The organism is Rhodovulum sp. FJ3 (assembly GCF_032918305.1).
Taxonomy (GTDB): domain Bacteria; phylum Pseudomonadota; class Alphaproteobacteria; order Rhodobacterales; family Rhodobacteraceae; genus SAT37.
Map to the genome: position 1 here is coordinate 172079 of NZ_JAWJUU010000001.1, position 54891 is coordinate 226969.

Annotated in this window: 58 protein-coding genes and 1 tRNA gene (2 of these 59 only partly in view); 26 read left to right on the plus strand and 33 right to left on the minus strand. The window is 62.0% G+C overall.

What is annotated here, in order from left to right; translation table 11 throughout:
• From R1W00_RS00785 to R1W00_RS00805, 5 genes are all read left to right on the plus strand, one after another.
• Positions 1–315, plus strand: the final stretch of a protein-coding gene (locus R1W00_RS00785) for a hypothetical protein (protein ID WP_317260809.1). 351 nt of this gene lie to the left of the window's left edge; the window shows 315 of its 666 coding nt (coding positions 352–666); its start codon lies off the left edge, out of view; the stop codon is at positions 313–315.
• 165 nt (positions 316–480) lie between these two features.
• Positions 481–783 carry an FtsB family cell division protein gene (locus R1W00_RS00790; RefSeq protein ID WP_317260810.1) on the plus strand — a complete coding sequence of 101 codons (303 nt, stop codon included), beginning with the start codon at positions 481–483 and terminating at the stop codon, positions 781–783.
• Positions 784–900: 117 nt separating this feature from the next.
• A complete protein-coding gene (pdhA, locus tag R1W00_RS00795; RefSeq protein WP_317260811.1) occupies positions 901–1911 on the plus strand; it encodes a pyruvate dehydrogenase (acetyl-transferring) E1 component subunit alpha in 1011 nt (336 codons plus the stop codon).
• A 23-nt stretch (positions 1912–1934) separates the two neighbouring features.
• A complete protein-coding gene (locus tag R1W00_RS00800) occupies positions 1935–3299 on the plus strand; it encodes a pyruvate dehydrogenase complex E1 component subunit beta (RefSeq protein ID WP_317260812.1) in 1365 nt (454 codons plus the stop codon).
• Positions 3300–3311: 12 nt separating this feature from the next.
• Entirely contained in the window at positions 3312–4622 is a 1311-nt protein-coding gene (locus tag R1W00_RS00805) for a pyruvate dehydrogenase complex dihydrolipoamide acetyltransferase (RefSeq protein ID WP_317260813.1), read from the plus strand.
• 118 nt (positions 4623–4740) lie between these two features.
• On the opposite strand, the gene cysE is transcribed toward R1W00_RS00805, so the two are convergent.
• From cysE to rpsF, 22 genes are all read right to left on the minus strand, one after another.
• Positions 4741–5559, minus strand: a complete 819-nt coding sequence (gene cysE, locus R1W00_RS00810) for a serine O-acetyltransferase (RefSeq protein WP_317260814.1) — start codon at positions 5557–5559, stop codon at positions 4741–4743.
• 124 nt (positions 5560–5683) lie between these two features.
• Positions 5684–5980 carry a hypothetical protein gene (locus tag R1W00_RS00815; protein WP_317260815.1) on the minus strand — a complete coding sequence of 99 codons (297 nt, stop codon included), beginning with the start codon at positions 5978–5980 and terminating at the stop codon, positions 5684–5686.
• A 2-nt stretch (positions 5981–5982) separates the two neighbouring features.
• On the minus strand, positions 5983–9957 hold the full coding sequence (locus R1W00_RS00820; protein ID WP_317260816.1) for a glycoside hydrolase/phage tail family protein: 3975 nt from the start codon (positions 9955–9957) through the stop codon (positions 5983–5985).
• Positions 9957–10388 carry a peptidase gene (locus tag R1W00_RS00825; protein WP_317260817.1) on the minus strand — a complete coding sequence of 144 codons (432 nt, stop codon included), beginning with the start codon at positions 10386–10388 and terminating at the stop codon, positions 9957–9959. The genes R1W00_RS00820 and R1W00_RS00825 overlap by 1 nt, the downstream gene beginning before the upstream one ends.
• Positions 10385–11272, minus strand: coding sequence for a DUF2163 domain-containing protein (locus tag R1W00_RS00830; RefSeq protein WP_317260818.1), 888 nt, complete (start codon positions 11270–11272; stop codon positions 10385–10387). Before R1W00_RS00830 ends, R1W00_RS00825 begins: the two co-directional genes overlap by 4 nt.
• Positions 11269–11901 (minus strand): DUF2460 domain-containing protein, encoded by a 633-nt coding sequence (locus tag R1W00_RS00835; protein WP_317260819.1) that lies wholly within the window; start codon positions 11899–11901, stop codon positions 11269–11271. Before R1W00_RS00835 ends, R1W00_RS00830 begins: the two co-directional genes overlap by 4 nt.
• A gap of 12 nt (positions 11902–11913) precedes the next feature.
• Entirely contained in the window at positions 11914–12576 is a 663-nt protein-coding gene (locus R1W00_RS00840) for a phage tail tape measure protein (RefSeq protein WP_317260820.1), read from the minus strand.
• Complete coding sequence (locus R1W00_RS00845) at positions 12576–12770, minus strand: rcc01693 family protein (protein ID WP_317260821.1); 195 nt, start codon at positions 12768–12770, stop codon at positions 12576–12578. Before R1W00_RS00845 ends, R1W00_RS00840 begins: the two co-directional genes overlap by 1 nt.
• Positions 12760–13101, minus strand: coding sequence for a gene transfer agent family protein (locus R1W00_RS00850; protein ID WP_317260822.1), 342 nt, complete (start codon positions 13099–13101; stop codon positions 12760–12762). The genes R1W00_RS00845 and R1W00_RS00850 overlap by 11 nt, the downstream gene beginning before the upstream one ends.
• Positions 13101–13514 carry a phage major tail protein, TP901-1 family gene (locus R1W00_RS00855; RefSeq protein WP_317260823.1) on the minus strand — a complete coding sequence of 138 codons (414 nt, stop codon included), beginning with the start codon at positions 13512–13514 and terminating at the stop codon, positions 13101–13103. Before R1W00_RS00855 ends, R1W00_RS00850 begins: the two co-directional genes overlap by 1 nt.
• A 22-nt stretch (positions 13515–13536) precedes the next feature.
• Positions 13537–13947, minus strand: coding sequence for a DUF3168 domain-containing protein (locus tag R1W00_RS00860; protein ID WP_317260824.1), 411 nt, complete (start codon positions 13945–13947; stop codon positions 13537–13539).
• Complete coding sequence (locus tag R1W00_RS00865; RefSeq protein ID WP_317260825.1) at positions 13944–14282, minus strand: head-tail adaptor protein; 339 nt, start codon at positions 14280–14282, stop codon at positions 13944–13946. The genes R1W00_RS00860 and R1W00_RS00865 overlap by 4 nt, the downstream gene beginning before the upstream one ends.
• Positions 14282–14881: a head-tail connector protein gene (locus R1W00_RS00870; protein WP_317260826.1), complete on the minus strand. Its 600-nt coding sequence runs from the start codon at positions 14879–14881 to the stop codon at positions 14282–14284. Before R1W00_RS00870 ends, R1W00_RS00865 begins: the two co-directional genes overlap by 1 nt.
• Before the next feature lie 147 nt (positions 14882–15028).
• On the minus strand, positions 15029–16213 hold the full coding sequence (locus R1W00_RS00875) for a phage major capsid protein (RefSeq protein ID WP_317260827.1): 1185 nt from the start codon (positions 16211–16213) through the stop codon (positions 15029–15031).
• A gap of 37 nt (positions 16214–16250) precedes the next feature.
• Positions 16251–16805, minus strand: a complete 555-nt coding sequence (locus tag R1W00_RS00880) for an HK97 family phage prohead protease (protein WP_317260828.1) — start codon at positions 16803–16805, stop codon at positions 16251–16253.
• Positions 16806–16819: 14 nt separating this feature from the next.
• Entirely contained in the window at positions 16820–17062 is a 243-nt protein-coding gene (locus R1W00_RS00885) for a hypothetical protein (protein WP_317260829.1), read from the minus strand.
• Positions 17059–18234: a phage portal protein gene (locus tag R1W00_RS00890; protein WP_317260830.1), complete on the minus strand. Its 1176-nt coding sequence runs from the start codon at positions 18232–18234 to the stop codon at positions 17059–17061. Before R1W00_RS00890 ends, R1W00_RS00885 begins: the two co-directional genes overlap by 4 nt.
• A 129-nt stretch (positions 18235–18363) precedes the next feature.
• Positions 18364–19734 carry a DNA-packaging protein gene (locus tag R1W00_RS00895; protein ID WP_317260831.1) on the minus strand — a complete coding sequence of 457 codons (1371 nt, stop codon included), beginning with the start codon at positions 19732–19734 and terminating at the stop codon, positions 18364–18366.
• Positions 19634–19984, minus strand: a complete 351-nt coding sequence (locus R1W00_RS00900) for a hypothetical protein (protein ID WP_317260832.1) — start codon at positions 19982–19984, stop codon at positions 19634–19636. The genes R1W00_RS00895 and R1W00_RS00900 overlap by 101 nt, the downstream gene beginning before the upstream one ends.
• Positions 19985–20256: 272 nt before the next feature.
• Positions 20257–20877 carry a 50S ribosomal protein L9 gene (rplI, locus tag R1W00_RS00905; protein WP_317260833.1) on the minus strand — a complete coding sequence of 207 codons (621 nt, stop codon included), beginning with the start codon at positions 20875–20877 and terminating at the stop codon, positions 20257–20259.
• A gap of 12 nt (positions 20878–20889) precedes the next feature.
• On the minus strand, positions 20890–21117 hold the full coding sequence (gene rpsR / locus R1W00_RS00910; RefSeq protein ID WP_005982441.1) for a 30S ribosomal protein S18: 228 nt from the start codon (positions 21115–21117) through the stop codon (positions 20890–20892).
• Between the two features lie 29 nt (positions 21118–21146).
• Positions 21147–21500 (minus strand): 30S ribosomal protein S6, encoded by a 354-nt coding sequence (gene rpsF, locus R1W00_RS00915; RefSeq protein ID WP_317260834.1) that lies wholly within the window; start codon positions 21498–21500, stop codon positions 21147–21149.
• A gap of 283 nt (positions 21501–21783) precedes the next feature.
• Between rpsF and R1W00_RS00920 the strand changes: the two genes are divergently transcribed.
• Complete coding sequence (locus R1W00_RS00920; protein ID WP_317260835.1) at positions 21784–22356, plus strand: YceI family protein; 573 nt, start codon at positions 21784–21786, stop codon at positions 22354–22356.
• A gap of 66 nt (positions 22357–22422) precedes the next feature.
• Here the strand turns inward: R1W00_RS00920 and R1W00_RS00925 are convergent, their stop codons facing one another.
• On the minus strand, positions 22423–23001 hold the full coding sequence (locus R1W00_RS00925) for an MOSC domain-containing protein (protein ID WP_317260836.1): 579 nt from the start codon (positions 22999–23001) through the stop codon (positions 22423–22425).
• A gap of 101 nt (positions 23002–23102) precedes the next feature.
• On the minus strand, positions 23103–24305 hold the full coding sequence (locus R1W00_RS00930) for a cytochrome b/b6 domain-containing protein (protein WP_317260837.1): 1203 nt from the start codon (positions 24303–24305) through the stop codon (positions 23103–23105).
• A 209-nt stretch (positions 24306–24514) separates the two neighbouring features.
• Here R1W00_RS00930 and R1W00_RS00935 point away from each other — a divergent pair, with 209 nt between their 5' ends.
• The 5 genes from R1W00_RS00935 (at position 24515) to R1W00_RS00955 (ending at position 28279) form a co-directional block, all read left to right on the plus strand.
• Positions 24515–25135: a hypothetical protein gene (locus R1W00_RS00935; RefSeq protein WP_317260838.1), complete on the plus strand. Its 621-nt coding sequence runs from the start codon at positions 24515–24517 to the stop codon at positions 25133–25135.
• Between the two features lie 87 nt (positions 25136–25222).
• Positions 25223–26119 (plus strand): glycosyltransferase family 92 protein, encoded by an 897-nt coding sequence (locus R1W00_RS00940; RefSeq protein ID WP_317260839.1) that lies wholly within the window; start codon positions 25223–25225, stop codon positions 26117–26119.
• A gap of 68 nt (positions 26120–26187) precedes the next feature.
• Positions 26188–27132, plus strand: coding sequence for an ACP S-malonyltransferase (gene fabD / locus R1W00_RS00945; protein ID WP_317260840.1), 945 nt, complete (start codon positions 26188–26190; stop codon positions 27130–27132).
• A 12-nt stretch (positions 27133–27144) separates the two neighbouring features.
• Positions 27145–27882, plus strand: coding sequence for a 3-oxoacyl-[acyl-carrier-protein] reductase (fabG, locus tag R1W00_RS00950; protein WP_317260841.1), 738 nt, complete (start codon positions 27145–27147; stop codon positions 27880–27882).
• Positions 27883–28045: 163 nt separating this feature from the next.
• A complete protein-coding gene (locus R1W00_RS00955; protein ID WP_317260842.1) occupies positions 28046–28279 on the plus strand; it encodes an acyl carrier protein in 234 nt (77 codons plus the stop codon).
• 168 nt (positions 28280–28447) lie between these two features.
• Here R1W00_RS00955 and tig read toward each other — a convergent pair whose 3' ends face one another.
• The gene (gene tig / locus R1W00_RS00960; protein WP_317260843.1) at positions 28448–29779 is read right to left on the minus strand and encodes a trigger factor; all 1332 of its coding nucleotides are present in this window, start codon (positions 29777–29779) and stop codon (positions 28448–28450) included.
• Positions 29780–30114: 335 nt separating this feature from the next.
• Here tig and R1W00_RS00965 point away from each other — a divergent pair, with 335 nt between their 5' ends.
• The 5 genes from R1W00_RS00965 to R1W00_RS00985 all read left to right on the plus strand — a co-directional run bounded on the left by R1W00_RS00965 (position 30115) and on the right by R1W00_RS00985 (position 36112).
• On the plus strand, positions 30115–30999 hold the full coding sequence (locus R1W00_RS00965; protein WP_317260844.1) for a glycosyltransferase family 2 protein: 885 nt from the start codon (positions 30115–30117) through the stop codon (positions 30997–30999).
• Between the two features lie 372 nt (positions 31000–31371).
• Complete coding sequence (locus R1W00_RS00970) at positions 31372–32289, plus strand: dihydrodipicolinate synthase family protein (protein ID WP_317260845.1); 918 nt, start codon at positions 31372–31374, stop codon at positions 32287–32289.
• A 3-nt stretch (positions 32290–32292) separates the two neighbouring features.
• The gene (locus R1W00_RS00975) at positions 32293–33798 is read left to right on the plus strand and encodes an aldehyde dehydrogenase (RefSeq protein ID WP_317260846.1); all 1506 of its coding nucleotides are present in this window, start codon (positions 32293–32295) and stop codon (positions 33796–33798) included.
• Positions 33799–33805: 7 nt separating this feature from the next.
• On the plus strand, positions 33806–35167 hold the full coding sequence (locus R1W00_RS00980; RefSeq protein WP_317260847.1) for an NAD(P)/FAD-dependent oxidoreductase: 1362 nt from the start codon (positions 33806–33808) through the stop codon (positions 35165–35167).
• A 12-nt stretch (positions 35168–35179) separates the two neighbouring features.
• On the plus strand, positions 35180–36112 hold the full coding sequence (locus R1W00_RS00985; RefSeq protein WP_317260848.1) for a LysR substrate-binding domain-containing protein: 933 nt from the start codon (positions 35180–35182) through the stop codon (positions 36110–36112).
• A 125-nt stretch (positions 36113–36237) separates the two neighbouring features.
• On the opposite strand, the gene R1W00_RS00990 is transcribed toward R1W00_RS00985, so the two are convergent.
• Positions 36238–36322 (minus strand) — tRNA-Leu (locus tag R1W00_RS00990).
• 169 nt (positions 36323–36491) lie between these two features.
• On the opposite strand from R1W00_RS00990, the gene R1W00_RS00995 reads away from it, so the two are divergent.
• Complete coding sequence (locus tag R1W00_RS00995) at positions 36492–36758, plus strand: hypothetical protein (RefSeq protein WP_317260849.1); 267 nt, start codon at positions 36492–36494, stop codon at positions 36756–36758.
• A 56-nt stretch (positions 36759–36814) separates the two neighbouring features.
• Here the strand turns inward: R1W00_RS00995 and R1W00_RS01000 are convergent, their stop codons facing one another.
• Both R1W00_RS01000 and R1W00_RS01005 read right to left on the minus strand, forming a co-directional pair.
• On the minus strand, positions 36815–37669 hold the full coding sequence (locus R1W00_RS01000) for an NAD(P)H-hydrate dehydratase (RefSeq protein WP_317260850.1): 855 nt from the start codon (positions 37667–37669) through the stop codon (positions 36815–36817).
• Positions 37669–38391 carry an NAD(P)H-hydrate epimerase gene (locus R1W00_RS01005; protein ID WP_317260851.1) on the minus strand — a complete coding sequence of 241 codons (723 nt, stop codon included), beginning with the start codon at positions 38389–38391 and terminating at the stop codon, positions 37669–37671. The genes R1W00_RS01000 and R1W00_RS01005 overlap by 1 nt, the downstream gene beginning before the upstream one ends.
• A gap of 123 nt (positions 38392–38514) precedes the next feature.
• On the opposite strand from R1W00_RS01005, the gene R1W00_RS01010 reads away from it, so the two are divergent.
• From R1W00_RS01010 to R1W00_RS01025, 4 genes are all read left to right on the plus strand, one after another.
• Positions 38515–38853: a P-II family nitrogen regulator gene (locus R1W00_RS01010; RefSeq protein WP_317260852.1), complete on the plus strand. Its 339-nt coding sequence runs from the start codon at positions 38515–38517 to the stop codon at positions 38851–38853.
• 65 nt (positions 38854–38918) lie between these two features.
• A complete protein-coding gene (glnA, locus tag R1W00_RS01015) occupies positions 38919–40325 on the plus strand; it encodes a type I glutamate--ammonia ligase (protein WP_317260853.1) in 1407 nt (468 codons plus the stop codon).
• 296 nt (positions 40326–40621) lie between these two features.
• Positions 40622–41515 (plus strand): hypothetical protein, encoded by an 894-nt coding sequence (locus R1W00_RS01020; RefSeq protein WP_317260854.1) that lies wholly within the window; start codon positions 40622–40624, stop codon positions 41513–41515.
• A 388-nt stretch (positions 41516–41903) separates the two neighbouring features.
• Entirely contained in the window at positions 41904–42326 is a 423-nt protein-coding gene (locus R1W00_RS01025; RefSeq protein ID WP_317260855.1) for a hypothetical protein, read from the plus strand.
• Positions 42327–42413: 87 nt separating this feature from the next.
• Here R1W00_RS01025 and R1W00_RS01030 read toward each other — a convergent pair whose 3' ends face one another.
• Complete coding sequence (locus R1W00_RS01030) at positions 42414–43616, minus strand: class I SAM-dependent methyltransferase (RefSeq protein WP_317260856.1); 1203 nt, start codon at positions 43614–43616, stop codon at positions 42414–42416.
• Positions 43613–44368: a DUF3445 domain-containing protein gene (locus R1W00_RS01035; protein ID WP_317260857.1), complete on the minus strand. Its 756-nt coding sequence runs from the start codon at positions 44366–44368 to the stop codon at positions 43613–43615. Before R1W00_RS01035 ends, R1W00_RS01030 begins: the two co-directional genes overlap by 4 nt.
• A gap of 222 nt (positions 44369–44590) precedes the next feature.
• Between R1W00_RS01035 and R1W00_RS01040 the strand changes: the two genes are divergently transcribed.
• Both R1W00_RS01040 and purB read left to right on the plus strand, forming a co-directional pair.
• A complete protein-coding gene (locus R1W00_RS01040) occupies positions 44591–45808 on the plus strand; it encodes a bifunctional alpha/beta hydrolase/OsmC family protein (RefSeq protein WP_317260858.1) in 1218 nt (405 codons plus the stop codon).
• Between the two features lie 98 nt (positions 45809–45906).
• On the plus strand, positions 45907–47214 hold the full coding sequence (gene purB / locus R1W00_RS01045; protein WP_317260859.1) for an adenylosuccinate lyase: 1308 nt from the start codon (positions 45907–45909) through the stop codon (positions 47212–47214).
• A gap of 41 nt (positions 47215–47255) precedes the next feature.
• Here the strand turns inward: purB and R1W00_RS01050 are convergent, their stop codons facing one another.
• Positions 47256–48569 carry a HAMP domain-containing sensor histidine kinase gene (locus tag R1W00_RS01050; protein ID WP_317260860.1) on the minus strand — a complete coding sequence of 438 codons (1314 nt, stop codon included), beginning with the start codon at positions 48567–48569 and terminating at the stop codon, positions 47256–47258.
• A gap of 148 nt (positions 48570–48717) precedes the next feature.
• Between R1W00_RS01050 and R1W00_RS01055 the strand changes: the two genes are divergently transcribed.
• Together R1W00_RS01055 and R1W00_RS01060 are read left to right on the plus strand one after the other, a co-directional pair.
• The gene (locus tag R1W00_RS01055) at positions 48718–49749 is read left to right on the plus strand and encodes a FliG C-terminal domain-containing protein (RefSeq protein WP_317260861.1); all 1032 of its coding nucleotides are present in this window, start codon (positions 48718–48720) and stop codon (positions 49747–49749) included.
• A 70-nt stretch (positions 49750–49819) separates the two neighbouring features.
• On the plus strand, positions 49820–50740 hold the full coding sequence (locus tag R1W00_RS01060) for a lysophospholipid acyltransferase family protein (RefSeq protein ID WP_317260862.1): 921 nt from the start codon (positions 49820–49822) through the stop codon (positions 50738–50740).
• Here the strand turns inward: R1W00_RS01060 and R1W00_RS01065 are convergent, their stop codons facing one another.
• Positions 50741–51445, minus strand: a complete 705-nt coding sequence (locus R1W00_RS01065; RefSeq protein ID WP_317260863.1) for a DUF1223 domain-containing protein — start codon at positions 51443–51445, stop codon at positions 50741–50743.
• Positions 51446–51684: 239 nt separating this feature from the next.
• Between R1W00_RS01065 and acnA the strand changes: the two genes are divergently transcribed.
• Positions 51685–54438, plus strand: coding sequence for an aconitate hydratase AcnA (acnA, locus tag R1W00_RS01070; protein WP_317260864.1), 2754 nt, complete (start codon positions 51685–51687; stop codon positions 54436–54438).
• Between the two features lie 316 nt (positions 54439–54754).
• Here the strand turns inward: acnA and R1W00_RS01075 are convergent, their stop codons facing one another.
• A protein-coding gene (locus R1W00_RS01075; protein ID WP_317260865.1) for a DsbE family thiol:disulfide interchange protein crosses the window boundary here: on the minus strand, positions 54755–54891 show its 3' portion. 415 nt of this gene lie beyond the right edge of the window; 137 of the gene's 552 nt are visible here — the last part of the coding sequence; its start codon lies off the right edge, out of view; its stop codon occupies positions 54755–54757.

The window sequence follows — 54891 nt, forward strand, 5'->3', positions numbered from 1 at the left end:
ACCGTTTGGTCATGGGGATCGGCACTGGCCATGGCGACACACCGCGGCGCCGCACCAACCGACGCCCCCACCTGCATCCTCACCGCGACCTCGCCCTCAACCGACAGCTACACCCGCGCCCTCACCTCCCTCTGGGACATGCGCCTGCCCGCCTTTCACGCCGAAACGGGCGGCAAGCTTCAATTCACCTACCACGCGCTCCTGATCGTCGAGGGCCCGACGCCCACCGTCTACAACTGGTCCAAACTCAAACTCCGCTTTGACCCGCTCGACCTAACCCGCAACCCGTATCAACCGACCACCTGCCCGCGCTGACCCCTTCAGCTTGGCCCAAATACTCGCGCCGCAGGCATCCCGCCCCCTCCGCCCGCGCCTCACCGAAATTTTCACGTGCAAACCGTCGATTGGGGATTCCCTTCCCGAATCGTCTGTGTCAGAATCACCCTACCGCCCGCTAGAGGCGGATCAGAGGCAGTGTTCATGAGTAGACCCCGCAGTAAACCAGCCTACGGTGTCATCGTCTATTCGGCGGTGGCCTTTGCGCTTGCGGCGTACTTTACCTTTGCGGCTGTACAGGGCGATTACGGCCTGTTCAGCCGCATCCAGGTAGAGGCCGAGGTCGATGACCTGACCGTAGAACGCGACCGCCTTGCCGATCAGGTCGCCCAGATGCGCAACAAAACCCGCCGCCTGTCCGACGACTATCTGGACCTCGACCTGCTGGACGAACAGGCCCGCAAGGTGCTTGGCCTGCTGCGCAGCGACGAAATCGTCATCCGTTAAACGCTAAACTGTCGCCCGCATTCCCGTGGTGCAAGAAGACACTCGCAATCCGTCGCCTGATTTGGTAGGAATGGTTTAATATTAAACTATCCCAATCCCCAAACGGGAGACCGCCCTATGGCCACGCGAAAAACCGCTTCAAAACCAAATACTTCCAAAGAAGAACTGCTTAGCTATTACCGTGAAATGCTGTTGATCCGGCGATTCGAGGAAAAGGCAGGCCAATTGTACGGCATGGGCCTGATCGGCGGCTTCTGTCACCTTTACATCGGCCAAGAGGCCGTCGTCGTCGGTCTTGAGGCCGCCGCCGAAGAAGGCGACAAGCGGGTCACCTCTTACCGCGACCACGGCCATATGCTGGCCTGCGGGATGGACCCCAAGGGCGTCATGGCCGAGCTGACCGGTCGCGAAGGCGGCTATTCCAAAGGTAAGGGCGGCTCGATGCACATGTTCAGCCGCGAAAAACACTTCTACGGCGGCCACGGCATCGTTGGCGCGCAGGTCCCGATTGGCGCGGGCCTCGCCTTTGCCGACAAATACAAAGACAACAAGCGCGTGACCTTCGCCTATTTCGGCGATGGCGCAGCGAACCAGGGCCAGGTCTATGAGACCTACAACATGGCCGAGCTTTGGGACCTGCCGGTCATCTTTGTGATCGAGAACAACCAATACGCCATGGGCACCAGTGTTCAGCGCTCGACCAAATCCCCGTCCCTGTGGGAACGCGGCGCCGCCTACGGCATCAAAGGCGAAGAGGTCGACGGCATGGACGTTTTGGCCGTCAAAGCCGCCGGGGAAAAGGCCGTCGCCCACTGCCGCGCGGGCAAGGGCCCCTATATTCTGGAAATGAAAACATACCGTTATCGCGGTCACTCGATGTCGGACCCCGCGAAATACCGCACCCGCGAAGAGGTCCAGAAGATGCGCGAAGAGCGCGACGCGATCGAACATGTGCGTGAGATGCTGCTCTCGGGCAAACACGCCTCCGAGGACGAACTCAAAGCGATCGACAAAGAGATCAAAGAGATCGTCAACGAGTCCGCAGAATTCTCGAAAACCAGCCCCGAACCGGCGCTCGAGGAACTCTGGACCGACATTTACGCCACCGAAGTGCCGCAAGACGCCTGAGCCCCGAGGGAGAGAGACGAACAATGGCTACCCAAGTATTAATGCCCGCCCTGTCCCCCACCATGGAGGAAGGCACGCTTGCCAAATGGCTGGTCAAAGAGGGCGATACCGTATCGTCCGGTGACATTCTGGCCGAGATCGAAACCGACAAGGCGACCATGGAATTCGAGGCCGTCGATGAAGGCATCGTTGGCAAAATCCTGATCGCTGAAGGCACCGAAGGTGTCGCCGTCAACACGCCCATCGCCGTTCTGATCGAAGAGGGCGAAAACGTCGATGACGCCGCGGCTGCGGAACCCGCCGCGGCTGCCCCCGCTGCGGCCGAGGCCCCCGCGGCCGTGACTGTGGCCGCTGCCCCCGCCGCGCCGGTCGTCGATGAGACGCCCGATTGGCCCGAGGGCACGGAAATGAAAACCAGCACCGTGCGCGAAGCCCTGCGCGACGCCATGGCCGAGGAAATGCGCAAAGACGACGACGTGTTCCTGATGGGTGAAGAGGTCGCCGAATACCAAGGTGCCTACAAGATTTCCCAAGGTCTGCTGGACGAGTTTGGCGCGAAACGCGTGATCGACACCCCGATCACCGAACACGGCTTTGCCGGTATCGCCGTGGGCGCGGCCTTTGGCGGTCTGCGTCCGATCGTGGAATTCATGACCTTCAACTTCGCGATGCAGGCGATTGACCACATCATCAACTCGGCGGCCAAGACGCTCTATATGTCGGGCGGTCAAATGGGCTCTCCCATCGTGTTCCGCGGCCCGAATGGCGCCGCCGCGCGCGTTGGCGCCCAGCACAGCCAAGACTACGCCGCATGGTACGCCCAGATCCCGGGCCTCAAGGTCGTCCAGCCCTATTCGGCGGCTGACGCCAAGGGTCTGCTGAAACAGGCAATCCGCGATCCGAACCCCGTGATCTTCCTCGAAAACGAGATCCTCTACGGCAAAAGCTTTGAGGTCCCTGTGCTCGACGATTTCACCATCCCGTTCGGCAAGGCCAAGGTCTGTCGCACGGGTGAGGACGTGACCATCGTCTCCTTCGGCATCGGCATGACCTACGCGCTTGAGGCGGCGGAACAACTGGCCAAAGACGGCATCAGCGCCGAGGTCATCGACCTGCGCACCCTGCGTCCGATCGACTATGACACGGTGATCAAATCGGTGATGAAAACCAACCGCTGTATCACCGTCGAAGAGGGCTTCCCGGTCTGCTCGATCGGCAACCACCTGTCGGCCTACATCATGACCAACGCGTTTGATTACCTCGACGCACCGGTCCTGAACTGCACCGGCAAGGACGTCCCGATGCCCTATGCCGCCAACCTTGAAAAACTGGCGCTCGTGACCACTAAAGAGGTCATCGACGCGGTCAAAGCCGTCACCTATCGCTAAGGAGTTCAGCGCATGCCAACAGAAATTCTGATGCCCGCCCTGTCCCCCACGATGGAGGAGGGCACGCTCGCAAAATGGCTGGTCAAAGAGGGCGATACGGTCAATTCCGGCGACCTGCTGGCCGAGATCGAAACCGACAAGGCCACGATGGAATTCGAGGCCGTGGATGAGGGCGTGATCGGTAAAATCCTGATCCCTGAGGGCTCCGAGGGCGTCAAGGTCAACACCGCCATCGCCGTCCTTCTGGCCGATGGGGAAACCGCCGATGACATCGGGTCTGCGCCCGCGGCGGCCCCTGCCGCCGCTGCATCGGACGCCGGCGCCGCCGAGGCGCCCAAGGCCGATGCACCCGCCCCCACTGCTGCGCCCGCCGCTCCGGCAACCGGTGACGGCAAACGCGTCTTCGCCTCGCCGCTCGCCCGTCGCATCGCCGCCGACAAGGGCGTCGATCTGACCACCCTGACCGGCTCCGGCCCGCATGGCCGCATCGTCAAGGCCGACGTCGAAGGCGCCAACGCCTCGGCACCGGCCCCCGCTCCGGCGGCAACTCCCGCTGCGGCCTCTGCTCCTGCGGCCGCACCGGCACCTGCGTCCCCCTCGGCCGACGCCATCGCCCGCATGTATGAGGGTCGCGAATTCACCGAGGTCAAACTGGACGGCATGCGCAAAACCATCGCCGCCCGCCTGACCGAGGCCAAACAGACCATCCCGCATTTCTACCTGCGTCGCGATATCAAGCTGGACGCGCTGCTGAAATTCCGCAGCCAGCTCAACAAACAGCTTGAACCGCGCGGCGTGAAACTCTCGGTCAACGACTTCATCATCAAGGCCGTCGCCAACGCCCTGCAACAGGTGCCTGACGCCAACGCCGTCTGGGCCGGTGATCGCGTGCTGAAAATGCAGGCCTCGGATGTGGCCGTCGCCGTCGCTATTGAGGGCGGCCTCTTTACCCCCGTCCTGCAGGACGCGGATATGAAGTCCCTCTCGGCCCTCTCGGCCCAGATGAAGGACCTCGCCGCCCGCGCCCGCGACCGCAAACTCGCCCCCCAAGAATATCAGGGCGGCAGCTTTGCGATCTCGAACCTCGGCATGTTCGGCATCGACAACTTCGACGCCATCGTGAACCCGCCGCATGCGGGCATTCTGGCCGTCGGCACCGGCGTCAAGAAACCCGTGGTGGGCGATGACGGCGAACTGAGTGTCGCCACCGTCATGTCCGTCACCATGTCCGTGGATCACCGCGTGATCGACGGGGCCCTCGGCGCAGAGCTGCTCGCGGCGATTGTTGAGAACCTCGAAAATCCTGTCGCGATGCTCGCCTGAGCCGCCAGATGATAAACCGAAAACGCCCGCGCATTGCGCGGGCGTTTTTCATTTTAACAAATGAAACGGCCGTCCGGATGATCCGGACGGCCGCGCTGAACTCGGTTCAAAAAATCTTTTACGACTTGCGCTTCTCTTCGTGCAGCAACTGGTCCATGCTGACCGACGGCTGATCGCATCCCGCCTCACCCACGATTTTCGCCGGCACACCGGCAACTGTGGTGCAGGGCGGCACGTCTTTCAACACCACGGAACCCGCCGCAATCCGGCTGCAATGCCCAACCGTGATGTTGCCCAGAACCTTGGCCCCTGCCCCGATCAGAACCCCGTTGCCGATCTTGGGATGGCGGTCGCCCTCTTCCTTACCGGTCCCGCCAAGCGTCACCGAATGCAGGATCGACACGTTATCCCCAACCCGCGCGGTCGCCCCAAACACAATCGAATGCGCGTGATCAAGGAAAATGCCCTTACCCACCGCACAGGCGGGATGGATATCGACACCAAACTCTTCGGACACACGCATCTGAAAGAAGTACGCCAGATCATGCCGCCCCTGTTTCCACAGCCAATGCCCGATCCGATAGGCCTGAATCGCTTGGAAGCCTTTGAAATACAACAAGGGTTGCAAATACTGGATACAGGCCGGATCGCGTTCAAACACAGCCACCAGATCGGCGCGCGCCGCATCGGCAAGGCTGGGATCGGCCGCATGCGCCTGATCACAAATCTCGCGCAGCATCTGATCCGACATCTCTGCCGAGGCCAGCTTTAGCGCCACCCGATAGGACAGCGCCGCCGACAAAGACCGGTGATGCAGAACACTGGAATGGATCAACCCACCCAGCAGGGGTTCCTTGGCCACGACCTCATCGGCCTCGACCCGCAGCCGTTGCCAAACCGGATCAACCTTGGTCAGTTTTGCACTCTGTTCCCGCATGGCGGCCCCTTTCGCTTTGGGTGTCTCTATACAACGTGTGCATAGGGACGCCTAGCGAAAGATGTTACACAGAATTGTGACTTCAAGGCGAAATCGTTCGCAAAATTGCGTGGCGGCCCAGAATTTATTCCCGCTCCGCCGCGCCGCGCACCGCGCAAATCGCGCTCAGAATAACCATGACACAGCGCAGATATTCCGGATCATCCCAGAACGGTTCGGCCCGTCTGGGATAGGTTCCCGCCACGTCCATCAGGCTCCCACAGCCCCAGCGCGGATGCACCCGCCCCAACCGTTTGCGATACTTGTCGGCGGCCTGTGCATGGGTCAGCATCCGCTCGGCCAGCGCCGCGCGCATGCTGTCGGGTACCTTCATCAACGCACAGGCCGCCGCCGCCACGTCCCCCGGACCAATGGGGCGCATGGTCAGATCGCGATCTCAACGGCGCTATAGGGTCCCGGCCCGAACCGGTCCGAAATCTGTGCAACCTCGAACTGTGTGCCGGGGCCGAACATATCGCTGGCCTGATCCGCAGCGCCATAGGTCCATGTTGGCGATGTCGCCATATCCTGTCGCACAATCGCCCCGTTTTCATCGCGGATCCGGATGGAGTATAGCTCACTCGCCTCGCCCAGCGGCACCTCAAACCCTTCCCACGTGTCCCCGTCGATCCGCGTCCGGCGGGTCCAGCTGAACACACGCGCGCCATCGCCCTGCACCGTTTCGCGCAGATGCACCGGCGCATAGGGGCGCAGCCCGTTGCCCGCAAAGGCCTCAACCTTTTCAACATAGGACGCATCATCGACCGCCCGCCCCGCCGGACCGATCCGGTAAAAGCGCGCAAGGTTACGCTCAGACGCGTCCAGCGCGATCTGTTGCGCCGCCGCGTTCAGCAGCACGATATAGCTCCCGCTGGGCCAGACATCGGGCATGATCCCGTCCGACCCCGCCTGCCCCCGCAACCGCAGGCGCAGCTCATAGGTATTCGGCGCGACCAACTGGGCCTCTTGGAACTGGAACACCTCCCAATTGCCCGAACTGCCATCGCCAATCACCGCCGCGTTCGCCCCGTTCAGGATCGCGTCCTGCGTCCCACTGGCCAGCGATCCGCCATAGACCCGCACCCGCAGCGCAGGCCCACGATCCCACAGCCCGGGCGCGGCGCGGCCAAGGTCGGTCTCGGTCACGCCAACCACCGCGCCCTCAACCAAGGTGGTGTTCAGGACATAGCCGTTGTCCTGTGGCGCACTGAATACCGCGACCGTGCCCGGCCACGGGGTGGCCGTCACCGCGATATGGGGCGCATGAGGCACCTCATCACCGGTCAACAGGGGCAGGTCCATAAACAACGGAAACACCGGCACCGGCGCCACAAACGGCGTCAGGGTCACGGTTTCCTCGGCCGCGTCCGAGGGCTCATAGACGCTGGGGTGGATTTTGACCGCCTCGATTTCCCGCGACAGGCCCTGCTCCACACGGTCCACCCGATAGGACGACGCACCCAGTTGCACCACATCCCCCGCGCCCACATCCAGATGCGACATCGGCAGGGCAAAGCGCGCCGTATCGCGCGACAGGCGCGCCTCGGCCAACCAGCGCTCGGTGATCTTGCGCCCCTCGGCCTGTGTCAAGATCAGGGGCAATTGCGTCACCGCCACCGCGCGGCTTTCCTCGTCTGGGAAAATCGCCTCGGTTGAACGTAGTTCATAATCGGCATCCGCCTCGGTAAAGGTCAGGCGCACGCGCCCTGCCACCTCGGCCTCGGGCGCGCGCAGCAGTTCCAGCGCGGTGTCGTCATTGTCCCGTCGCACCATCCGATCAGACGACAGAACCACATCCGCCCCGTCCCCACGATTGCGGAACACCAACTGTCCGTCACGCTCTACCGCGTCAAACCCATAGGCCAGCATCAGAGGCTGCAACGCCGCCCGCCCCGACGACAGGTCATCCACGTGATAGCCGCGCACGATGCCATAGAGGCTACTGGTATCGACGTCCTCAACGCCCGCACGGTGGCAAATCTCGGCCACCACCGCGCCCAGCGCCTGACCGGTGACACGACCGTTCAACCAATGCCCGCGCGCGTAATTGTCCGCGTCACCCCACAATTCCGCATTCCCCGGGAAATACGGATAGGGCCGCGTGTCCCATGCCCAGACGTTTGACCGCGACATATCGATCATCGCCCCGCCATAGACCTCGGACAGGGGGTTGTTGGCCGCATCCCCCCAGTAATCCGTCATCGCGCGCAGATACTGCGCCTGAATCAGGTCATCGCGCCGCCCGTTGGAATAGGCTGGCAGGCTGCTCTCGGACGATTTCGGGTCCAGAAACTTGTTCGGCTGGTTCGTGCCCTTGTCGATCGCGGCACAGCCGTATTCGGTGAACACAACCGGCTTGGATTGCGGCACCCACCCCGTCGGCACGGTCTCCCGAACACCGTTCAGACGATTGTAATGCTCATTTCGCCACCAGTTGCGGATGTCCTTATACCGGAACACCCAATCCTCACCATGGGCGCCATCGGTGATCGGGCGGCGCAACTGGGCCTCGGATTCCAACGCGCTGGCGTAATACCAATCATAGCCCTCGCCGCCCTCGATGTTCGATTGCAGGTAGCCGAGGTTATAGATGTCCTCAAACGCCGCATCGGCATGATCATTACCCGCCCGCCAATCGGACAGCGGCATATAGTTATCAATCCCGATGAAATCGATGTTCTGATCCGCCCACAATGGGTCCAGATGGAACAGGACATCGCCCGACCCGTCCTGCGGGTGATAGCCGAAATATTCGCTCCAATCCGCGGCATAGGTGATATCAACATCCGGCCCCAGAATGGCACGCACGTCGGCGGCCAGCTGGATCATCGCCTCAACCGCCGGAAAGGCACCGGTGTCATCGCGGATCGTGGTGATCCCGCGCATTTCCGAGCCGATACAAAACGCATCGACCCCGCCTGCGGCCTTGCACAGATGGGCATAGTGCAGCACGAACCGCCGGTACCCCCAGTCATCCGACGGACCGTCATACCACAGATAGCCGTATTGCCCACGGATGTCGGACAACAACGCCTCGGCCTCGGCTTGGTTCGTGGGCGGCGTGAAATCATAGGCGGCATAGAAATCGGCGCCATCCGCCGCGCCAAAGAACGCCTCAACCTCGGCGCGCGCTGCGGCGGTCCGATCCGTGGTCCCCGCCATTCCGGGGGCCAGCGACGTGGTGATCCGCCCCCGCCACGGCAGGGCAGGTTGCCCGACTTCACTGGTATAGGGGTTGATCAGCGTGTTATCCGCCGTCTGCGCCATCAGGATGAAAGGGTAAAACGTGATCTGTTTCCCCGCGGCCTTGAGCGCGACAATCGATTCAATCACCGACTGATCGGACGGCGTCCCCCCATAAAGGAGCAGCCCGTCCTCATCCACCGGCACGCGATCAGCGGCGTAACGGTCCTCGGTCGATACCATCCACGGAATCGGCCCCGCATAGGTGTCTTTCTGTTCGACACGCGGCTTGATCTCACACTCACCCGCGCGCAGGTCCGTCCCGAACCAGCTGCTGATCAACAGGGTATGATCCGCCTTGGGCAGTTCCTCGTCCAGAACCTCTAGCGCGGTCTCGAAATCCGTCTGGCCCGAGGGCGTGTTCATATTCGCGGAATTGTTTTCGCCCGGCCCGCTGCCGTAATAGGTCGACGTGACGCCAAGCGCGAATTCCCCCGTCCCGGGGATCAACGCGACGCCCTCAATCACCTCGGACAGCGGCTTTTGCGCCGGATCGTCGGACGTCACGGGGCGCACCACCTCAAACGACAGTTGCGGCACACGGTTGCCGAATTGCGCCAGTTCCAGATCCTCCAGCACCACATAGGCGATCCCGCGATAGGCCGGTGCGTTTTCCGCACCCTCAATCGCCTCGATCAACGGATCGGGTTCCTGATCCTCGGTGCCGGTGTAGACGCGCAGGTTCACCTGATCGCGCGACACCTCAACCCCATCGGCCCAGACCCGCCCAACGCGCAGGATCTCGCCCCCGCACAGCGCAATCGCCAGAGAGACCGAATAGCTATAGGTCGTGACCTCGGGGCCGGATGTCTTGCCCCCACCCGAGGTCTTGGTGCTCTCGTAAAAACGCGAGGCCCAAATCACCTGACCCGCGATCCGCGTGCGCCCGTAGACACGGTTGACCGGCGCGCCCTCGCTTGCGCCCATCAGGCGGAACCGTTCGACCTTGCCCGTCTCGACCGGCTCGGCCCCCACACCCAGAATTTGCTGGTCGATCACCTGACCGATGGTCGCGCCCACCGCGCGCCCGATCACCACGCTCGACAGGCCCAGAACCGATCCCCCAAGGGCCGAGCCGATCCCCGCACCCACAGCCGACAGAACAATCGTCGCCATCATTCACTCCTGTCTGGAAACGCAAAGCTGGCCACGGCCCGACGGGCCCATGACATGCCATAGCGACTTTCAATCACCCCATGCCCCCAATAGGCATGGATCAATCCATTGCGGCTGCGGATGCCCAAATGCTTGGCCACCGCGCCCGATTTGATCCGAAACAGGATCACATCCCCCACCCCCGCCGCATCGGCGGGACGGGTCGGCATCAAGGCCGCCAGACCGCGCCACAGGGGTTCCTGTGTGCCGCTTTCGGTCCAATCGGCGGTATAGGCGGGAATGGCGCAGGGTTCCGCGTCGTATAGGTCGCGCCAGATCCCCCGAAACAGACCCAGGCAATCCGACCCCGCGCCGCGCACAGACGCCTGATGCGCATAGGGCGTCCCGATCCATGACCGCGCAATCGCCTCGGCGCGATCTGCGACACTCACGAATTCATGCTCCCGCCGGTGTTGGCCCCGCCCTGAACCGGATAGCTGATCAGCCAATCCTCACCCGGAATATGCGGAAAACCGCGATAGTTCAGAAAGTTCCCGAACTTGGCGCGACAGGTCTCGGCGCGCCGGTCGCACCCCGCCTCGATCAACAGCTGATCCCCCGTCGCGATCTCCCCACGCAGGGGTTCCCACAGTTCGATCATCCGCTGGCCATCCTCGAACCGGTCGTTTTTCACGATCCCGATCAGGCCCGTGCTGATCCCGCTCTGGACCTTGATACGGCCATGTTCGAACCAGCGCGGTTCGAAATCCGTGACGCCATCGAACCAGAACCGGCGGCCATCCTCATGACGGCCCACCACCTGTTCCGTGGTATATCCCGCGCGGCTGAGGTCAAACCGGCACCGCGCGTCCCCCAGAATGGCGGCGCAGGGACGTTGATAGACCTGTCCCTGTGGTTGGTTCAGAAACTCGGTCAGCCCGCGCAATTCGGCCTCAAACAACCCGTCGCGCCGCGTGATCAGACCAAGGGACCCCTGAAACTGCAACACCCGCAGATCGGGGTTCGACCAATCCACCAACCAGATGCGCAGGGCCGCACCATCGTACCGCCCAGCCTCGATATCGGCCTCACTGATGCCCGCGTCACTGAGCGCGCCAATCGCCTCGCTGTTGTCCACGGCCAGCCCGCTTGTCTGGCTCAGCGCGCGCGCGTTCATCCCCGATTGCGCGCGATACGTGACACCCTCAAACGCCAGATCGCGGTCATGATCGGTAAAGCCCAGCACGGTCCCGTCCCGACGATCCACCCGCCACGCACGGCACAGGGTGGTCACGCCGGTTAATAAACGGTCGTTCAATTCCTGCGGCACGCTCATACCCGCACCTCGACAACCGGCACGCGCGGCACGTCACCTGCGCGGAAACTGGCGACCGAGGTCAGGATCGTATCAGTGTCAAACCGCACCGGCACGTCGAACTCGAACCCCGCCGTGATCACCGTATCCACGTCCGGCGCGTCGAAAATCGTCACCACGCCAGTGTCATAGTTGACCGAAAAATGCACCGTTTCGACCAACGGATCGCCCGAAATCCCGACCCGCACCGTCGCCTTGACCGGCTTGGTGATCGGGCGGGCATAGCTGAACTCGCCCGATTGATAGGTCTTGAGCAGCGGGAACGCGGTCGTCTCGCCATCACCATGCGCGATGATCTGATCCTCAAACCCCACATCGGACAGAGGCAGGCAGGATTTGTAATCCGACCAGTCCTTCCAACGGAACCCGAACAGCTGCCCCCGACGCGCCTCAAAAAACGCGATCAAGGTTTCCACATCGTCCAGCGACCGCATCCCCACGCCCGCATCATAGCGGCGGCGCGCGTGTTCCCACGGCGTGTTACGTTCCTCATAGCCATTGGCCAGCGTCACGATCTCTGTGCGCCGCTCAGGCCCGCCCACGGACCCGAAACTCAGGTTCGCGGGAAATCGAATGTCGTGAAAATTCATGGACTTGCTCCCCTAGCTGTTGCGGCGACCACGGGCCAGCGCACGGCCCATTTCGGCGGCGATCTGGCTCTGGCTCTTGCGGAACCCGCCCACATCGGGCGTCGAGATATTCATGGTGACATGGACCGGCGCACCGCCCCCGTCCGAGCGCACGCCCAAACGTCCATCCGCCCCGCGCGACAGGGGCATGATCGCCTCTGGCCCCGCCTCACCCATCAGGCCCGTCGCGCCGCGCATCGGGAAATAGGTCGGCGAACTGACCACCCCGCCCGTCGCAAACGGCACCACGCGGCCCGACGTGAAACTGCCGCCATTGGCAAAGGGCACCAAACTGCCGACCACGGCCTCAATCCCCGTCGCAACCAAGCCGCCGACGTGGTTCTGCACCGGTGTGATCGCCGCGTTATAAGCCGCGACCGAAATGGCCGAACTGACCTCGCGCAGCGCATCGGACAGTTTCGCGCCGTCAAACACCAGCCCCTCAAACGCGCCGCGCAAACCGCGCCCCACGGCCCGCGACAGGGTGCCGACCTCGCGACTGGTCAGGGTCACGCTCTCGCGCATCTTGGCCAACTCGCCCTGAAACGTCGCCGCCACGCCCTGGGCCCCGCCCAGCGTGTCCTCCAGCGCCGCGATTTGATCGTCAAAGGCCTCCAGCCCGTCGAAATCCGCCATCACTCTTGCCTTTCGTGAACATCAGGAAAGGCGCGCGACAGCTCATCCAGCCGCGCGCGTCCCATCGGTGCGGGGCCGCTGCCGTGGCCCAGCATCATCAGCAATTCAGCAGGGCTCAGCGCCCAGAACTCGGCCGGTTTCAGGTTCAACCCGATCAGCCCCGCCCGCATCAGCGCGGGCCAGTCAAACCGCATAGGCACCCCCTGCGGGTGAGGCGGGCACGCTGAACGCCACGGCCAACAGACGCGCGGCCACGCGGGCGGCCTCCATCGGGCCACCCTCGATTGTCGCGTTGGCCAGATCGCGGCCCGTGCCGGACCAGCCGCCCCCGCGCAGCCCCGCAAGGACCAGCGCCATCAGATCCCGCGCGCTGTACCCGCCGCCCTCGAACCGGTCGATCAGGGCGACAAGCGTGTCCTCGCCCAGCGCCTCTTCGAGTTCGGCCAGCGCCCCAAGGGTCAGCTTGAGCACCCGTTCCTGCCCATCAATGATCAGGGCCACCTCGCCCGCATAGGGGTTCGCCATCAGAGCGCCGTGAACGCAATCGCGCCCGCCGAGGCCAGCGAGATTTCATAGGTCGCCTCCCCATTGTGCGAGCCGGAATATTCCAGCGACGTCACCTGAAACGCGCCCGTGACAATGCCGAAATCGGGCACGATAACCTGAAAATCGGGGGTTTCGCCGTCGAAAAAGATCTGGCGCGCGCGTTCGTCGGTGTTGGCGTCCTTGAACACGCCGGACCCCGAAATCGCCGCCGATTTCACACCGGCACCGGCCAGCAATTCGCGCCAGCCGCCTTGGCTCTCCAGAGAGGTCACATCGACCTGCTCGGCGTTAAAGCTGATGCGCGTGGCCCGCAGGCCCGCGATGGTTTCAAACTGCCCGTCCCCCGTCAGGTCGAGCTTGATCAATAGGTCTTTGCCGTTTTGGGCCACCATGGCGTGTACTCCGGTTTAGAAATTAGGAATGTTCGATGCGTGCGTTGAAACGCAGGTCGATCTGACGCCCCGCACCCCCGTCCAGACGACGGGCGCGGGCGCGTTCAAAGTTCAGGCTGATCAGATGCCCGTCGGACGGGGTCACGGTCGCAGGGGTCAGGGCGTCACAGATCGCGCCCGCCAGAACCTTCATATCCGCAAATCCGGACACCGTTCCGACCACCGAGACCGTGAATTTGTGCAAAGCGCCCGTGCCCGTCATATCGTCGCGCGCCAAGGCCTCTTCTTCGCCCAGAATGACATAGAGCGGCGGCACAGGCCCTGCGGGAACGGCGTCGTAAACCGCGCCCGCCACGTCTGCCTGTACCGCTGCCGAAGCCTGAAGCGCGCCGTAGACGGCCACCTGCAGGGCGTTTGCGTGCTGATAGCTCATACCGCGCCCTCCTCGGTGGCATAACAAATCAGGTAATGCCCACGGCCACCGGCCTCGGACACCGCATCAATCGCGAACAGGCGGCTGCCATCGCGAAACCGTTGACCGGGGCGTGGGCGGGACGGCGCATTGGGCGCGGCCGCGCGCACCGTGATGCGATAGCTGGTCAGGCTGGTTTCGACATCGAACGCCTCGGTCCGACGCCCCGAACGCAGCGTGACATCCGCCCACAACGCGCCCAGCGCGGCCCAGCTCTGGCTGAACCCGCCCGCGCCATCAGCGGTGCGCAGCGGCCCCTCTAGGATCAGCTTGCGGCGCAACACAGGACCGCCCATCAGCAGATCCCTCCGCCCAGAATGCGCACCGTGCGCCAGCGTTCCAACAGCATGTTGACGCCAAAGGGCATCGCCTTTTCGCCCTCACCGGCGGCGGCGCGATGTTCATAGTAATGCGCGGCCAGCAGGAACACCGCCTGCGCCAGATCGGCAGGAATCGCATCCCACGCCGCACCAAACCCCGCCTGAAACGCGATTTCCGCCGTGCCGCCAATGCCAATCGTCGGCAGGGCCGACCCGGTGGCACGCACATGCGGGCGATGGGTGTCAGGCTCCAGACGATAGGTCCCCACCTCCGCATCCGTCGCATTATCCGCGCGGTCAATCACCGTCAGGCGCGTCACATCCACAACCGGCGCAACCGGCAGGGCCTGACGGTCCGCCTCACGCCACGCGGTGACGGTCCAGACGAAATCCCGCGTCAACAGCACCTTGCCAATGCGCCCCTCAACGGCGGCCATCGCCGCACGCAACAGCGCCTCCAGCAACGGGGCCTGCTCACCGTCATCGGCAAACCCGGTCCCCAGTTGCAAATGGGCGCTAAATTCTTCAACCGGCAATGCCTCGGTGGGCACTGTCGTCTGCTCGATCAACATCATGGGTTTCTCCATTGTTCCGGTGCCATCAAGAAGTGGCGCGCGCGCCTGCACCGCTCGGACGGACGGACAAGACAGCTAGACAACACAGGGACATATCGCGCGCGCCGGAACCCCCGCCCTTATGGGGCGGGGGCAACTCGGGATCGCTTAGGCGACCGAGAACTTCAGCAGCTTGATCGCGGCAAAATCGCTGATGTCACCGCCAACGCGTTTGGTGGCATAGAACAGGACATGCGGCTTGGCGCTGAACGGGTCGCGCAGAACGCGCAGGTCGGGACGTTCGGCCACGGTGTAGCCCGAGGCGAAATCACCAAAGGCAAGCGCCGCGCTGCCCGAAGCGATGTCAGGCATGTCTTCGGCGATCATCACCGGATAGCCCAGCAGACGTGCAGGCTCACCTGCGGCAAGGCTGTCAGTCCACAAGAAGCGGCCATCGGCGTCCTTCATCTTGCGCACCACACCGGCGGTTTTCGAATTCATGACAAAGGTCGCGTTGGAACGGTATTCCGCGCCCAGCGCATAAACCACGTCCAGAACCGCATCGGCGGGCGAAACGGCGTCGAAATCACCATCGGTGCCGGTCGCGATATAGCCCAGCGAACCCCACGCCCAGCTGTCATTGGCGACCTGCGCGTGGCTCAGAATGCCGGTCGGTTTGTCGATGCCGTCGCCGTTGATGAACGCGGCCGCTTCGGCGCGGGCGAACTTGTCGGCGATACGGCTGGCCAGCCAGCCCTCGATGTCGAACGCGCTGTCATCCAGCAGACGCTGGGACGCCTTGGGCATCGCCGACAGCTCATGCAGCGGGATCGACACACGCTCGATCTGGGGGGTGTCGGTTTCGGTGATGGTACCGGTCTCCGACGCCCAGCCCGAACCGATGTCGCTGTGATCGACCAGAACGTCATAGGACGTGGCCTCAACCGCGACGACCTGCGCAACCGAGCGCAGCGACGAGGTGCTGTTCAGAACCGATTTGATCGTCTCCGAGGTCTGCGGATCGACCAGATAGCCACCCTCGGCGGACACGGCGGTCGACAGGGCTTTTTCTTCCATGTTCAGACCACGCAGCGCGTCGTCATCGCCCGAACGCAGATAGGCGGCGAACGCCTTTTGGTGGGGGGCCTCTTGGGCGGCACCGTTGGACAATGCCGGACGGCCAGCCATCATGGATTTACGGTCAAACTTGGTCATACGCTCTTCCTGTTTTTGAATGCGGTTTTCAATGTTGCGGCGAAAGCCCTTGAATTCGTGGATGAATTCGCCAATTGCTTCGGTCACATCGGCCATGGGCACAGAGGCACCCATCGCCTGCTCGTGGCAGTCGCTCATAGTCACGTCCTGTCTGGTTCTGGATGGTTACGCGGGCCTAGCCCGCCTCACTCTGGCAGGCGTCCCGAAAGGCCGCTGCCAACTGTCGCAAGGTTTCGGCCTCGGGCGTGTCCGCCTTTGCCCCGACCCGCGCCTCCGGAAGCATCGGGAAGGTCACCAAGGACACCTCCCACAGCTCCAGATCGTGCAACAGGCGCCCGCCCTCGGCGGTTTTTTGCGCCCGTTTCGTACGGTATCCGATCGACAGACCGTCAATCGCCCCCGCCTGAATCAATGCCGCTGCCTCGCGCCCTTTGGCGACGTCGGGCAACAGGCGGCCCTTGACGTAGAGACCGTGCTCATCCTCGCGCACCTCGTCCCACACGCCGATGGGCTGGGCCGGATCGTGCTGCCACAGCATCCGCACCGGACGGCCCTTTTTCGCCAGTTCGGCAAGGCTACGGCCATAGGCGCCACGCTCTACACGGTCGCCCCCCTGATCGGTGATCCCGAACAGGCTGGCATAGCCCTCGACCGTCACGTCATCGCTCATCCGGACCTGTGCATCGGTCTGGCAGAACTTGCGCTCTAGGCCCGTTTCAACAAAACTCATCTGCTTCTCCTGTATCAGGGCGCCACCGACACAAGGGACAACGCCCCCTGCACCAGAACCGCCGCTACGACCCCGTAAACCGCCAACCACAGCCGCCGTTCGACCCGCTCTTGGCTGGCCTCGATGCGCCCCAACCGGTATTCCAGCGCGGCCCAGCGCTCTTCGGCGACGCGCTCATTGGCGTCGATCCGTGCATGGGCCACCTCGAACGGCGCATAGAGGTATTTGGACCCGCTGCGTGCGGGCTCGGCGCTCATTCCTCGTCGGGCTGTCGCGGCAGCCCCAACAGCGCCCGTTTCTCTCCAACCGTCAGGAAATCCGCCTCCGACACGCGCCGCCACTGCGCCTCGCGCTCGGACGCCAGCGCGGGCACCTGATCCAGATCGGGACGCAGCTCGACCCGCTCACCGCTGTGACGCGACAGGAACTCGGAAATCGCCGCCGTCACCCGCGCTGCCATCGGCAAAACCGTCAGACGATAGAACGCGCGGTTGGCCTCTTGGTAATTGGCATAGGTCGCATCGCCGGGAATGCCCAACAACATGGGCGGCACCCCGAATGCGATTGCAATCTCGCGCGCGGCCGCCTCTTTGGTCTTCTGGAACTCCATATCCGAGGGCGAGAACCCCATGGGTTTCCAGTCCAACCCGCCTTCAAGCAGCATCGGACGCCCCGCGTTCACCGCCCCCTGATGATAGGACGCCATCTCGTCCTGCAGGCGGGCGTATTGCTCCTCGCTCAGGCTCGCTTGCCCGTCCTGCCCGCGATAGACAATCGCCCCCGACGGGCGCGCCGCATTGTCCAGCAACGCCTTAGACCAGCGCGACGCCGAATTGTGCACGTCAAACGCAACCGCCGCCGCCTGCATCGGCGACAACCCGTAATGATCGTCCTGCGGGTGGAAACTCTTGATATGACAGACCGGCAAGGCCCCGTCCCGCAAATCGAACCGGTGCTTGCGCCCGCCCACCGCATACTCATAGGCAATCGGCCAGCCATCCGCACCCGGCACAACCGACATCCGGTCAGACCGCAACACGTGTAACTCAATGGGCAACACATCCTCGCCCCCCACGGCCTCCAGATACCCGTCCCCGCTGAGCAGCAGCTGACCATACAGGGCCTCGAGCAACTCCGCCCGCCCCTGCGCCCCGTTGGGCCGCGCGATCAGGTCCAGAACGGGATGCATGTCATAGCGGCGCATCTCATCCTGACAGACCAACGGCAAGGCCGCCGCCGCCTCGGCAATCAGCTTGACCGCCCGAAACCCGACCGGATTGGAACTGAACCCGCTCTTGGTCAGAGACACCGTATCGCGCGGGCTCCATGCCACACGCCCCATTTGCCCCCACGCCACGACCGGCCCGGTCGCACTGGCCTTTTTCTCGGGCACGTCCGGCGCCGCGCGCCGAAACATCGTCCAAACCATGTCCTTGCTCCTTTTCCGTCCGACACAGCATAAAACCCGCCCAAAACCCTTTGGACGGGCCCAGACCCTGCAACCGGCCTGTCTTCATCTTGGTCTAAATACTCATGCCCCCATCAGGGCCGGGCGCGCCTATAGGGTCCTGACGCGCGGCCGCTGCCACGTGGCCGAGGGCGCAATCATCGCGTCGAAAATCGCCCAGACCAACGCATCCACGCGGTCGGGACTGCCCTTGCCCTGGAACCCCTGCGCCGTCATCTGGCACATCTGGTCCTCAAGCTCGCCCAGCCCCGCCGCATGGGCAATCCGCCCCTGCTCATAGAGGGCCGCCACAGGCTCGGCGCGGGCGATCTTGCCCCGACTGGCCCGCACGGCGCGATAGGGGATCATCGGATCGATCTGGCGCAACACGCTCTCGACCAGATCCCCGCCTTGGTTCACCTCAGCCACCAACCGGTCGCCCCCATGCCGGCGCAGCGCGTCAATCGCCGCCTCGGCCCAAGCACTGGGGGACGACGCCACGACCGAGGCATCCTCGATCACCACAGCGCGCCAATCCTGCGGCGCACCTTGGGTGGTAACGCCCACCACCACGATCCCGCAGGCATCCGATCCCGCGTGCCCCGTGACGGGCGGGTCCACCGCCACCACAACGCGATCAAAGGCGGGCAGCTCTTTCACCCGACCGGCCTCAAGCTGCGCCGTGCTCCACAGCGCGCCCTCGGCATCCTCCAACATCAACCCGTCCAGCTCTTGGCGCCCCTGACGCGTCCCGCCATAGCGCGTACGCACCTCCTCCAGAAACGAGGCCGCCAGATAGGCGCGGTTCGCTTCGGTCGGGGCATGGGTCGACACCGTGCTCGGCGCGTCCAACAGAGTGCGCAGAACACCGACGTTCTTGGGCGTTGTCGTCACGACCTGCTGGGGGTTCACCCCAAGACGCAGACCGAACTGCAACATGTCCCACGTGTCCTGCCCCTTTTTCCACTTGGCCAGCTCGTCCACCCAGGCCGCATCGAATTGCGGCCCGCGCAACGCCTCTGGCTCATGCGCCGAAAACACCTGCGCCACCGCGCCATTGGGCCAGACCAACCGGCGGCGGGTGGCTTCCCAGCGCGGGCGACGGTCGGGCGGCGAGCAGGCCAGAATGCCGCTCTCGCCAAACACCATCACCTCACGCGCCTGATCAAAGGTTTCCCCGACCAAGGCCACCCGCCGAGCACGCCCCACATCCATCGGGCGCGAGCCCTCGACCTGACTGCGCACCCATTCGGCACCGGCGCGGGTTTTCCCCGCGCCGCGCCCACCCAGAATGACCCAGCTGCGCCACTGTCCTTCGGGGGGCAATTGGTGCGGCAGGGCCCAGAACTCGAAAATATACGGCAGCGCCAGCAAAGACGCCTCATCCAGATCCGCCAGAAAGGCCTTCTGTTCCTCGGGCGTCGCGCAGGCAAGCAAGTCTGCGCCCGATCTCAACCCGTGCGGCGTCAAAGTCGAGGGCATATCCCCCCGCGCCTCCGGTCTCTGACTTGATACGTTTTTCAACTTTGGCCCTTTCATCAAAGGCGGTTTGCAACGCTTTGCCCATCTCACCCAGGGCGCCGCGCAGTTCCTTGGCGCGGGCCGTCTGGCCCGCACGTACCTCGTTAATGATGTCGTCAACTGCGGCGATCGTCCGTTCGAAATGCCGCTCGGCCGCTGCAAGCAATTCTTGCGCGGCCGGATCACCCCCTTGGGGGACAGTCACAGTCATATGGTTAAGCCTGCCCTCTCATGCCGTCCGCACGAGCGAAATGAAAAAGCGGCAACCGGGGGTACCGGCGCCGCTTGGCCACTTCTTCTAGCTTGCCCGAAGGTATACTCTGGACCGTTCGAAAGGTCAAGAAGTTTATTATTAACAAAGGGTTAACAGGACCCTAACAGACATCCACACGCCTTATTCCATTGGGCAAACCGCGAAAAACCCGCCCAAAAGAAAAGGGCCGCCCCAACGGGACGGCCCTTATAATCGGTAGAGATGGACGATTATTCGTCGTCCGATGCCTCTTCCTGCTCTTCGACGGCTTCTGCCAGATCGTCGTCATCCGACGCGGCCGACCCGATGTCGTCAAACAGTTCAGCGATTTCGAATTCAGCTTCGGCCTCGGCTTCGGCGGCCAGTTCCTGAATCGATTTGCCCGAGGCTTGCAGTTCAGCTTCTTCGGTCGAACGTGCAACGTTCAGCTCGATCGAAGCTTCAACTTCGGGGTGCAGGCGCACGGTTACTGCGTGCAGGCCCAGATCTTTGATCGGCGCGGTCAGAACGACCTGCTTGCGATCAACGCTAAAGCCAGCTTCGGTTGCGGCGTCTGCTGCGTCGCGGGTCGAAACCGAACCGTACAGAGCGCCCGAATCCGATGCCGAGCGAATCACGATGAACTGCTGTCCATCCAGTTTCGCGGCCAGATCTTCAGCCTCTTTCTTGGTTTCAAGGTTACGTGCTTCCAGCTGGGCCTTTTGGTCCTCGAACGCTTTCACGTTCACCTCGTTGGCGCGCAGAGCTTTGCCTTGGGGCAGAAGGAAGTTACGGGCATAGCCCTCTTTGACCGACACGACGTCGCCCATTTGGCCCAGTTTGGCCACGCGTTCCAGAAGGATGATATCCATGATCAGAACTCCTTACTTCACGGCGTAGGGAAGCAGAGCCAGAAAGCGGGCGCGCTTGATAGCACGGGCCAGCTCACGCTGCTTCTTGGCCGAAACGGCGGTGATGCGCGAGGGCACGATTTTGCCGCGCTCAGAGATGTAGCGCTGCAGAAGACGGGTGTCTTTGTAGTCGATTTTCGGTGCGTTATCACCCGAGAACGGGCACACCTTGCGACGACGGAAAAACGGTTTAGCTGCCATTGGTTACAGTCCTTTTTCTCAGCTTGCGATCAACGGCGCTCGCGGCGGTCGCCACGTTCGTCGCGCTTTTGCATCTGTACCGACGGGCCTTCAGCGTGCTCGTCGACCTTGATGGTCAGAACGCGCATAACGTCGTCGTGCAGGCGCATCAGGCGTTCCATTTCCTGAACGGCGGGCGACGGTGCGTCCGACTTCAGGAAGGCATAGTGGCCCTTGCGGTTTTTGTTGATCTTGTAGGCCATCGTTTTGACGCCCCAGTACTCGCTCTCAACGACTTTACCACCGTTGTCTGCCAGTACAGCCGAGAAGTGCTCAACCAGACCTTCGGCCTGCGCGTTGGACAGATCCTGACGCGCAATGAAAACATGCTCATACAGCGGCATGTGATCTCCAGTTCTATTTTCAGACGCATTTCATAGAGCGGGTAATCCCTTCGCTCCCGCTCACGAGAGGCTGCGCCGGTTCAATCAAGTGCGCGAAGAGATGCGCCCTTATACACAGGTGCCGGTCGGATGCAAGCGTTTGGGCCTCCGCCGCACACTGTGCATACGCGACCTGTCCGTCTGTGTGAATGCGAACAGATTTTGTTCGAGATCAGCGAATTGCCGCACCGAAGAATGTAGTGACATTTCGAACATGTCTTTTCATCTCAACCGGAGATCCTTTATGAAATCGCTTCTTGCTTCGACCGCTCTGATGCTGGCCGCCATTCCGGCCCACGCCGAAGCCGTCAAATACACCATCGACCCCGGCCACGCACAGGTTCTGTTCTCGTTCAACCACCTGGGCTTCTCGGAAATCTTTGGTATGTTCTCGGGCTTTACCGGCGACATCGCGTTCGACAAAGAGCATCCCGAAAACTCGACCGTTTCGGTGAGCATGCCCGTCAAATCGATGATCACCGGCTTCCCGGCACGTTTCGACCACTTTATGTCGCCTGACTTCTTTGACGCCACCGACGACGAAATGGTCAGCTTTGTGTCGACCGGCATCGAAGTCACCGGTGAAAACACCGCCCTGATCACCGGCGACTTTACCCTGAACGGCGTGACCAAGCCCGTTGTTCTGGACGCTGTCCTGAACCAAGCAGGCATGCACCCGATCGAGAACAAGGAATGGGCTGGCTTTGACGCCACCACCACCCTGCTGCGTTCGGAATACAACCTCGGTGCTTTCGTTCCCTACATCCCCGACGAAATCCCCGTTTCGATCTCGATCGAGGCGATGATCGCCGAATAATCGGTGGGCTAGCCGCCACTCACACATGTACCGCGAACGCCCGGCCCTTTTGGTCGGGCGTTTTCGTTAGGACAGTTTGCGCACGCTGTCGCCCACGGCGATGTCGCCATCCGTGATGACCCGCGCATAAACCCCGCGCAACCGGTGCTCCTTGCCCGCGCCGGTGTTCACGAACAGGCAGGCATCGCGCCCATAGCGGTCGATGAACTGCTGACACCCGTTATGGGGCATTTCCGTCACCACGAATTCGGCAGAGCCAATCGCGAACCGCGTGCCCGGCGGCATATTGGCGGGCGTCAGGTCCATATCGATGAACAGGTTGTCCCCCGCCGGTGCCCATGTCGCCAGATCATCCCCCGCAATCGCGCGGATACAGGCCGACATCATGATACAGACACTGGCGTTCACATCGCCCGATCCGTCCTCATTCACATAGCCCGACCCGCGGATCCAGTGATCCCCCGGCAGGCCCTCGGGACCGTTGACCGCGATCCGGTCGGGCATCTCGCGCAGGCCCGCATCGGGGCGCACAACGATCAAATCCAACCGCCCCGCGTCCTTGGGCGACGCCAGTATGTCGGGCAGACGTTCGCCCAGCGCCTCAAGGCTCTGGAATGTGGCGGGATCAATCGCGGGATCGGGCATGGGGCACCTGCAAACAATATCGCCGCTACGGTATCAGCGCCCCATATAAAAACAAGGGCGGCCCGATGGACCGCCCCGTTCGATGCATTTGACACCTTATATTAGCTCTCAGGCGTGCGCGTCGCGGTGACGTCGATTGTGACCGTTACGCCAAAGCCCACCGTGCCCTCATCGGGGTACTTTTCCCCGATGTTAAAGTCGCGACGATCCAGCGCGACCTGACCGACCGCATGGGCCGTGTCGCCCTCAAGCGTCAGATCAAACGGCATCTCGACCGGCACCGTCGCACCGGCAAGGGACAATTCCCCCACCGCCAGATACGCGCCCGCCTCTGCCGGAACCAGATCGGCGGTAAAGGTCGCGACGGGATGCGCCTCGGCCTGCATGAAATCGGGGCCAATCGCCTGCGATGTCACCGAGCCAAGGGTCAGGCTGTCGACCGCGATGCTGACCTCGGCGCGGCCATGGCTGCCCTCGACGGGGGTCTCGACGAATTCGATCACGGCGGACCATTGGCCGAACTGTCCGCTGACCTCGCTGTTCAACTGCTGAACCGCGATCCCGATACTGCCCTCCTGGACGGTCCAAGGGCTGGGCGCGGCGGTCAGTTGGGTCGTGCCGCCCTCACGCGCATCGCCGCCCGACAGACCCAGAACCGTCGCGACGACCAAGGCCACCGCATAAACCGCGAGACCAGCCACGGCACCGGATTTCGGATGATGCCCCATGCCTGCGGCGTCACTGGCCCCGAACCACATCCGGCGCAGCGTGGCGTCCTTGTCGATCACATGGTGTTTGATCGCGCCCAGTATGTGCAGGATCAGGGACCCGATCAGAACCTTGGTCAGCACCCAATGCCACGCACCAAACACATGCGAGACAGCCTCGGATTTCGGCACGAACGGCAGGGATTGCCCGAACGGCCACCAGATCGGCGCGAACCCGTCCGTTGCCGCGTGGTGCAACCACCCCGACAGCGGCACCAGAACGATCGACAGATAGAGCAGCCAGTGCACCAGCGTCGCCAGAAACGCCTCGGCCTTTTTATCGCTGTGCAACAGACCCGGGCGCACCTGTGTCAGCGCCCAGAGGATCCGCGCCAGCGCGACAAAGAACACCAGAACGCCCAGCGTCTTGTGCACCGAAAACACCTGCGCCTTGAGGGCGAGGGCCTCACCCGTGTCATAGGGCAGTTCCTCGGCAATGATCCCCAGCGGGATCAGGGTCAAAATCAAAAGGGCCGTGGCCCAGTGGAAAAACTTGGCTACCTCACCATAGGCGGTGGGCGAATTCGCTGCGGGCATCTGCCTGCCTCCGTCAAAATGCTTTGGCCCGATCCTACCGCCCCCCGCCCCCAAAACAATTTCAACGCACGCACGGAATATGTGCGCAAAACGCAGGGATCATTGTGCGAAAATTTTACAACTGGGCCGCGAAATGGGTCCGAACCTGCCCCATTCCCACCACTTTTCGTTGCAAATCTGGTGTCCACAACCGCAACAGAGGTGCCACAATGGCCCAGTCCAACTATGCAACATTCGACGTATCACGCACCGCCTCGCGCGGCTGGGTGAGCATGTGCGAAACCGAGTGGGGCTATATCGTGCGCTCGGACACCAAGGTCAGCCGCCGCTCGGCCACGATCGAACGGATGTGTGGCTTGACCGGCTTGGCCTTTCTGGCCGCTGTGTCCGCCCAATGGATGATCCCGATGGTGAACGCGGCAACGCCCATTGCGCTCAGCGTCTCGAAAACCGCCGCCTCGGTTGGTTTGTTCATGCCCGCGCTGATGTTCCTGTGGATTTCCGAACGCGGACTGGCGCGCGAGGTTCAGATCGATACCGAACGCCGCAGCCTGCGCATCTGTGCCGTCAACCGCAAAGGTGTCAGCCGCACCCTGCGCGATCTGCCCTTTGACTCGATCAAAACCGCCTACATCAAAAAGGTCGGCTCCCTGTCGCAACTGTTCCTGCGCGTGTCGGGACAGAAACAGGCGATCCATATCGCCAACGGCAGTGACGTCACCCTGCGCGAGGTGCACAAACGCCTGAACCTCGAATTGGGCCCGGTCAAAACCCAGATGCAGGGCTGGTCCCGCGTGGGTCGCCGCCTGCGCCCCATGGCCACCGCCTAAGCCCCGCCGGCACAAGCACACTGCGCCGATCTGGACCGACCCGCGTTTGGTTGATACTGAACGACAGGCAACAGACAGGCGCAGCACATGCTTAAACGGTTTTTTCCGTCCAAACTGATCAGTCGGATCGCAGTGGCGCCGCGCCCTGCCCTGCCGGATCGTGCGGGTCTGGCCATCGTGTTGGTCGTGCGAAACGAGGCACGCCATATCGCCGAATGGGCCGATTTCCACCGCCGCGCCGGTGTCGCCCATATCTATACCTATGACGATGGATCGACCGACGGCACGCCCGATATCCTGCGCGAGACCTTGGGCGATCAGGTCACGATCACCCCATGGCACCAACGCCTGCGCGACGCGGACCAAGGCATGGAGGTTCACAATCAGGTTCTGGCCTATGCCCATGCGGTGTCGAACTATGGCCCGCGCCACCGCTGGATGGCGCCCATTGATGCCGACGAGTTTCTGATCCCGACGCGGGCCAATAGCGTCGACGCCGCGCTGGCCCCTTTGACCGACTGTCCGGCGATTTCCCTGCCGTGGCACAATTTCGGACGCAATGGCCATGATGCGCCCCCCGAAGGCGGGGTTCTGGCCAATTATACCAAACGCGCGGCCCGTCCCCTGTCGGGTGTGCGCGGCGTGACCAATTTCAAAACCATCTTTGATCCCGCCCGTATTCGCGCCCTACACGTGCACAGCGTCGAAACCGATCTGGGGCGCGATGTGTTCAATGACGCGGGCGCGCGCTTTGCCCTGCGCGACCGGACCACGCCCGCGTTCTATTCGACCGACGCGATACAGCTGAACCACTATTACACCCGCTCGGAACAGGAACTGGCGGCCAAGATCGCGCGCGGATCGAACAAATCGGTCGAGGCAGACAAGCACGCCCGACGCGTGCGCCGCAACGTCGCCAATATCGAGGCCGAGCAGGTCACGGATACCGCCGCCCAATCCTTTTTGGCCCGCATCGCACCCTAGGTGTTCCTTTCCCTTGTTTCGCGGGTTTTCAGCCGCTATGCCCTGTCAAAACCATTAAGGGGGGCACGATGAGCCGAGCTTTTGTTTTTCCGGGCCAAGGGGCGCAAACCATCGGGATGGGCAAGGCCCTTGCCGACGCATATCCCGCCGCCAAAGCCGTTTTCGACGAGGTGGATGAGGCACTGGGCGAAAGCCTGAGCGCGCTGATCTGGGAGGGGGAGCAAGACACCCTGACCCTGACGCAAAACGCCCAGCCCGCGCTGATGGCGACCTCGCTGGCCGCGATGCGCGCGCTTGAGGCCGAGGGCGTCACCATTTCCGCCGCCACCTATGTCGCCGGTCACAGCCTTGGGGAATACTCGGCCCTTGCCGCCGCAGGTGCCCTGTCGATTTCCGATGCCGCGCGTCTGTTGCGCATCCGTGGTGAGGCGATGCAGGCCGCCGTCCCCGTTGGCGAGGGCGCGATGGCCGCGCTGCTGGGTCTGGACTTTGCCGCCGCTGACAAGATCGCCAAACAGGCCGCTGCCGACACCGGTGCCGTCTGTCAGGCCGCCAATGACAACGACCCCTCGCAGGTTGTGATCTCGGGCGCGGCTGCTGCGGTTGAGCACGCCACGGGCCTTGCCCGTGAGGCCGGTGCGAAACGCGCGGTGATGCTGCCCGTGTCCGCACCGTTCCATTGCACCCTGATGGAACCCGCCGCCCGTCGCATGGCCGAGGCGCTGGCCGAGGTCACGATTAACGCCCCCGCCGTTCCGGTCGTGGCCAACGTTCTGGCCCATGACGTCAGCGACGCCGCCGCCATCCGCGATCTGCTGGTGGAACAGGTGACCCATTCCGTGCGCTGGCGGGAATCGGTTCTGTGGATGGCCGGTCAGGGCATCACCGAAATCTGGGAAATCGGCGCGGGCAAGGCCCTGTCGGGGATGATCCGCCGGATCGACAAATCCATCGCCTGCAAGGCGGTCGGCGCCCCCGATGACGTCACCGCCGCCGCCGCAAGTTTGTCTTAAGGAGTTACCCCAATGTTTGATTTGACCGGCAAAGCCGCATTGATCACTGGTGCCTCGGGTGGCATCGGCGGCGCAATCGCCAAGGCCCTGCACGAACAAGGCGCGACCGTGGGCCTGTCTGGTACCCGCGTTGAACCGCTTGAGGCGCTGGCCGCCGAACTGGGTGAGCGCGCGCATGTGCTGCCCTGCAACCTTGGCGATGACGAGGCGCTTGCCGCCCTGCCCAAGGACGCCATCGCCGCCATGGGCAGCCTCGACATTCTGGTGAACAACGCCGGTGTGACGCGCGACAACCTGTTCATGCGCATGTCCGATGACGAATGGAACACCGTGCTGAACGTGAACCTTGGCGCCGCGATGAAGCTGTGCCGTGGCGTGATGCGTCCGATGATGAAATCCCGCTGGGGCCGCATCATCAACATCACCTCGGTCGTCGGGGCCACGGGCAACGCCGGTCAGGCCAACTATGCCGCCGCCAAGGCCGGTCTGGTGGGCATGTCCAAATCGCTGGCCTATGAGGTCGCAAGCCGTGGCATCACCGTGAACTGTGTCGCGCCCGGTTTCATCACCACCGCGATGACGGACAAGCTGAACGATGACCAGAAATCCGGCATCCTGACGCAGGTTCCCGCCGGTCGCATGGGCGATCCGGTTGAGATCGCCTCGGCGGTTGCTTATCTGGCCAGCACAGAGGCCTCCTATGTCACCGGTGCCACGCTGCACGTCAACGGCGGCATGGCGATGTTCTAATCCCTGCGCCGCCGAAGTGGCACAAAGCGTTTGCGTTGGCATTGCTTTGTGCTATAGGCGGCGCAGATTTCGTTGCTGAGGCCATTTTGGGCTTGGCTTTACTGCGGTCCATTGGGCCAAACCAGAACGCGGGCAATGCGCCCGAGACCAATGAGGAATTGATATGAGCGACATCGCAGATCGCGTCAAAAAGATCGTCGTCGAGCACCTGGACGTTGAAGAAGACAAAGTCACTGAAAACGCTTCGTTCATCGACGACCTGGGCGCAGACAGCCTGGACACCGTTGAGCTGGTTATGGCCTTCGAAGAAGAGTTCGGCATCGAGATCCCCGATGACGCCGCCGAGACCATCCAGACCTTTGGCGACGCAGTGAAATTCATCACTGAAGCTTCCTAAGTTTTAGATCCATCCGGATCAACGAAACGGCGCCCCCTGCGGGCGCCGTTTTTGTTTGTGCGGTTGCCCCTGCCCCGCGATGCGCCCGTGACCCGCATCTCTGTGGCCTGCACAACGAAAAAGGGCCACCCAGAGGGCGGCCCTAAATCTATCAGACTGTGGAGAGACTTATTCGTCTTCCATGGCCTCTACAGCGGCCTGCAGTTCGTCTTTGGAGACTTCTTTCTCGGTCATCTCAACCTGTTCGAACAGGTGGTCCACAACCTTGTCTTCAAAGATCGGCGCGCGCAGCTGCTGTTGCACCTGAGCGTTCTGCTGAATGAACTCAAAGAACTGACGCTCTTGGCCCGGATACTGGCGTGCTTGGGCCATGATCGCTTGGGTCATCTCGGCGTCGGTGACTTCGATCTCGGCTTTGCGGCCAACTTCGGCCAGCAGCAGGCCCAGACGCACGCGGCGCTCGGCAAGGCTGTTGTGCTCGTCTTTGACTTCGATCTCACCGTGGTCGTGGCCTTGAACCTCGGGGTTCTCTTCGTGCCACAGCTGGTGCGCGATCTGCTTGGCCTCGGCCTCAAGCAGGCTGGGGGGCAGGTCGAACTTGACCAGATCGTCCAGCGCGTCCAGCAGGCCACGCTTGAGCACAGCGCGTGCGGCGCCGGTGTATTCCGATTCCAGACGCTCGGTGATCTGTGCCTTGAGGGCGTCCAGATCGTCTGCACCGAATTTCTTGGCCAGCTCGTCGTCGATTTCGGCGGCGGCGGGGGCTTTGACCTCTTTCACGGTACAGGTGAAAACAGCGTCTTTGCCAGCCAGGTTTTCCGCACCGTATTCGGCGGGGAAGGTCACTTTGACCTCAACCTCTTCTTCGGCTTTGGCGCCGACCAGCTGTTCCTCGAAACCGGGGATGAAGCTGTTGGAGCCCAGAACCAGCGGGTAGTCTTCGGCCGAACCGCCGTCGAATGCCACATCGTCCACTTTACCAACAAAGTCGATTACGACCTGATCGCCGTCTTTGGCCTTGCTGCCTTTGCGGCGCGGCTCAAAGTTCTGGGCGGTTTCGGCCAGGTTTTTCAGAGCTTCTTCAACGTCTGCTTCGGCAGCTTTGACAACCAGCTTCTCAAGCTTGACGCCCGACAGGTCGGGATCAGCGATTTCCGGCAGGGCTTCGTAGGTCATGTCGACCACGATGTCGTCGCCTTCTTTCCAGTCGTCGTTCGTCATTTTGACGTCGGGCTGGGCTGCGGGGCGATCGCCGGATTCTTCAAAGTGCGACGCCATAGCGCCGTCGATGGTTTCCTGCATGGCTTCGCCAAGGAGACGCTGACCAAACTGCTTTTTCAGCAGAGCCATCGGAACTTTCCCTTTACGAAAGCCCTTCATCTCGATTTCAGGTTGGGCCTCGGCGAGCTTCTCATTCACTTTGGCGTCCAGTTCAGCCGCGGTGACGGTGATCTGGTAGCCGCGCTTGAGACCCTCGTTCAGGGTTTCGGTGACCTGCATCTTGTCGTCCTTCTCATCAGTCTTGGTGCGGGTGGAGGGCACCCGACAATTGCACAGGCGCATACATTAAGCACCTATCGAACACAATCCGAAAATGGCCCCCTGCGCCTTTGCCAGCACAGGAATGGCCACCTGTGACAGGATCGGGCGCACAGAGGGGCACATTGGGGCACATTCCCTGCCCTGCCCCCCGTTGTGCACACCTGCGGCAGACAATCCACAGGCCGGGGCCAATCTCACGCCGCAGACTATCTAAAGTTTTAATCACCCGCCCAAAAAGGTATACGTGCATTAACCTTTGCCGCGCGCATGTCGCCCGAGCCATGGATAGAGAAATGAATACAGGCTGCACCGTCGTTACCATGGTCCGCGAACCCGTGGACACGATCCTTAACTTTGTCAGTTGGTACCTGAACCTTGGCGCTGAAAAGATCGTGATCTGTTTCGATGATCCCGAGGACCCTGCCCTTGGGGTTTTGGACGCAATGAACCTAGAGCGCGTGGAAACCCACGCCTGTACGCCCGAGTTCTGGCGTAGTTTGCGCATCTCGCCCAAGCACGTCATGAAAAAGCAAAAGGCGGTGTTCAACTGGGCCTATCGCAATGCCAAGACGCCTTGGATGCTGGCGCTGGACGGGGATGAATACCTCTATCTCGGCGGGCGCAGCTTGGATGATTTTATCGCGACCGTGGACGATGACATCCCCGCCGTGCGGTTCCTGCCGGTCGAACCGGTCGGGACGCAAGACACGGCGCAATGGTTCCGCTCGGGCGCGCATCGCAGAAAGCTGACCCCGATCTATGGCGATGACATCAAGTTCTTTGGGGCCCGCGCGGGGCTGCTTGGCCATTCCGAGGGCAAATCGATGACCCGCACGGGTCTGGACGTCTATATCCGCCTGCATTGGGCCAAGACGGCGGACGGCACACCCCTCAAGAACCACACGGTCGGACCGGACCAAGGTGCCTGTTTGATGCACTATTTTAACAACGGCTATGACGAATGGCGGCGCAAACTGGATTGGCGCAAAAGCGCGTGGGGCTTTGCCAAGGCGGTGTCGGAACAGTTGGACAGCTATGACGAACGTGGGCTGCAAGGTCTCTACGACCGCATCCACACGATTGACGCGGATCAGCTTGCCGCGCTGAAGGCATTGAACGCGGTGCACAACATCAACATTGATCTGGCCGCGACGCGCAGCCGCGTGCTTGGCTGTTAACCGCCACGTATCGGCGCCTTAACACCCAATCTTTTCAGGGAATTATGGTACGGGTGGAGGGATTTGCCCCCCCACGCCTTGCGGTGCCAGAGCCTAATCTGGTGAAATGCGGCATTTTCCAATCACTTAGGTGAAAAAGTTTACCGTTTTTCCGCAAGGCAAATAGCGAACTGTAACCCCTGGCTTAAGGGAAACGCCGATATCCATCGGCTTTATGCATGCAAAACGTTCGGTATAGGTCATGCAAATCTGCCATTAGCTCAGCTAATGCCAAACCGCAGATCTTTCTCCTTTGCGGTAGTCAGACTTGGGGTCTACCCATGCATTGCAAGACGCAGATTGCGTCGGGGAACCGCATGGGAGAGATGACACATGACAGCCCGTTTCAAGCTGGAAGGCATCTACACACCGGTCATCACGCCGTTCGATGATGCGGGTGAGATCGACTTCAATTCCCTTGCCGACCTCGTAGAACGCCTGGTGGGCGCCGGGGTCCATGGCCTGATTTCCGGCGGATCTACTGGTGAGAACTATGCGGAGACGGTCGAGGAACGGATCGGGATCGCCCGTTTCATTACCGAACGCGTCAAGAACCGCATTCCGGTCTTCGTCGGCACGGGTGCACTGCGCACGCCGGATTCGATCGCGCTGGCGACGGGTGCGAAGGACATGGGTGCCACGGGTATCCTACTTGGCACGCCCCCCTACTCGGTTCCGACCGAGCGAGAGAATGCCCTGAACGCGCTCGCCATCGACCGCGCCTGCGGACTACCGATCATCCTCTACAACTATCCGGGCCGCATGGGCGTCGAGATGGGGCGCGAGTTTCTTGACCGCGTCGGGCGGTCGAAGAACGTCATCGGGATCAAGGAGAGCTCGGGCGACATCAACCGTGTGCATCTTCTGGCGCGGGACTACCCGCACATCCAGATGTCCTGCGGGATGGATGATCAGGCGCTGGAGTTCTTCGCCTGGGGGGCACAGAGCTGGATCTGCGGCGGATCGAACTTCCTGCCCGACGAGCATATCGCGCTCTACGAGACCTGCGTGATCAAGGGCGATTTCGCCAAAGGGCGCCGGATCATGTCGGCCATGCTGCCGCTGATGCGGGTGCTCGAACAAGGCGGCAAGTTCATCCAGTGCATTAAGCATGGGGTCGAGGTATCCGGCCTGCACGCCGGTCCCATGCGGCCGCCGCTCAAGGGCCTGAACACCGAAGAGAAGCGCGAACTGGAGCAGGTCATCCGGACACTGAAGACCACCGTAAAATCCATCTGCGAGGGGAACTGAGCCATGACCGACCTGCTGACCCACGAGGAGTATAAGGCCTTCGCCGCCGCGCTGGACCTGCCGCAGAACGCCTGGATCGACGGCGGCTATCGCCCCGCCATTTCGGGCAAGACCTATACGACGGTGAACCCTGCGACTGGCGCGGTGCTGGGCACCGTCGCGGCCTGCGCCGCCGAGGACGTGGACCTTGCCGTCACCAAGGCGCGCGAGGCCTTCGACGACGGCCGCTGGTCCGCGCTGCATCCCGGCGAGCGCAAGGAGGTCCTTTTGCGCCTCGCCAAGCTGATAGAGCGTAACGCGCGTGAACTGGCGGTGATGGAGAGCCTCGACAGCGGCAAGACCATCTACGACTGCGAGACGGTCGACGTCCCCGAGACGATCCACGTCCTCCGCTGGCATGCCGAACTGATCGACAAGATCTACGACCAGGTGTCGCCAGCTTCGGCGGATCACATCGCCATGGTTGTCCGCGAGCCCGTCGGCGTTGTGGGTCTGGTCCTGCCGTGGAACTTTCCGCTGCTGATGCTGGCTTGGAAAATTGGCCCTGCGCTCGCTGCGGGCTGCACCGTCGTCGTCAAACCGGCGGCCGAGACCTCGCTGACCGCGCTTCGCCTGGCTGAATTGGCTGCGGAGGCCGGGCTGCCGCGTGGTGTGTTGAACATCGTGACCGGTGGAGGAGCCGAGGTGGGCGAACCGCTCGGTCGGCATCCGGGCGTCGACATGGTGTCCTTCACCGGCTCGACTGTAACGGGGCGGCGTTTCCTGCATTATTCGGCCGACAGCAACCTCAAGGAAGTTGTTCTGGAACTGGGGGGCAAGAACCCCTGTATCGTGCTTGACGACGCCGAGGATCTGGACGCCGTCGCAGCCCATGTGGTCAACGGCGCCTTCTGGAATATGGGCGAGAACTGCTCTGCCGCGTCGCGTCTGATCGTGCAGAAGGGCGTCAAAGACCGGCTTATTGAAAAGGTCCGCGCCCATGCCCGCGAATGGGTGGTGGGTGAGCCGCTGAACCCCGAGGTCCGGGTCGGCGCACTGGTTTCCAAAGCGCATTTCACAAAGGTCTCAGGCTATCTAGAGGCCGCATCCAAAGCCAAGGTCCTTATGGGCGGCACCTCTCCGGCCGAGGGCTTTGTCGAGCCGACCGTGGTCGAGGCGGACCACACCTCACCCCTTGCAACCGAGGAGATCTTCGGCCCGATCCTGACCGTCATCACCGTCGCCAGCTTTGAAGAGGCCATCGCGGTGGCCAATGACACCGACTACGGGCTGGCCGCCTCGATCTTCACGGCGAACGGGAAACGGGCGCTGCGCGGGGCACGGATGTTGCGGGCGGGCACGGTGACGCTCAACAGTTTCGGCGAAGGGGACATCACCACGCCCTTCGGGGGCTATAAGCAGTCCGGCTTTGGCGGGCGTGACAACTCGATCCACGCACACGATCAATACACCCAGCTCAAGACGATCTGGATCGACCTGACAGATACATCCGACGCCAACATCGACTGAGGTCGCCATGAGCCTGCGCCCAAAGTCCTACCGAGCGGTCAAACGCCTGCCCGTTCACACCGGCCCCGCGGGGTGGGAGGCGATCCTGCCCCCGCGCGCGCCGGGCGTTCCCCTGCGCGGTGAGGTCGGCTGCGACGTGGCCATCATCGGGGCCGGGTTCGCCGGTTTGTCCGCCGCGCGCCACCTGCGCGCGGCCGATCCGACGCTCGATATCGTCGTGCTGGAAGCGGGGCGCATCGCGCAGTCCTCCGCCGGTCGCAACTCCGGTTTCATGATCGACCTGCCGCATGACCTGACAAGTTCGGACTATGCCGGGAGCGGCGAGGCGCAGGATCGCGTCCTGACACGGCTAAACCGCCACGCCATCGACTTTGCCGAAGCGGCCGCCGCCGAGTACGGCTTGCCTGAGGGCACCTTGCGGCGAACCGGCAAGATCAACGGTGCGGCGTCCCGTGTCGGCGAAGAGGCCAACCGAACCTATGCGCAACACCTTAAAGACCTCAGCGAGCCCCATGAGTTTCTGGACGCGACTCAAATGCGTGAGGTCACCGGCTCGGCCTATTACTCGAGTGGTCTCTTCACACCGGGCACGGCGTTGATCCAGCCCGCGGGCTACATTCGCGGGCTGGCGAGTGGGGTCACCTCTGCCGGTGTGCGGCTTTTCGAAGAAAGCCCGGTCACTGGGTTCGACAGCACCAACGCGGGCTGGATATTGAAAACGCCATCCGCGACGCTGACCGCCGCGAAGGTGATCCTCGCCACCAACGGACATCTGGAAAGCTTCGGGTTCAAGACGGGTCGGCTCATGCACATCATGCTGAACGCCTGCATGACGGCCGAACTGCCGCAGGCGGCGCTGGCGGCACTTGGAGGACAAGAGAGTTGGGGGCTGACGCCCTCGGACCCCATGGGCTGTACCGTGCGCCGGATCGCAACGCCCGAAGGCGGCAACCGGATCGTCATCCGGCAGGGTGGCTACTACCGGCCCGGAATGCAGACCAGCGCCGCCGACCTTGCCCGGGTCACCGCCAGCATGCGCCGAAAGTTCGACGACCGCTTCCCCTCTTTGCGGGGCGTCCCGTTCGAACACGCTTGGTCCGGGCACCTCTGTCTGTCGCGCAACGGCGTCTCCGTCATGAGGGAATTGGAGCCCGGGCTTTATTCTGCCTGCGTCCAGAACGGCCTCGGCACGACACGCGGCACGTTGACGGGGATCGGCGCGGCGGACCTCGTGCTCGGCCGCGAAAACGAAATCACGCGCTTTTTCGGGGCCGAAGCAGAACCGGCCCGCCTGCCACCGCATCCGTTCGACACGATTGGCGCGAATGTGTATCTTCGCTGGAAGGAATGGCAGGCCAGGGCTGAATAAGGGCAGAGTGAGATGAGACCCGTCCGTCGCAGACACCTCCCCTCTCTCGGGGCGCTCGCGACCTTTGAGGTCGCGGCCAAGCACCTGAGCTTTACGCGGGCCGCCAAGGAGCTCAACATCACGCAGGGCGCGGTGAGCCAGCAGATACGCCTGCTGGAAAAGGCGCTGGATGTGCCGCTGTTCCTGCGCAAGCACAATGCGCTGGAGCTGACGCCCGCAGGGACGGACCTGTTCTCCGCCGTCGTCGCCGGGCTCGACACCATCAGCGAAGGTGTTGGCCTGCTGCAACCATCCGGCGCGCCTCAGGCGATTACGATCTCTGCCACGAACGGCATGGCCGCATATTGGCTGAAACCGCTCATCGACAGCTTCCGGCATGATCATCCGGAGGTGGGTTTCGTGATCCTCGCCTCGGACGAGGATGGTGCGATGCGAAACTACTCCGGCGTCGACATCGCGCTTCTCTGCGGCAATGAACGCAGCGAAGTCGGGGAGGAACTCCACTACCTCTTCCCCGAGGCCGCGCAGCCCGTCTGTTCCCCTGACTACCTTGCGGCCCATGGGCCCTTCGACGATCCGCATGACCTGAACCGCGCCAACCTGCTGCACCTGCACGAGAGACACTGGAGCGCGGATGCCATCGGCTGGCAACCGCTCGGCTGGGAGGAATGGTTCCGAGCCCAGGGCGCACGCTGGACCCGCGGTGCGTCCAGCCTGTCGACCAACAAGGTCGGGCTATTGATCGAGGCGGCCATGGCCGGTGAAGGCGTGATGCTGGGGTGGCAGCACATGGTCAAACCCATGATCGAAGACGGTCGCCTCGCGCTCGCGCATCCGGCCTCGGTCACGGCTGGTCGCGGCAACTTCTTGCGCTGTCAGACCGCGTCGCTTCAGCGTCCGGCGGTCGCCGAGTTCGTCGACCACATGCTTCGGTCTATCAAGTAGCGTCGCATATAGTTGTCATTTGTACATTCCGCTTTCGGCCAACGACGTTTCGAGAGATGTGTTCGGGTCGAAAACAAACACCCTATAGGCGAAAACAGTTTCGGGAAATATGTTTGAAATCAATGTGGTGCGGGTGGAGGGACTTGAACCCCCACGCCTTGCGGCGCCAGAACCTAAATCTGGTGCGTCTACCAATTTCGCCACACCCGCGTCCACCTTGGGCGTTCGCGATACGCGAACCGCGTCCAAGTTGCGCCGTCATAGCAAAGGCCGACGGAGGATGCGAGAGGAAAAAACACTCTAAAAAAGCCTCGCCGGTAACTAAATTTTGCCATATTCTGACCGAAAATAATAAGGCAGGTCATAAACAGGTCCCATGATGAGCAACACGGCCCAAAGGCACGTGGGGCGCGTCCAGAATCGCTTTGGCGATTCCCGAACGTCGTCCCGTATCCCGCAAGGTGCACTGATCTACACGATGGATGGTGCGCTTCCGGTTGAATTTATAAGTGAAGGTGATCGCATCATCACGCGCGCAGGCATGCGTGTGCTGCGCCGGATTTCGGGCAATCACATGGCCGGGTTCGAAATGGGCTTTGACGGGCCCGAGGTGATTTATGCGGACGGGGCCGAGATGTCGGTCTGATCCCCACCCCCATCGGAATTCTCAAAACGCGGTGCCCTTGCGCCGCGTTTTTCGTTTCAGACCCCCATGTCGCGCAACACCTGCGGGATCATTTCGGGCAGGTCTTCGGCAATCAGGCCCGGGCCAAAGGCCCGCGCGGCGCGCGCATGCAGGTAGGTCGCAATCGACGCGGCCCCCAGCGCGTCATTCCCCCGCGCCATCAGCCCCGCACTCAAACCGGCCAGAACATCGCCCGCCCCCGCCGTTGCCAACCACGGCGCGGCGTGCCCGTCTGCGGCTGCATGCACCATGCAGCGTCCATCCGGCGCGGCAATCACCGTATCCGGCCCCTTGAACAACACGACACAGCCCGCACGCGCGGCGGCCTCGCGCGTGGCCTCGACCTTGGCGCGACCATGTAGATCGGGAAACAGGCGGTGGAATTCCCCACCATGGGGCGTCAGGACGCAATTGCCGTGGAGCATCCCGAACAACGTGTCCGGCGCGTCCTCAAAGACGCTGAGCGCGTCGGCGTCCAGAACCGTCGCCCGCATCCCGCCAAGGGCCGCCGCCACCATCAGCCGCGTCTCGGTGACGTCATCCCCGTGCAGCCCCGGCCCAAGGCACAGCGCGTTGATCCGCCGGTCGCTCAGTATCGCGGTTAACGCCCGCGCCTCACCCACGGGGCGCAGCATGATGGCGTTCAACTGCGCCGCATGTTCGGCCATTGCATCGGCCGGCGCGCCGATCGTGACCAATCCCGCCCCGACACGCAGCCCCGCCCGCGCCGCCATCCGCGCCGCACCGCCACGCCCCGGCCCGCCGGACAGAACCAGCAGGTGCCCGTGACTATATTTATGGGCGTCTGGCGCCTTGCGCAGGGCCGCGACCATCGCAGGGTTGGCATGGATATGACGGGGTTCGCGATACATCAGGGTCTTTCTGTTTCTGGGACCGTTTCGGGGCCGGTCGGCAGGCCCATGTCGACCACCTCGACCACGCCACAATACGCGGGCCCCTGCCCCCGTACATGGCCAAATTTGCGCGCGTGAAAGGTGACAGTCAGATCGGCGCGAAACGCCGCGCCCAGAACCGCCCCATCGTCGCCCGACAGGCCCGACGGAATGTCCACCGCCACAACCGGCGGCGCGCCGTCGTCCGCACAGGCCAGCGCCCAGTCCCGCGCCGCGCCGCCAAGATCCCGCGTCAGGCCAATCCCGAACAGCGCGTCCACCACCAGATCGACCGCTCCCAATGTTTTGGCAGGGTCCAGCGCGGCCAAATCGACCGACGTGCCAAGCGCCTCCCACCCCGCCCGCGCCCGTGCCGCATCGGGCGGCAGCTTCGCGGGATCGCCTAAAACCGCGACCGTCACCTGAACACCCGCAGCCGCCAAATCCGCCGCCACAACATAGCCGTCCCCACCGTTGTTCCCCGGCCCGCACAAAACCAGTGCGCGAGGTATTTCGGGGAAATGATATGCAATGCGATCATAGCACCCATGACCAGCGCGGGACATCAAAGCCCATCCCGTCACAGAGCCAGAGTCGATTTCGGCCCGTTCAATGGCGCGCATTTGTGCAGATGTAACAAGATCAACCACACCAACCTCGCCCACTGATTCATTTTCGCCCATTTTTAAATCACGTTGCATATTTTTTAATCTCGACCTAGAGATTCATCACGCGTGGAACCCTGATCGCCCCGAGTCCGATTGTTCCCGCCTCGTGAAAATGTTGTGACACGTCAGAACGTAAATTTAAGGGAGTCGGCACCCGTGAAAAAGATTGAGGCCATTATCAAGCCTTTCAAGCTGGACGAGGTCAAGGAAGCGCTGCAAGAAATCGGCGTCCAAGGTCTGTCCGTGATCGAGGTCAAAGGCTTTGGCCGTCAAAAAGGCCACACCGAACTGTACCGCGGTGCAGAATATGTCGTGGACTTCCTGCCCAAGGTTAAGATCGAGGTCGTCCTGTCCGACGATCAGGTCGAAGGTGCCGTAGAGGCCATCATCAACGCCGCCAAAACCGACAAAATCGGCGACGGCAAAATCTTTATCTCGCCCGTTGAGGAAGCCATCCGCATCCGTACTGGCGAGTCGGGCGAAGACGCCCTGTAATCACCCATAAGACCGGTCGCCCCCGCGCGGCCACACGACCACTGACAAGAAGGGAAGAAGGTCACATGAGTAAGGACGCAGTTCTTAAGGCCATCGCGGAAGATGGTGTCGAGTACGTCGACATCCGTTTCACCGATCCGCGCGGCAAATTGCAGCACGTGACGGTCATCGCGGACCTCGTCGACGAAGACTTCCTCGAAGAAGGCTTCATGTTCGACGGTTCGTCGATCGCTGGCTGGAAATCGATCGAAGCATCGGACATGAAACTGATGCCCGACACCGACAGCGCCTACATCGATCCGTTCTACGCGGAAAAAACCATGGCTCTGCACTGCTCGGTTGTTGAACCCGACACCGGCGAAGCCTACTCGCGCGACCCGCGTTCGACCGCAGCCAAAGCAGAAGCCTTCCTGAAGTCCTCGGGCATCGGTGATGTTGCCTACTTTGGTCCGGAAGCAGAATTCTTCCTGTTCGACGACGTGAAATACTCGGTCACCCCGAACAAAGTATCGGCTGAAGTTGACGCTGATCACGCTGCTTGGAACACCGACACCGACTTCGAAATGGGCAACCTGGGCCACCGCCCGACCTACAAAGGCGGCTACTTCCCGGTGAACCCCTCGGACGACGGCCAGGACATCCGTTCGGAAATGCTGTCGACCATGAAGCGCATCGGCATGAAGGTCGACAAGCACCACCACGAAGTTGCGACCTCGCAGCACGAGCTGGGCCTGATCTTTGATAGCCTGACCAAACAGGCTGATGAGCTGCAGAAGTACAAGTACATCATCCACAACGTTGCACAGGCATACGGTCGTTCGGCCACCTTTATGCCCAAGCCCGTCAAAGGCGACAACGGTTCGGGTATGCACGTGAACATGTCGATCTGGAAAGACGGCAAGCCCCTGTTCGCTGGCGACAAATACGCCGACCTGAGCCAGGAAGCCCTGTACTTCATCGGTGGTATCCTGACCCACGCCAAGGCTCTGAACGCCTTCACCAACCCCTCGACCAACAGCTACAAGCGTCTGATCCCGGGCTTTGAAGCTCCCGTTCTGCGCGCTTACTCGGCTCGTAACCGTTCGGGTTGTGTCCGTATTCCGTGGACTGAATCGCCCAAAGCAAAACGCGTCGAAGCACGTTTCCCCGACCCCGCGTCGAACCCCTACCTGTGCTTTGCAGCCTTGCTGATGGCTGGCCTCGACGGGATCATCAACAAGATCGATCCGGGCGAAGCTATGGACAAAAACCTGTACGACCTGCCGCCCGAAGAACTGGCCGGTATCCCGACGGTTTGCGGCAGCCTGCGCGAAGCTCTGGACGCTCTGGAAGCTGACCACGAGTTCCTGCTGGCCGGTGACGTGTTCACCAAAGAGCAGCTGGACGGTTACGCCGAGCTGAAGTGGGAAGAAGTGTACGCCTACGAGCACACCCCCCACCCGATGGAATTCGCTCTGTACTACAGCTGCTAATCCATCTGCCCCGTTTCGGGGGACAGAACATTCCAAGTGTCGGCACCTCGGTGCCGGCACTTTTTCTTTGGGCGGGTCAATGCCGCGCACTTGGGGGCATTGTCGCTCACCCCTGATCACGCGGGCGTGAATATCGAAACAGTACGCGGCAAACCCCGAATTGGGCCAAATGTGGCAACAAACGGCCCGAAACGGTGCATCATGGTTAAAAATTCCTTTAGGTTGTCCAAATCTGTCCCCATTCGACCTCTAGACATAGATCATCGGAAATTAGTCCGAAGACTATGGAGAGAGCCATGTCAGATCAGAAGATCAGTAGCAGTGCTTCGATCATGTTCGACGGCCCTACGGGCGTGAACTTTGTCGATCTGATTAACGATTTACAGCGTGTTTTCCGCAACATTGCCCTGGATCTTGACGTCTTGTCCGTCGAGGACCACAGCCACATATTGTTTGGTAATTCGTCAATTTCGGTCCGTATTTCACTGGCCAAACGTAAAAATGCGTCCGACCTGTTTCGGGACGCCCAACGCCCCCCGCGCCGCAAGGCAAGCGATGCGATGTTGGACGTCCTGTTGTCAGACATTCAGGACACGGTGCAGGTGCGCGTGTCCCAAGGGACCGAACGTCAACTGCCCGAACGTGTTCTATTGGCGGCCTGCTATCATACGGTCCGCCATGTTCAGCGGCGCTATCAGGCCAGCCTGATTTACTGGCGTCACACGGACACCCTGTTCACGGCCGAGGAGTTTGAAAACCCGATGGTCGATGCGGGCAATACCTGTCCGCAAAGCACCGGTCACGAGCGTCTGGATGCGGCCACTGCGGCCCATGCCGAAACGATGGACCGGTTCGATACGGTTATGGCCTATCGCGTCGATACGGACACCGCCGACACACGTCTGCGGCGTGCGCGCGACACGATTTTCCACAGTGACCTGATCGAAGAGGTCGACACCAAGCGCGAACGTCCCGCCGAACAGGCCGGCGTTCTGGAACAGATGACCGTCTATGTGATGACCATTACGTTGATGGTGCTGTCCTTTCCCATCGGGTTCGCGATGCTTGTCTACAACGTCCTGCGCGGCGAGAACCTACAGGCCACGGCGCGGATTATGTCGCTGACGGGCGTTGGTCTGGGCTTTACCACGGTGAACGTGTCCCAAGCCTTGGCCGGGATCGTCTATTAAAACACCACTCACATTGACCTTGGACGGGGCGGATTTTCCGCCCCGTTTTCGTATGCACGTATCGCGCGTATAGACATGACGGTTTTGTAACAGCCATGTGACTTCCCTTTCCCTCAGAACAGGCAGATAGCAGCGCAGCAAATCGCGCTGCACCTGCACAGTCATCCGCGCGCGATTCCGGTGGAAAAGGACCTGTCACCTGACCACCAAACCGATCATCCCAGAATGTTTCATCTGATCACGCCGCGCTCGCGGCACATCATGCGTTCGTGAGCGCACAATAAAAACGCATAATTCACACTCCTGTGCATTGATGTTACACACTTGATGAACCAAATAGCGGTCATGAGCGCAACACAGCGCATTACAAACAAACTGGAGAACTACCATGAACCGCATCATCCTGTCCGCCGTCGCTGTCCTTGGCCTTGCTGCACCTGCATTCGCTGACGACGTCCAAGCCCCTGGCTACGCAAACGCAACTGCCGCAAAAATCCTCGGTCAGCTGCAACTGGAAGGCGACGACTTCAACGAAGGTCTGGCTAAATACGTTGGTCAAGACGGCCAGAAAAACAGCAACGTCACCGTATCCAGCCGCAGCGCTGTAAACGCTCGTGCCGCTGAAATCTTTGCCCAGCTGGCTGACGAAGATAACAGCCGCAACAACGGCCTGTCGATCCGCGGCACGCAAACCGCCTTCAGCGGCGATGTTGTGAACGCACGTGCTGCTGAGATCTTCGAAGCTCTGGATCTGGCTGACGACGCTGAAGACGCTTCGAACTCGGTCGACGACTCGAACGGCGACTTCTAAGACCTGCCTACGGGCTAGGGACAAGAAAACGACGGGGGCCCTGTGGCCCCCGTTCGTGTATTTACAGGTTAAGAACCTGAAATCGCTCTACTTTCCTGCCGGAACCGCATAGAGCATCAGGCCCCAATCCCCCAGAACACGGTCAATCGCCCCCCATTGCGCACCAAAGCCGATGGGATCCAGACCCGACATGCGCGCGATATCCGACAGGCTGCGGCGTCCGTCGATCCGTTCGATCAAGGCCCCCGCGGATTTGGGGAGGGGTTCCACGATTTTACTGCCCGCCTCGACCAAGGGCACCTGCCCTTTTTGCGCGACAACGCGGCCCAGTTTCGCCGCCGGAACGCCCTTGAGGATCGGGATCAGGGTCATATCCTTGGGACGCGCCCGCGCAACCATCGCGCGATCCGCATGGGTGGCATAGACCACATGGGTCTTGATCGTCCCGCGCAGCTTTTCCGCCACTTCCATACGGGTCAGATCGTCCAGATCCGTCCCCATATCCGGCGCCAAACGACCCAGATCATAAAGGGCCGGTTGCGTCGGCGCGGTTATCGCGAGGCCTACGGATGTCAACGCATCGGCCAAATCGCGGATCGAAAACGCCCGATCCTGACTGTGCAACAACAGATCATAGAACCCCGCGTCCGATTGGTTGTGGTCGACAAGGTGGCTGTTGACCTTGAACGGGTGGGTCGGCGGCAGGTCGGCAAAGATTTTCTTGGCCGCGTTCAGACGCTCAGCCGGGGGCATAGCGGCCAAAATCGCGCCGAACGCCTCTTGCAACGGATAGACGCCGGACCGGCCATAGGGCGCATAGACCATGATGCCCATCCCCCCACCGGGGGCCAGCGCACGGGCCAGCGCATCAAACCCCGCTTGCGGATCGGGCAGATGGTGCAAAACCCCGCAGCAATCGATGTAGTCAAATTCCCCATGCTCGGCCGCATCCAGCAGCGATCCGGTGACAAAGGTAATATTGTTCAGGCCACGGATGCGCGCGCGCTCCTCGGCAATGGCGCGCGAGGCGGTCGAAAGGTCGATATAGGTGATCTCGCACGGGCGCTTCATCTGATCCATCAGGGCCGCCAGTTGGATCAATCCGTCCCCCGTGCCCCCACCGGCAAACAGCACCCGCAGGGGTTTGGACCAATCCCGCCGCCCCGCCCACAGGAAATGGTCCATCTCATAGGGATGCGAGGGCGAACCGGTGATCAGGCGTTTGCGTTCCTCCGCCGGATCGCGTTCGGGATAGGGGTAGGCCTCATATTGGGCTTGGACGTCGCTCAACGCTCAACCTCTTGGAATGTAATGGGATGATCGATCAGGTCCTGCTTTTGCTGCGGGCTGAGATCCTCGCGGGCGATCATATAGGTGTGGACGGTGAACACCATCGCCCCCGTGCGCGGCAGCCGCGTCAGGACCTGTCGCTCGGACCGGATATAGGGCGCGGGACCGGGGGTTTTGGCGCGCGGCGCGGCCTCGGGGAACGGGCGGAACAGGGTCGGTTCTTCATAGAAATGCGCGTTCGCCCGCCACAGGGCGCGTCCCGCCTTTAGCCCGTCGAACAGGCGTTGCACGCGGCTGGCCACCCCGTCGTCATAGGGCACCACGGGGCGGTGAATGCGGATCAGGGGGCGCATGTATTTCTCGGCCAAGGTCCAACTGGCCGGAAAGCACACCACCCCACCGGTCAGGATATGTTCTTCTGCGCCATCAGGGCGTTGCAGAATGGTAATGTCCTCTTGGACCAGACGACCGGCAGTCATTAGGGCGCGATCACGGTCCAGATCGACCCAGACCCCGTCGGGACGGCGCACGCGGGTGGGTTCAACCACATAGTCATCGCGCGCCGACAGCAGGTCCAGCATCAGGTCCAACAGATCGCGCGCCGCGTCCTCGGCGCCCGCGTCAATCGCATAAACCTGATCGGTTTCGTCGCGCAGCAGTCGGTCGCGTTCGGCCATTTGGCCCGCGAACACCTCATCCGCCACCAACCAATCCGCCAGATCCAGCGGCTGAATCCCCGGTAGCCTTGTCATCCGCGGATCCGACCACGGGGTATAGGGCAACGTCGACTGCAGTATCATTGGTCCCTCGACACACAGAGAAGGTGCATTTTTGCGTTAAAACACGCCCATTTAGCCGCGAAATTCGTCACGTATGCTCACCTTGCTGTTATACCTCCCGACTTGACCTTGCAGGTTACGCAGGACAATCACAACCTGCATATCCTGACACCACTCAAAAAGACTCTCGCACCCATGCCCACCGAAAAATTCTCATTTGAAGGCCACTCTGGCGACAAGCTTGCCGCGCGGCTGGACACGCCCGCCGGCGAGGTCACCGGCACCGTTCTGTTCGCCCACTGTTTCACCTGTGGCAAGGATATCCATGCCGCGCGCCGCATTGCGCAACGTCTGCAAATGGCGGGGCTGGCCGTGCTGCGGTTCGATTTCACAGGCCTTGGCCATTCGGGCGGCGAATTCGCCAACACCAGCTTTAGCAGCAACGTCGAGGACCTTGTCCTTGCCGCCAAGGCGCTTGAGGCGCGCGGGCTGGCACCGGATTTGTTGATCGGGCATTCGCTGGGCGGGGCGGCGGTTCTAAAGGCGGCGGCGGAAATTCCGTCGGCCAAGGGTGTGGTGACCTTGGGCGCGCCGTATGATCCGGGACATGTGGTGCACAACATCACCCGCGCGGGGCCCGAGCCGTTGGACGATGGCGGGATGCGCGTGACCCTTGGCGGTCAGGATCTGTCGATTGGGGCGGGGTTCCTTGAGGATGTGAAAAACGCCTCGCTGCAAGAGGCGATTGCGGGTCTGGGGCGTGCGTTGCTGGTTATGCACGCGCCGCGCGATTCCGTGGTGGGGGTGGAAAACGCGACCCAGATTTTCGCCGCCGCCAAACATCCCAAAAGCTTTGTCACCCTTGATGATGCCGATCACCTGATCAGCCGCACCGAGGACGCCGAATACGCCGCCAGCGTGATTGCCGCATGGGCGACGCGCTATCTGGGCCTGCGCACTCCTACCCCGCCGCCGGGCGCGCCCGAGGGCGTGATCCGCGTGTCCGAGGCCGATCCGGCGGGCTTCCTGCAAGACATCCAGAACGGGCCGCACCATCACCTGCTGGCCGATGAACCGCTGGCCTATGGCGGCACGAACAAGGGTCTGTCGCCCTATGGTCTGGTCGCCGCCGGTCTGGGGGCCTGTACCTCGATGACCATCCGCATGTATGCGCGGCGCAAGGGCTGGCCCCTGAAACATGTCCGCGTCGATGTCACCCATGACAAGGTCCACGCACAGGACGCGGGCACATCTGCGACCAAGATCGACCGGTTTGTGCGCAACATCTGTGTCGAGGGCAAGCTAAGCGCGGATCAACGCGAACGCCTACTAGAGATCGCAGACCGCTGTCCCGTGCATCACACGTTGGAAAAACATTCAACGATTGAAACGCACCTGTCCGAGTGTCGCTAATGGGCCAAAGGGGCGGCGTATTGCGCCGCCTCCCTTGCCGGTTCGGCTTTGCGCGGGTATGAGGGCGCGAAACCGTAACCGAAAACCAAGGTCCCGCGATGATCCCTCGTTATTCCCGTCCTGAAATGGTGGCTATCTGGTCGCCGGAAACCAAATTCCGCATCTGGTATGAAATCGAGGCGCACGCCTGTGACGCACAGGCCGATCTGGGTGTGATCCCGCGCGAAAACGCCGACGCCGTGTGGAAGGCCAAGGACGTTGAATTCGACGTGGCCCGCATTGACGAGATCGAAGCCGTCACCAAACACGACGTCATCGCGTTCCTGACCCATCTGGCCGAGCATGTCGGGTCGGAAGAGGCCCGTTTCGTTCACCAAGGCATGACCTCGTCCGACGTTCTGGACACCTGCCTAAACGTCCAGTTGGTGCGCGCGGCGGACATCCTGCTGGACGATATGGACAAGGTTCTGGCGGCCCTGAAAAAGCGCGCGGTTGAGCATAAGGACACCGTGCGCGTCGGTCGCAGCCACGGCATCCACGCCGAACCCACCACCATGGGTCTGACCTTTGCCCGTTTCTACGCCGAGATGGATCGCAACAAGACCCGCCTGCAACAGGCCCGCGAAGAGGTCGCCACCGGCGCGATTTCCGGCGCGGTCGGCACATTTGCCAACATCGACCCGCGCGTCGAAGAGCACGTCTGTGAAAAGCTGGGCCTGCGCCCCGAACCGATCAGCACCCAAGTCATCCCGCGTGACCGTCACGCCATGTTCTTTGCCGTGCTGGGCGTGATCGCAAGCTCGATCGAGAACATCGCCATCGAAATCCGCCACATGCAGCGCACCGAGGTTCTGGAAGGCGCCGAGTTCTTCTCGATGGGCCAAAAGGGCAGCTCGGCCATGCCCCACAAAAAGAACCCCGTTCTGACCGAGAACCTGACCGGTCTGGCGCGTCTGGTGCGCATGGCCGTTGTGCCCGCGATGGAAAACGTCGCCCTCTGGCACGAACGTGACATCAGCCACAGCTCGGTTGAGCGCGGCATCGGTCCGGATGCGACTGTGACGCTGGATTTTGCGCTGAACCGTCTGGCCGGTGTTGTCGACAAGATGCTGATCTTCCCCGACAACATGCTGGACAACATGAACAAATTCCCGGGTCTGGTGATGTCGCAGCGCGTTCTGCTGGCCCTGACACAGGCCGGTGTCAGCCGCGAAGACGCCTATTCCATGGTACAGCGCAACGCGCTGAAGGTCTGGGAAGACCGCGTTGATTTCCGTGAACTGCTGCTTGCGGATGCGGACGTGGTTGCCGCCCTTGGCGAGGATGGCGTCAACGCCAAATTCGACATGGACTACCACACCAAACACGTCGACACGATCTTCAAACGGGTGTTTGGCGAGTACTAAGCCACCCCGATCTGAACTGTGTTCAAACGCCCGTCTGATCCTCAGGCGGGCGTTTTTTGTTGGGTAAGGTCGGTGTGCGGCGCGTGCTGCAACTGCACCCAGACATGGCCGCCCTCGGCGACCTCGACCGGCTCGATCCCGACGCGCCCCTGCATGTCCTCGACATAGCGTTTGACGATGGACAGACCGACGCCCAACCCCGTCACCGCACTATTGTGGTGGCTCAGGCGTTCAAACGGCTCAAACGCCATACGCGCCTGATCGGCAGAGAACCCTTGCCCCTGATCCACGATGGTCAGGCGCACCATGTCGTCCTCAACCGCGCTAAAGACCCGCACGCTGCCGCCACGGGGGCTATAGCGCACGGCATTGTCCAACAGATTGCGCAGCGCCATTTCCAGACGCACCGGATCGGCCACGACCAGAATGTCGTCGGGCAGATCGGCCATCAGCATCACGCCCTTTTGGGCCGCGCTGATCCGCATCCGGTCGATCAGACCCTGCACCATCACCCGCATATTCACCGCACTGCACGAGGTGCACAGGGCGCCATCGCTGATCTCGCTGAAGGCCAGCGCGCGGTCCACCATGTTCAGCATATCATCGGCCGCCATATGGACGCGCCGCGCCTGCCCCACACAGGTGTCAAACCCCACCTTGCGCGCTTCCATCTCCAGCAGTTCCGCCGCGCCGACCACCGTGGTCAGGGGCGTGCGCATGTCGTGGCTGATGGCGCTTAGGAACACCGACTTCGCCTGACTGGCGGTTTCGGCCCGCGCCACCGCCGCCTCAAGCGCCGCCGCATATCCCGCCACAAGGCGCGAGAAAAAGCCGACCTCGAACATCACCACCCCAAAGGCCGTGCAATGCGCCACATAGGACAGGATCTGGGCCTGTTGTGAACTAAGTTCATGAACCGGTCCCAGCGGCCCCGAAAAGGACAATCCGATCCACAGGAGGGGCGGGATCACAGACAGGCTCAGGATCAGGGTCCGCCGTTTTTGCCACGAGAAGACCATGAAGGGAAAGGCCGAGGCGGGAATCAGCATGATCCCAATGTCCGAATTGGCGGGAAACAGATACGCCCCCGCCGCAATCCCCGAAACCGCCCCGAAAAACAGCAGCAACCGCGCAGAGGAATAGTAATGCGCGCGATAAAGGATCAGCGCCCCCAGCGCCGTCGCCATCACCGACAAAGCCAACAGAACAAGGTTCACAAGCCCTGCGAACAAGGCCACACCGGCCCAGATGAGCGCCCCCAAAAGCACGGCCTGCGCCATGGCAAAGGTCACCCGTGCGCGGCGGCTGTGCCACGTGTTCGGATCGCCGGGATGTATGATCAGGCTCTGCTGCATGGCGGCAGAATATACTTTTTCATAGGGTCGTGCGTGTCATTAGATTGACACGCGACTTTCGCCCTATGTGCATCACCTTTTGTTAAGGCTTTTGGGGCCAAATCGGTGCAACGCCCCCTCAAACACGTTCCTGTCAAAGATGTGCCCGATGCCCGCGACCGCCCCACTCTCCCCGCCCCCTGCCACATTATCCCGCCGCGCCAAGGCCGCGATCGTCGTGCGTATGATGTTGGACGCCGGCGTGCCCTTGCCGCTGGACCAATTGCCGGTCGCGGTGCAATCGGACCTGACCACGGAACTGGGCGGATTGCGCTATGTGGACGGCGGGACCCTGCGTGAGGTGGCGAGCGAGTTCCTTGGCGCGATGGAACGTGCGGGCATTTCCTTTCCCGGCGGGATCGACGGCGCCCTGTCGCTGCTCGACGGGCACATCAGTCAGGACACCGCCGAACGCCTGCGCCTTGGCGGGCGTCCCCGCCCCGATGACCCGTGGAGCCATATTTGCGACCTGCCCGTTGACCGTCTGGCCGCGCTCACCGATGGCGAGGCGGTTGAGGTCGCGGCGGTGGTTCTGTCGAAACTGCCCACATCCCGCGCGGCCGAGGTTCTGGGCAAACTGCCCGGTGATCGGGCGCGACGTATTGCCTGTGCGATTTCGGGCACCGCTTCGGTGCCGCCGGACACGGTTGCGCGGATCGGGCGCGCCCTGATGGATCAGATCGCTTCGACCCCCGACACCGCCTTTGCCGAGCCACCAGCGAAACGCATCGGCGCGATCCTGAACGCCGCGCCTTCGCGCACGCGCAACGACATGCTGGCCGCGCTTGATCAGGACAACCCGACACTGGCCCAGGACGTGCGCAAATCCATTCTGACGTTTGAGGATCTGCCCACCCGACTGGAGCCGCGCGACGTGCCCAGCATCCTGCGCGGTGTGGAACAGGATGTCATCCTGCGCGCCCTTGGGGTCAGCGACGGCGCCGCCGCCGTGACCGCCGAATTCCTGCTGGAAAACATGTCCCGCCGTTTGGCTGATCAGATCCGCGCCGACATTGAGGACCAACCGGCCCCCACGCCGGAAGAGGCCGAGGCCGCACAGGGTCAGATCGTTGCCGCCTTGCGCGACATGATGGATCGCGGGGAAATCACCCTGATCGCCAAACCCGCCGCGGCGGCATAGGGATCACGGCTTGAGATCGGACATCTAGACCTCTATGTAACGCGGATCGACAACCAACCGGCAGACCCCGATGTCCAGAGAGAACCGCGCGCAAACCGGCCCCGCCGCTTGGCTGAGCAATCTGGCCGTGCGCGCCATGCTGGGGGTTGCGCTTGCCCTGCCCTATGGGACGCGGGTGCGGCTGATGGGGTGGTTGGCGGCGCGGGTGATTGCACCACTGGCGGGCTATTCCAAACGGGTGCGGGCGAACCTTGATCTGGTTTGCCCCGACATGCCCGAGGCGGAAAAACGCCGCCTGATCCGCGCGGTTCCGAACAACGTCGGGCGCACCTTGATCGAGATTTATTCGGGACAGGAATTCATCGACCGCGTCAAAGACGTGCCCCTGACCGGACCGGGGGCAGACGCGCTAGAACAGGCGCATCGTACTAACCGTCCCGTCGTTCTGGTGACCGGCCATTTCGGCAATTACGATGTGCCCCGCGCCGCCCTGACGGGGCGCGGATATCAGGTCGGTGCCCTCTATAACCCGATGAAAAACAGCTATTTCAACGCCCATTACGAGGCCGCGATTGGCACCATTGGCCGCCCCCTGTTTCCGCGCGGACGCAAGGGCTATGGCCAGATGCTGCGCTTCCTGAAGGACGGGCATATGCTGGGGTTTCTGGTCGATCAGTTCATGGCGCGCGGAGCCGATCTGACGTTCTTTGGCAAACCCGCCCTGACCGCCCTATCGGCGGCGGAACTGGCGTTGAAATACGACGCCCTGCTGGTGCCGATCTATGGCATCCGGCGAGAAGACGGGATCAATTTCGACATCGTGGTCGAACCGCCGATCCCGCACACGGACGCGACGGACATGACCCAGGCCCTGAACGACAGCCTTGAGGCGCTGACGCGTCAGCACATGGAGCAATGGTTCTGGATTCACCGCCGCTGGAAGCCGGAGAAATACGCGCGGATCATGAAAAACCGCGCCGATAAGGCGTGATTAGCGCACCCGCGCCGCGCCAATAATCGGACCGCCGTCTTGCAATTGCAGGATGGCAACCACGGGCTCTTGGCCGATCACATCAAAGGACATCTCGAACGCCTCGGTCCCGTCCCATTCGGTGACGGGCGTCCAGTCGGTTGCGATGTTGGAATAGGTCATGATCCGACCCGCGTTCTCGCCGCGTTTCACCTCGACCGTGCGCTGGGGAATATAGCGCACCAGTTGCAGGATCGCGGGCTCGGCCAAGGGCGCGGCGGGGGCCGATACGGTGACCTGATCCCCCTCGCGGGTCATGCTCAGATCGACCGGCATGCCCTTATCCTGATGGGTTTTGATCATATCCGCGACTTCCATCGGCTGGCTGCCGACGACGGTATCCTCGCCCCCGATGATCATCTGGGGGGTATAGACCATGCGCTTGCCCGAGGATTGGGCATACAGTTTCTGACGGGCGGTAAAGGCGGGATTGGCGAAAATGTCTTTCCAGCCGATGTAATCCCAGTAATCCACATGCAGGGCCAGCGCGATCACATCGTCATTGTCCGCCAGTTCGGTCAGCAACGCATCCGCCGGCGGGCAGGATGAACAGCCTTGCGAGGTAAAGAGTTCAAGCACAACAGGAGAGGTCGCGACGTCCTCGGCCAAGGCCGAACCGCCAACACATACACACCCCAAAGCCACAGCCGCAAACATATGCCGCATGCAAGTTACCTTCCGTTGCTCTATTCCCCACAGGTCAGATTAAGACAGATTAACCGACCACGCCAATCAACGATTTGTCAGAGAAAGTTTCAAGTCGCCCGACTATTTTTCCCAAAACCCTTTGAAACCAATCCGCGCGGCATACGTTAGTATACAAAATGCCGTCCCTTGATCGACTCTGAGCGATCAGGCATCAAAAGGACAGCCTAACCCTGCGATTTCTGAAAGGGAGCCATTCCATGACCATTTTCGTCGGACAAGACACCTCCAAAACCCGCCGCACATTGACGGTTGGGGACAGTTCGATTGATTACTATTCGATTTCGGCGGCCAGCGATGCGGGTCTTGGGGATTTTTCCCGCCTTCCCGCCGCGCTTAAGGTCGTGTTGGAAAACATGCTGCGGTTTGAGGACGGCAAGACGGTCCACACCGACGATATCAAGGCCTTCGCCGAGTGGGCCGACAAGGGTGGCAAGAACCCGCGCGAAATCGCCTATCGCCCTGCCCGCGTGTTGATGCAGGATTTCACCGGCGTGCCTGCGGTGGTCGATCTGGCCGCGATGCGCGACGGGATCAAGGCGCTGGGGGGTGACGCGCAAAAGATCAACCCGCTGAACCCCGTGGATCTGGTGATCGACCACTCGGTCATGATCGACGAGTTCGGCAACCCGCGCGCGTTCCAAATGAACGTGGACCGTGAATACGAACGCAACATGGAACGCTATGAGTTCCTGAAATGGGGCCAGACCGCGTTCAACAATTTCCGCGTTGTGCCGCCGGGCACGGGTATCTGCCATCAGGTGAACCTTGAATATCTGGCCAAGGCCGTCTGGTCCGACGAAGATCAGGACGGCAAGATGGTCGCCTACCCCGACACACTGGTCGGGACGGACAGCCACACGACGATGGTCAACGGCATGGCCGTTCTGGGCTGGGGCGTTGGTGGGATCGAGGCCGAGGCGGCCATGCTGGGCCAGCCGATTTCGATGCTGATCCCCGAGGTCGTGGGCTTTAAGCTGACCGGTGAAATGGTTGAGGGCACGACCGGCACCGACCTTGTTCTGAAGGTGGTCGAGATGCTGCGCGCGCATGGCGTGGTCAACAAGTTCGTCGAGTTCTATGGCGAAGGTCTGGATAATCTGCCTCTGGCGCAACGGGCGACGATTGCCAACATGGCGCCCGAATACGGCGCAACCTGTGGCTTCTTCCCGATTGATGACGAGACCCTGCGCTATATGCGTCAGACAGGTCGTGATGAGGACCGGATCGCCTTGGTTGAGGCCTATGCCAAGGAGAACGGGTTCTGGCGCGGCGCGGATTATGAACCGGTCTATAGCTCGACCCTGAGCCTTGATATGGGCACGATTGTGCCTGCGATTTCCGGCCCCAAACGCCCGCAGGATTACACGCCGCTGGATCATGCGGCGGCTGCGTTCATGGATGTGGTCAACGAATATCGCGGCGTGGACACCGGTGCCGCCGCCGAAGCGATGGAGGCCGAGGGCCCTGCCCCCGCCATCAACGAATCCGCCGATCCGCGCAAATCCCAACCGGTTAAGGGCACCGATTACGCCCTGCGCGACGGGTCTGTGGTGATCGCGTCGATCACGTCCTGCACCAACACGTCAAACCCCTATGTCCTGATCGGGGCGGGTTTGGTCGCGCGCAAGGCCCGCGAATTGGGTCTGAACCGCAAACCGTGGGTCAAGACATCCCTTGCCCCCGGATCGCAGGTGGTGACCGAATACCTGAACGCCGCCGGTCTGCAAGAGGACCTCGACGCGCTTGGGTTCAACCTTGTCGGCTATGGCTGCACGACCTGTATCGGCAACTCGGGGCCCATCGCGCCCGAACTGTCCGACGCCATTGCCGAGGGCGATTTGATCGCCACCTCGGTCCTGTCGGGCAACCGCAATTTCGAGGGCCGGATTTCGCCCGACGTGCGCGCGAACTATCTGGCTTCGCCGCCCTTGGTCGTGGCCTATGCGATTGCGGGTGATATGAACATCGACCTGACCCGCGATCCGATCGGGCAAGACAAGGATGGCAAGGATGTCTTTATGAAAGACATTTGGCCCACCAACGCCGAAATCGCCGAGATTGTCGAAAAGGTCGTCACCCGCGAGGCGTTCCAATCGAAATACGCCGATGTGTTCAAGGGCGATGAGAAATGGCAGGGGGTTGAGGTCAACGGCGGCGAAACCTATGACTGGCCGCCCGCATCGACCTACATCCAGAACCCGCCCTATTTCCAAGGCATGGCGCCCGAGGCCGGCACCATTTCCGACATCAGCGGCGCGCGCGTTCTGGCGGTGCTGGGCGATATGGTCACGACGGACCACATCTCGCCCGCCGGTTCGTTCAAACCCGACACCCCCGCCGGTCAATACCTGACCGAGCATCAGGTGCCGGTGCGCGAATTCAACAGCTATGGATCGCGGCGTGGCAACCATGAGGTGATGATGCGCGGCACCTTTGCCAACATTCGCATCAAGAACGAGATGCTGGACGGGGTTGAGGGCGGCTATACCAAGGGTCCCGATGGTACGCAGACCTCGATCTATGAGGCCTCGATGGCCTATCAAGAGGCGGGCACGCCACTGGTCGTTTTCGGGGGCGAACAATACGGCGCGGGTTCGTCCCGTGACTGGGCCGCCAAAGGCACGAACCTGCTGGGTGTCTCTGCCGTCATCGCCGAGAGCTTTGAGCGTATCCACCGCTCTAACCTAGTCGGGATGGGCGTCATTCCGTTCGAATTCACGAATGGCGACACGCGCAAAACGCTGGGCCTGACCGGTGAGGAAACCGTGTCGATTGCCGGTCTGTCGGGCGATTTGAAACCGCTGTCGATTGTGCCTTGCACGATCACCTATGCCGACGGGACCGAGAAAACCATCGACCTGAAATGCCGGATCGATACCGAGGTCGAAATCGAATACGTCGAGAACGGTGGCGTGCTGCACTATGTGCTGCGCAATCTGGCTAAAAGTTAATCAGGTCCGCAAACCCTCCATGCACCTAAAAGGGCGGCCCGCACGCGCGGGTCGCCTTTTTTCTATGGGGATGCGTGCATTGTTTCGCCCGTGGAAAACGATTGTTCGCGTGAAATGTGTCGAAAATAAGAGCGCGTTAACGCCTGAAATGTTATCCACAGGGCATGTACCGCAACGTGACCAATACACTTCTATCCGGACCTGTGTTTGAGGTCCTCGCGCTGCTCAGCTTTATCTTGCTGCTGGCCGGTGCGCGCTAAACGCAAAACGGGTGCCCATGGGCACCCGTTTGTCGTTTTGGATATGCGGTCTGAAATCAGCTTCCGGCGGCGCGGGCGGCCTCAATCGCGGGCATGATCTGGTTGTCAATGACGCTGCTGGTGATCGGACCAGCAAAGCGGAAGTGCACCACGCCATTGCCATCAATCACAAAGGTTTCCGGCACGCCATAAA

What these genes read in the sequence shown, in the direction of transcription:
- R1W00_RS00790 (WP_317260810.1), top strand. Translation starts at nt 481, where the DNA reads ATGAGTAGACCCCGCAGTAAACCAGCCTACGGTGTCATCGTCTATTCG.
- pdhA (WP_317260811.1), top strand. Translation starts at nt 901, where the DNA reads ATGGCCACGCGAAAAACCGCTTCAAAACCAAATACTTCCAAAGAAGAA.
- R1W00_RS00800 (WP_317260812.1), top strand. Translation starts at nt 1,935, where the DNA reads ATGGCTACCCAAGTATTAATGCCCGCCCTGTCCCCCACCATGGAGGAA.
- R1W00_RS00805 (WP_317260813.1), top strand. Translation starts at nt 3,312, where the DNA reads ATGCCAACAGAAATTCTGATGCCCGCCCTGTCCCCCACGATGGAGGAG.
- cysE (WP_317260814.1), bottom strand. Translation starts at nt 5,559, where the DNA reads ATGCGGGAACAGAGTGCAAAACTGACCAAGGTTGATCCGGTTTGGCAA.
- R1W00_RS00815 (WP_317260815.1), bottom strand. Translation starts at nt 5,980, where the DNA reads ATGCGCCCCATTGGTCCGGGGGACGTGGCGGCGGCGGCCTGTGCGTTG.
- R1W00_RS00820 (WP_317260816.1), bottom strand. Translation starts at nt 9,957, where the DNA reads ATGGCGACGATTGTTCTGTCGGCTGTGGGTGCGGGGATCGGCTCGGCC.
- R1W00_RS00830 (WP_317260818.1), bottom strand. Translation starts at nt 11,272, where the DNA reads ATGAGCGTGCCGCAGGAATTGAACGACCGTTTATTAACCGGCGTGACC.
- R1W00_RS00835 (WP_317260819.1), bottom strand. Translation starts at nt 11,901, where the DNA reads ATGAATTTTCACGACATTCGATTTCCCGCGAACCTGAGTTTCGGGTCC.
- R1W00_RS00840 (WP_317260820.1), bottom strand. Translation starts at nt 12,576, where the DNA reads ATGGCGGATTTCGACGGGCTGGAGGCCTTTGACGATCAAATCGCGGCG.
- R1W00_RS00845 (WP_317260821.1), bottom strand. Translation starts at nt 12,770, where the DNA reads ATGCGGTTTGACTGGCCCGCGCTGATGCGGGCGGGGCTGATCGGGTTG.
- R1W00_RS00850 (WP_317260822.1), bottom strand. Translation starts at nt 13,101, where the DNA reads ATGGCGAACCCCTATGCGGGCGAGGTGGCCCTGATCATTGATGGGCAG.
- R1W00_RS00855 (WP_317260823.1), bottom strand. Translation starts at nt 13,514, where the DNA reads ATGGTGGCCCAAAACGGCAAAGACCTATTGATCAAGCTCGACCTGACG.
- R1W00_RS00860 (WP_317260824.1), bottom strand. Translation starts at nt 13,947, where the DNA reads ATGAGCTATCAGCACGCAAACGCCCTGCAGGTGGCCGTCTACGGCGCG.
- R1W00_RS00865 (WP_317260825.1), bottom strand. Translation starts at nt 14,282, where the DNA reads ATGGGCGGTCCTGTGTTGCGCCGCAAGCTGATCCTAGAGGGGCCGCTG.
- R1W00_RS00870 (WP_317260826.1), bottom strand. Translation starts at nt 14,881, where the DNA reads ATGATGTTGATCGAGCAGACGACAGTGCCCACCGAGGCATTGCCGGTT.
- R1W00_RS00875 (WP_317260827.1), bottom strand. Translation starts at nt 16,213, where the DNA reads ATGAGCGACTGCCACGAGCAGGCGATGGGTGCCTCTGTGCCCATGGCC.
- R1W00_RS00880 (WP_317260828.1), bottom strand. Translation starts at nt 16,805, where the DNA reads ATGAGTTTTGTTGAAACGGGCCTAGAGCGCAAGTTCTGCCAGACCGAT.
- R1W00_RS00885 (WP_317260829.1), bottom strand. Translation starts at nt 17,062, where the DNA reads ATGAGCGCCGAGCCCGCACGCAGCGGGTCCAAATACCTCTATGCGCCG.
- R1W00_RS00890 (WP_317260830.1), bottom strand. Translation starts at nt 18,234, where the DNA reads ATGGTTTGGACGATGTTTCGGCGCGCGGCGCCGGACGTGCCCGAGAAA.
- R1W00_RS00895 (WP_317260831.1), bottom strand. Translation starts at nt 19,734, where the DNA reads ATGCCCTCGACTTTGACGCCGCACGGGTTGAGATCGGGCGCAGACTTG.
- R1W00_RS00900 (WP_317260832.1), bottom strand. Translation starts at nt 19,984, where the DNA reads ATGACTGTGACTGTCCCCCAAGGGGGTGATCCGGCCGCGCAAGAATTG.
- rplI (WP_317260833.1), bottom strand. Translation starts at nt 20,877, where the DNA reads ATGGATATCATCCTTCTGGAACGCGTGGCCAAACTGGGCCAAATGGGC.
- rpsR (WP_005982441.1), bottom strand. Translation starts at nt 21,117, where the DNA reads ATGGCAGCTAAACCGTTTTTCCGTCGTCGCAAGGTGTGCCCGTTCTCG.
- rpsF (WP_317260834.1), bottom strand. Translation starts at nt 21,500, where the DNA reads ATGCCGCTGTATGAGCATGTTTTCATTGCGCGTCAGGATCTGTCCAAC.
- R1W00_RS00920 (WP_317260835.1), top strand. Translation starts at nt 21,784, where the DNA reads ATGAAATCGCTTCTTGCTTCGACCGCTCTGATGCTGGCCGCCATTCCG.
- R1W00_RS00925 (WP_317260836.1), bottom strand. Translation starts at nt 23,001, where the DNA reads ATGCCCGATCCCGCGATTGATCCCGCCACATTCCAGAGCCTTGAGGCG.
- R1W00_RS00930 (WP_317260837.1), bottom strand. Translation starts at nt 24,305, where the DNA reads ATGCCCGCAGCGAATTCGCCCACCGCCTATGGTGAGGTAGCCAAGTTT.
- R1W00_RS00935 (WP_317260838.1), top strand. Translation starts at nt 24,515, where the DNA reads ATGGCCCAGTCCAACTATGCAACATTCGACGTATCACGCACCGCCTCG.
- R1W00_RS00940 (WP_317260839.1), top strand. Translation starts at nt 25,223, where the DNA reads ATGCTTAAACGGTTTTTTCCGTCCAAACTGATCAGTCGGATCGCAGTG.
- fabD (WP_317260840.1), top strand. Translation starts at nt 26,188, where the DNA reads ATGAGCCGAGCTTTTGTTTTTCCGGGCCAAGGGGCGCAAACCATCGGG.
- fabG (WP_317260841.1), top strand. Translation starts at nt 27,145, where the DNA reads ATGTTTGATTTGACCGGCAAAGCCGCATTGATCACTGGTGCCTCGGGT.
- R1W00_RS00955 (WP_317260842.1), top strand. Translation starts at nt 28,046, where the DNA reads ATGAGCGACATCGCAGATCGCGTCAAAAAGATCGTCGTCGAGCACCTG.
- tig (WP_317260843.1), bottom strand. Translation starts at nt 29,779, where the DNA reads ATGCAGGTCACCGAAACCCTGAACGAGGGTCTCAAGCGCGGCTACCAG.
- R1W00_RS00965 (WP_317260844.1), top strand. Translation starts at nt 30,115, where the DNA reads ATGAATACAGGCTGCACCGTCGTTACCATGGTCCGCGAACCCGTGGAC.
- R1W00_RS00970 (WP_317260845.1), top strand. Translation starts at nt 31,372, where the DNA reads ATGACAGCCCGTTTCAAGCTGGAAGGCATCTACACACCGGTCATCACG.
- R1W00_RS00975 (WP_317260846.1), top strand. Translation starts at nt 32,293, where the DNA reads ATGACCGACCTGCTGACCCACGAGGAGTATAAGGCCTTCGCCGCCGCG.
- R1W00_RS00980 (WP_317260847.1), top strand. Translation starts at nt 33,806, where the DNA reads ATGAGCCTGCGCCCAAAGTCCTACCGAGCGGTCAAACGCCTGCCCGTT.
- R1W00_RS00985 (WP_317260848.1), top strand. Translation starts at nt 35,180, where the DNA reads ATGAGACCCGTCCGTCGCAGACACCTCCCCTCTCTCGGGGCGCTCGCG.
- R1W00_RS00995 (WP_317260849.1), top strand. Translation starts at nt 36,492, where the DNA reads ATGAGCAACACGGCCCAAAGGCACGTGGGGCGCGTCCAGAATCGCTTT.
- R1W00_RS01000 (WP_317260850.1), bottom strand. Translation starts at nt 37,669, where the DNA reads ATGTATCGCGAACCCCGTCATATCCATGCCAACCCTGCGATGGTCGCG.
- R1W00_RS01005 (WP_317260851.1), bottom strand. Translation starts at nt 38,391, where the DNA reads ATGCAACGTGATTTAAAAATGGGCGAAAATGAATCAGTGGGCGAGGTT.
- glnA (WP_317260853.1), top strand. Translation starts at nt 38,919, where the DNA reads ATGAGTAAGGACGCAGTTCTTAAGGCCATCGCGGAAGATGGTGTCGAG.
- R1W00_RS01020 (WP_317260854.1), top strand. Translation starts at nt 40,622, where the DNA reads ATGTCAGATCAGAAGATCAGTAGCAGTGCTTCGATCATGTTCGACGGC.
- R1W00_RS01025 (WP_317260855.1), top strand. Translation starts at nt 41,904, where the DNA reads ATGAACCGCATCATCCTGTCCGCCGTCGCTGTCCTTGGCCTTGCTGCA.
- R1W00_RS01035 (WP_317260857.1), bottom strand. Translation starts at nt 44,368, where the DNA reads ATGACAAGGCTACCGGGGATTCAGCCGCTGGATCTGGCGGATTGGTTG.
- R1W00_RS01040 (WP_317260858.1), top strand. Translation starts at nt 44,591, where the DNA reads ATGCCCACCGAAAAATTCTCATTTGAAGGCCACTCTGGCGACAAGCTT.
- purB (WP_317260859.1), top strand. Translation starts at nt 45,907, where the DNA reads ATGATCCCTCGTTATTCCCGTCCTGAAATGGTGGCTATCTGGTCGCCG.
- R1W00_RS01050 (WP_317260860.1), bottom strand. Translation starts at nt 48,569, where the DNA reads ATGCAGCAGAGCCTGATCATACATCCCGGCGATCCGAACACGTGGCAC.
- R1W00_RS01055 (WP_317260861.1), top strand. Translation starts at nt 48,718, where the DNA reads ATGCCCGCGACCGCCCCACTCTCCCCGCCCCCTGCCACATTATCCCGC.
- R1W00_RS01060 (WP_317260862.1), top strand. Translation starts at nt 49,820, where the DNA reads ATGTCCAGAGAGAACCGCGCGCAAACCGGCCCCGCCGCTTGGCTGAGC.
- R1W00_RS01065 (WP_317260863.1), bottom strand. Translation starts at nt 51,445, where the DNA reads ATGCGGCATATGTTTGCGGCTGTGGCTTTGGGGTGTGTATGTGTTGGC.
- acnA (WP_317260864.1), top strand. Translation starts at nt 51,685, where the DNA reads ATGACCATTTTCGTCGGACAAGACACCTCCAAAACCCGCCGCACATTG.